Genomic DNA, 57,671 nt, shown 5'->3' with positions numbered 1-57,671 from the left:
CGCACCAGCTCGAGCCGGGCAGGGCGCTCACCGGACTCGACGCGTTCCGGTGATCTCCCGTCCATCGGACGGCGGGAGTCGGTGAGCGGCCCTGCCTCAGCTCTGGTTGAAGAAACCGTCCGTCTGACGGCTGAGGGCCTCTCCGCTGATGATCTCCGTGTGGGAGGGGGTCAGCAGGAACACCCGGGTGGCGACCCGCTCGATCGAACCACGCAGACCGAAGATCAGGCCCGCCGCGAAGTCGACGACGCGCTTGGCGTCGGCGGGCTCCATGGCCGTGAGGTTCATGATGACCGGGACACCGTCCCGGAACAGCTCGCCGATGGCGCGGGCGTCCCGGAAGCTGTCCGGGGTCACCGTGCCGATCCGACGGCCCTTCTCCTCGGCCGTCTCGGACGCGACCTTCACGCGCGGGTCGGTGACCCAGGCATCGCCGGACTCGGAGCCCTCGGCGTAGTCGTCGTCGTAGTACCGCTCTTCATCGTTGTCGTCGACGAGGCCAAGCCAGGCACTCGCCTTGCGCACCGATCCCATGGACGCCTCCTCTCACAGCGGTCATTTCTGCTTTCCGCATCCCTATCGTCGTGCATGATGCGGATCGCGCGCCAAGTGGTTAGACGCCGCGCAGGGGTTTCGTGACGGTACTGGTGCAGAGTCAATTCGTCGAGAGCCCGGGTGTCCCAAGGGCCGTGCCGTGTACGACTGCTGACTGAGAGTGAAATATGACTTCTCCTGCCGTACGGGTGACGAGCGGGGCGTATGGGTGAATGCCCGAGTCGATACGATGCCGCCCTCGCGATCGCACGAACCACGGGGGAGCAAGTGTTCGGGATGGTCAGACCGTGCCGTCATCGGCTCGGTGAAGGGCTCAAAACCCAGTGGATGGCGCATCTGTGCGGGCTTTGTCTGGCGCTGCGCGGCGACCACGGGCAATTCGCCCGGCTCGTCACCAACTACGACGGGCTGCTCATATCTGTTTTGACGGAGGCTCAGGCCAGGCGCACGGCCGGCCGGCGACGTACTGCCGGACCCTGTCCGCTGCGCGGCATGCGGACCGCCTCGGTCGCCCAAGGGGAGGGAGCGCGGCTGGCCGCCGCGGTCTCCCTGGTGCTCGCCTCCGCGAAGGTCCGCGACCACATCGCCGACGGAGACGGGCTGTTGGCCCGCCGACCGGTGGCACTGGCCGCGCGCAGGGTCGCCGTGAACTGGGGCCGCGCGGGGGCGCGTACCGGCCTCGACGTCGGGTTCGACACGGCCGTACTGGTCGACGCCGTGGACCGGCAGACGGGCATCGAGGCGCTCGCCGGGCCCGGCACGCCGATCCTGGCGGTGACCGAGCCCACCGAGACCGCCACCGCCGCGGCCTTCGCGCACACCGCGCTGCTCGCCGAACGCCCCGGCAACGCGCGGCCGCTCGCCGAGGCCGGCCGGCTCTTCGGGCGGCTCGCGCACCTGCTGGACGCCGTGGAGGACCGGGAGGCCGACGCCGCCTCGGGCGCCTGGAACCCTCTCACCGCCACCGGAACGTCCCTGGCCGAGGCACGCCGGCTCGCCGACGACGCGCTGCACGGCATACGGCTCGCCCTGCGCGAGGTGGAGTTCTCCGACGCCAAGCTGGCGCACGTCCTGCTGGTGCACGAACTGCGCAGGTCGGTGCACCGGGCGTTCGGCACCTCGGCGTGCGCGCACCCGGCCGAGAGCGCCTTCGGGCCGCCGCCCGGAGGACCGGGCAGCACGCAGAGCCCGTACATCGGCGGATCTCCCCACGGCAGCCCCGGAGGTGGGCCCTCCGTCGAACCGCCGCGTCCCGGGCGCGGTTTCTGGGCCGGATGCGCGGCCGCCATCGGGCTGTGCTGCACCTGCCAGATGTGCTGCGCCGACGAATTCGAGGCCCCGTGGTCGCGGAGGAAGAGGGAGGGGTGCTGCAGCAACTGCAATTGTGACTGCGGGTGCTGCGATGGCTGCGAATGCTGTGAGTGCTGCTCCTGCTGCGATTGCGGGGCATGAACCGGGCGGAGAACGGATGCCGTTCTGCAGGGAAAAGACGCGCTCGGCGCGGGCGTCAGAAGTTAAGGCGTTTTCCGGGGGAGGGGGAGAAAAGCCCTGGCGACAAGGGCTGTGGGTCGGTCGAGGGGAGCAGGACGTGGAACAGGCATCCGGTTTTCCGTCAGCGGAATTGGTAGGGGCGATAGGGGCGACAGGGATGCTCATATCCCCGAACATCCCGTGATCCCCAAGGAGGGGCGCGGGCTGCGATCCGTTCTCGACCGGCCGGGCGGGATGGGGGCGCCGACCCGAGTATCGGCGGGGTGCCGATCCGAGCCGTGGCCGGGGCGTCGACCCGGGCCGTGGCCGGGGCGTCGGCCCGCGCTCCGAGGCGCCGGACCCCCGGTGGTGTACGTCGGTTGAACAGGGCGCGGCCGAAAGGCGCCCTTGCGTCGGTCGGTCGCACCGCCGAATACTCCCCCCAGCGCTTGTCAGGGGCACGGCGTGTTCGGAAACCGGATGACTCTGCCCTGGCTGCGCCTCACGGGCCCCGACCCCACGCGGGCCCCCGACTTCCCATGTGGAGGAACGAAAAGTGAGGATCAAGCGCACCACCCCCCGCAATGGCGTCACGAGACGGACCCGGCTGATCGCCGTCAGCACCGGACTCGTGGCCGCGGCCGCCTTCGCGGTACCCAACGCGAACGCGACCGACACCGCCACCTTCAGCACCAACCAGCTCAAGAGCGCCAGCAGTTCGGTGCTCAAGGCCGATGTCCCCGGCACCGCCTGGGCCATCGACGGCAAGACCGGCCGGGTCGTCGTCACCGCCGACAGCACGGTCTCCGCCGCCGAGATAGCGAAGATCAAGAAGCAGGCGGGCAGCAACGCCGGCGCACTCACCATCAAGCGCACCCCCGGCAAGTTCAACAAGCTCATCAAGGGCGGCGACGCCATCTATGCGAGTAGCTGGCGCTGCTCGCTCGGCTTCAACGTCCGCAGCGGCAGCACCTCCTACTTCCTGACCGCCGGTCACTGCACCGACGGTGCGGGCACCTGGTACTCCAACTCCGGCCGTACGACGGTCCTGGGCTCGACCTCCGGCTCGAGCTTCCCGACGAACGACTACGGGATCGTCCGGTACACCAACACCTCGGTCACCAAGGACGGCACCGCCGGCAGCGTCGACATCACCAGCGCCGGGACCCCGAGCGTGGGCACCAACGTCATCCGCACCGGTTCCACCACCGGTACCCGCACCGGACGCGTCACCGCGCTCAACGCGACCGTCAACTACGGCGGCGGCGACATCGTCTACGGCATGATCCAGACCACGGTCTGCGCCGAGCCCGGTGACTCCGGCGGCCCGCTCTACGGCAGCAACGGTGTCGCCTACGGTCTGACCTCCGGCGGCAGCGGCAACTGCACCTCCGGCGGCACCACGTTCTTCCAGCCGGTCACCGAGGCCCTGAGCGCCTACGGCGTCAGCGTCTACTGATCCGCGCCCGACCAGTACGGCACCTGCACCGCTGCGAACGCTTCGAGTTGTGCTGCGAACCGTTTGGCAGTTGTGCTGCGAACCGCTTCGCGCGGCTTCTTCACCACTGCGCGTGATCGAACTGCAGCCAGCAGCAGACGAGCCCCCGCACGGCACTGCCGTGCGGGGGCTCGCCCTGGTTCGGGCCACGGGGTTACCGTCGAAGGGCACGGACTGCGGAACTGCGGACTGCGGACTGCGGAACCGCGGAACTACACGCCTGAATCGCCCACTTCGGACCCCGGGGGCCAGGATGGTGGAGGAGCTGGTGGCGGCGGGAGTGACCGTCGCGTTCGCTGGAGCCGCGTATGTGGCGGCGGCTGCCAGGGTCGTCAAACAGTACGAGCGGGGTGTGGTCTTCCGGCTGGGGAGACTGCGCCCGGATGTGCGCGGACCCGGGTTCACCATGATCGTGCCGTTCGTGGACAAGCTCCGTAAGGTCAACATGCAGATCGTGACGCTGCCTGTGCCCGCGCAGGAGGGCATCACCCGGGACAACGTCACGGTACGGGTGGACGCGGTCGTGTACTTCAAGGTGATCGACGCGCCCGACGCGATCGTGCGCGTCGAGAACTACAAGTTCGCCGTCTCGCAGATGGCGCAGACCTCGTTGCGGTCCATCATCGGCAAGAGTGAGCTGGACGATCTGCTCTCCAACCGCGAAAAGCTCAACCAGGGGCTGGAGTTGATGATCGACAGCCCGGCCGTCGAGTGGGGTGTCTCCATCGACCGGGTCGAGATCAAGGACGTCTCGCTGCCGGAGACCATGAAACGGTCCATGGCCCGGCAGGCCGAGGCGGACCGGGAACGCCGGGCTCGCGTCATCAACGCCGACGCGGAACTCCAGGCCTCGAAGAAGCTGGCGGAGGCCGCACAACAGATGTCCGAGTCGCCTGCGGCACTGCAACTTCGGTTGCTGCAGACGGTGGTGGCGGTGGCCGCCGAGAAGAACTCCACGCTCGTGCTGCCGTTCCCGGTGGAGTTGTTGCGCTTTCTGGAGCGTGCGCAGGGTGGGGGTGGAGTGCCGCAGGCGGAGGTGCAGGCGCAGTCCGAGGTGCGGCGGCTTCTGGCTCAGGTTGAGCGGCTTGTGGGTCAGGAGACTGGAGTTCGGGAGGCCGGGCGGTCTGAGGTCCTCCAGCAGTTGTTGGCGGAGGTGCAGCGGCTTGCCGGGGTAGCTGCGCCTATGGCTCAGGGGCAGGTGGCCCAAGCGGCGGTCGAGTCGGCGGTCGAGTCGGCTGTCGCACCGGCTGTCGCACCGGTTGTGGCGTCGGCGCCGGGGCAGGTCGTGGGTGAGCGGGCTGATGGGCAGGGGCTCGTGGCGCAGTAGTGGGCTCAGGCCTTGCGTATTGCCTGGGGTGGGTTACGGGGCCCGGTGCGCCTGCTGTCGGTTCCCGGGTCGGGGCCGCGCCGGACTCTCCGCCCTCGGTCATGGGGGTCCCCCGCCCGAGCGAAGCCGAGAGCGGGGGAGCGTTCCATGTTTCACGGAATGGGCTGGGTGACCCGAGCGCCAGCCGCTGCGGGCGGAGAGTCCGGCACGTCCCCTACCGATGGTTCGCGGCTGCGGGTCGTGGGGGCGCACGTCCTTTGCGCACGTCCCGTTGCGTTGGTTCGCGGGTGGGCCTTCGCTCAATCTTCACCGCGTCAACCGGGGGCCTCCGCACGTGTATCGGCGAACGGTCGCTGTGGGGGCTGGATTTGGACAGGACTAGACCTCACGGACCGGAAAAAGTTACTCGCTCGTAGTGTTTGCATTGCGAACTGACGTGGTGTGACCGGGGTGGAGCAACTCGCGGCAGGCGCACCGCGTTTGCTCGTGCGCGGCCTGAAGTCGACCTTGTGTGCTCCCTGTACGCCTCGGAATAGTGGGCGCCGTCCAATGGGCGGGGCGGCTTCACAGCACGTCGAGCCCCTGCTCGTACCCTTTTCGCGGCACCGGTGTTCCCCACAATCGCCGGTGTCGACCCCCCACAGGAGGACGTAGGTTGAAGCACCGACGCATACCCAAGCGGCGTGCAGCCGTGGCGGGTGCGGGTATCGCCGCACTGGTCGCCGCAGGAGTCACCTTCCAGACTGCGAACGCCAGCGAGCACGCCGCAACCCCCGCCCCCGAGACGCTCTCGGTCGTCGCGGCCGGAAAGCTCGCCTCGACGCTCGGCAAGGACCTCGGCGTCGAGGCGGCCGGAACGTACTACGACGCCAAGGCCAGGAACCTCGTCGTCAATGTGCTCAGCGAGGACGCGGCGAAGGCCGCGGCGGCGGCAGGAGCCAAGGTCAGAGTCGTCAAGAACTCGCTCGCGGAGCTGACGAGCGCCCGTATGACGCTCAAGAAGGACGCCACCATCCCCGGCACCTCGTGGGCGACGAACCCCGAGACCAACAAGGTGGTCGTCACCGCGGACCGCACCGTCTCCAAGGCCGAGTGGGCCAAGCTCACCAAGGTCGTGGACGCTCTTGGCGGCAAGGCCGAACTCAAACGTACGAAGGGGGAGTTCAAGCCCTTCATCGCGGGTGGCGACGCCATCACCGGTGGTGGCGGCCGATGCTCCCTCGGCTTCAACGTGGTCAAGGACGGCGAGCCGTACTTCATCACGGCCGGTCACTGCACCGAGTCGATCTCCACCTGGTCGGACTCCGGCGGTCAGGAGATCGGCACCAACGAGGAGTCCAGCTTCCCCGAGAACGACTTCGGGCTGGTCAAGTACACGGCGGAGGTGGACCGTCCGAGCGAGGTCAACCTCTACAACGGCTCGACCCAGAAGATCACCAAGGCGGGCGACGCCACCGTCGGCCAGGAGGTGACCCGCAGCGGCTCCACGACCCAGGTGGACAGCGGTACGGTCACCGGTCTGGACGCCACCGTGAACTACGGCAACGGTGACATCGTCAACGGCCTCATCCAGACCGATGTCTGCGCCGAACCCGGCGACAGCGGCGGCTCGCTCTTCTCGGGCGACACCGCGATCGGTCTCACCTCCGGCGGCAGTGGTGACTGCACCTCCGGTGGGGAGACGTTCTTCCAGCCGGTGACGGAGGCGCTCAGCACCTTCGGGGCGGAGATCGGCTGACGTAGTTCGGGCCCCGCCCCCGGGTAGGGGGTGGGGCCCTTGTGCTTTCACGGGGTGATCCGCCGCCTGAACGACGCCGTCAGCAGTGTCACCGACACCCCCGCCACCGCCCAGCCCGACAGCACCAGCAGGGACTCCCGCAGGCCGTTCCCGCCGAAGTACGCGATCGAGCGCGCCGCCCACGTTCCCGCCCCCGGCGGCAGCGCCGGGCCGATCCCCCTCCAGAACGGCGGCAGCATCGGGAAGGGGACGGCGCCGCCCGCGCTCGCACTGCCCGCGATCACCACCAGCAGGATCGCCAGGCCGATGCCGGCGACCCCGAAGACGCTGCGGAGGGCCAGCGTCGTCGCGCCGGCCGCGAAGACGACCAGGGCGCCGAGCCCCCAGAGGGCGAACACACCGCCGGGCAGGGCGCCGAGTACCGGACCGACGATCACCGCACCGCCGAGCCCGCCCAGGACCGAGACGAGCGCCAGCGCTCCGAGCCGGATCGTGGCGCGGCGCGGGGTGATCGCCAGGATCGCCCCGTACAGACAGCCCCCGGCGCACCAGCCGACGACCAGGTGGAAGGACGTCAGTCCGTCGAAGTCCGCGGCGGAGACCGGGGCCACGTCCACGGTCCGGAGCGTGCGCCGCTCGGCCCGCGCCAGCGTCTCCATGAGCGTCTGCAGCGCCTCGGCCGACACGGTGCCGCCACCGGAGGAGACGAGCAGGGTGTCGGTGGTGCTCCGGGCGTCGATGATCAGCGCCCCGTCGATCTCCCGGTCGAGGATCCGCTGCCGGGCGGCCGACAGGTCCGCGATCGCCCGTGGCTCCAGCGGATCGCCGGGCAGCTGCTCCAGCCGCGCCACCGCCTCCGGAGCGACCTGCCGCGGGGTGACGATCCCGAAGGGCACGTCCCGCATCTCCGGGTCGTGCAGCGCTCCGACGAACGAGGCGATGAAGAGGAGCTGAAGCACGATCGCCCCGATGACGAGCAGGGCGGCCCGCGCAGTGACGGCGTCCTTCACCTCCGTGAGAAGGGGCCTGCGGGTCCGCGTCATGCCCTCAACGCTCCGGTCCTCCCGGCTTCCGTGCAGGTGGGAGGGGGCCGAATGGTCGACCTGGGTCGTGCCGTCCGGATGCCGAGAAAAGCGATCATGTGTTCGAATAGCGTCGCCGCCCGGGGGTGATGGGGTTAGAGTAATCGAACGCAAGTGCGATGAACATATCGGGCGTATCGTACGTATGGCTGGAAACGTGTAGGGCTGGAGCTGCGTACGGCTGAAAAGGGGTGGAGTGATGGAGGTGCGGCATGACGGGCTACGCCCATCTGCACGTCGCGTCCGGTTACTCCGTTCGCTACGGCGCCGCCCACCCCGAGCATCTCGTCCGGCGGGCGGCCGAGCGCGGTATGGCGACGCTCGCGCTCACCGACCGGGACACGGTCACCGGCGTCGTCCGGTTCGCGCTGGCCTGCGCCGGGACCGGGGTCCGTCCGGTCTTCGGCGTCGATCTCGCGGTGGCGGCCGTCGCGCCCCCGCCCCCCGCGCTGCGGCGCCGCACCCCGGCGCGCGGTGGCGCACACGTGATCGAGCCGCCGCTGCGGTTCGTGCTGCTCGCGCAGGACCGCGCCGGATGGGCACGACTGTGCCGCATCACATCGGCCGCGCACGCCGGCACCGCGGCCGGTGCGGCACCGGTGGTGGTGCCGTGGGAGGCGCTGCGCGAGCACGGCGGCCCGGGCCTGGTCGTGCTGCTCGGACCGCTCTCGGAGCCCGTGCGGGCACTGGCGGCGGGCCGGGAGGACGTCGCGATGAAGCTGCTGGCACCGTGGCGCGAGATCTTCGGAAGGGGGATCAGACTGGAGACCGTCCTGCACGGGCAGTCCGGCACCGGGCCGGGGTCGCTGCGACTGGCCGCGCGCACCCTGGCGCTGGCCGACCGCACCAGCACCACCGCCGTGCTCTCCAACGCCGTCCGCTACGCCGACCCGGGTCAGCACCGGATCGCCGACGTCCTGGACGCCGCACGGCTGCTGCGGCCCATCGACCAGCGTTACGTGGACAGCGGTCAGCGCTGGCTCAAGGACGAGCGGGCGATGGCGGACGCCGCACGGCGGATCGCCGCATGCGCCGGAGCGGCCCCCGGGCGGGCGGACCGGCTGCTGGCGGACACCGCGGCCACGGCGGCCGCGTGCACCGTCGACCCCGTGGCCGACCTCGGACTGGGCACACCCCACTTCCCGGAACCGGAGGTGCTCGGCGCCGAGCCCGGGCCGGGCGGCGCGGCACGGCTGCTGCGCCGGCGGTGCGAGGACGGCATGGTCCGACGTGGCCTGGACCGGGACCAGGCCGCCGTGGAACGCCTGGACCAAGAGCTCTCCGTGATCTCCGAGCTGAACTACGACTCGTACTTCCTCGCCGTCGGACAGGCCGTGGCGGACATCCGGGAGAAGGGCATCCGGGTCGCGGCCCGCGGCTCCGGCGCGGGATCGATGGTCTGCCACGCGCTGGGCATAGCCACCGCCAACCCGCTCGACCACCGGCTGCTGTTCGAACGCTTCCTGAGCGTGCGCCGGGCCTCGCTCCCGGACATCGACATCGACGTGGAGTCCGCCAGACGGCTGGAGTGCTACGACACGATCTTCGAGCGGTTCGGCGAGGAGCGGGTCGCGGTCACCGCGATGCCCGAGACCTACCGCGCGCGCAGGGCCCTCAGGGACACCGGTCTCGCGCTGGGGATCGCGCCGGATGAGGTCGACCGGATCGCCAAGAGCTTCCCGCACCTGCGGGCCTCCGACATCACCGGCGCGCTCGCCGAACTGCCCGAGCTGCGCCGGCTGGCGGCCGAGGCGGACCGGTACGGGCGGCTGTGGGAGCTCGCCGAGGGCCTCGACTCCCTGGTCCACGGCATGGCCATGCACCCCTGCGGAGTGGTCATCAGCGACGCGACGCTCCTTGACCGGCTGCCGGTGCAGCCCACCCCCCAGGGGAACTATCCGATGGCGATGGCGGCCAAGGAGGAGATCGAGGCGCTGGGCAACATCAAACTGGACGTCCTGGGCGTGCGGATGCAGTCCGCGATGGCGCACGCCGTCGCCGAGATCGAACGGACCACCGGCAACCACATCGACCTGGACGACCCGCGGCAGGTGCCGCTCGACGACGTCTTCGCCTTCAAGCTCATCCAGGAGAGCCGGACCCTGGGCCTCTTCCAGCTCGAGTCGCCCGGTCAGCAGGACCTCCTGTCGCGGTTGCAGCCGCGTGACCCGCAGGACGTCATCGCCGACATCAGTCTCTTCCGGCCCGGACCGGTCGCCGGTGGCATGCCCGAGCGTTACATCGCCGCCCGCCACGGCGGCACACCCTCCTACGCCCACCCGGACCTCGAGCCGGTGCTCGCCGACACCTACGGCGTGACCATCTGGCACGAGCAGATCATCGAGACGCTGTCGGTGATGACCGGCTGCGACCACGCCCTGGCCGAGGTCGCCCGGCGGGCGCTGGGGGAGAAGGACCGGATGCCCACGCTTCGGGAGTGGTTCCACCGTGAGGCGGGCGCCCGCGGCTACAGCGCGGAGGTCCGGGAGGAGGTGTGGAAGACCATCGAGGCCTTCGGGTCCTACGGTTTCTGCCGGGCGCACGCGGTCGCGTTCGCCGTACCGGCCCTGCAGAGCGCCTGGCTCAAGGCGCACTACCCGGCTTTTCTGCTGGCCGGTCTGCTCGAACACGACCCCGGTATGTGGCCCAAGCGTGTCCTCGTCGCAGACGCCCGTCGGCATGGCGTGCCGGTCCTGCCCGTCGACGTCAACCACTCCAGGGCGCGGCACACCGTCGAGCGTGCCGACGCGGAACGGTGGGGCGTCCGGCTCGCGCTGTCCGCCGTGCACGGCATCAGCAAGGACGAATGCGCACGGATCGAAGAGGGCCAGCCGTACGGATCGCTGTCGGACTTCTGGCAGCGGGCCCACCCCAGCAGACCGATCGCGGAACGCCTCGCGGAGATCGGCGCCCTGAACCGCCTCCATGACGGACGCCTCACGCGGCGTGATCTGCTGCTGCAGATCGCCGAACTCCACCGGGCCTCCCGCACCCGGTCCGCGGGCAAGGGCCAGGTGCCCATCGACGCGAACGCCGTCGGCGGAGCGGAGCCGAGCGGTCTGCCGGAGATGACCGGGCGCGAAGCCCTGAGCGCGGAGTTGAGCACCCTCGGCATCGACGTCTCCCGGCACCTGATGGAACACCACCACAGGTTGCTGCGGGAGATCGGTGCGACCGACTCGGCGCATCTGGCCGGGCTGCGCCCCGGTCAGCAGGTCCTCGTCGCCGGAGTGCGGGCCTCCACCCAGACCCCGCCGATCGCCAGCGGCAAGCGGATCATCTTCGTCACCCTGGAGGACGGCTCCGGCCTGGTGGACCTGGCGTTCTTCGAGGACTCCCACCCGGCGTGCGCGTACACCGTCTTCCACAGCGGACTGCTGCTGGTGCGCGGCACGGTCCAGGTGCGCGGCACCCGCCGTACGGTCGTCGGCACCATGGCCTGGGACCTGGACGAGATCGCCGCCGCCCGCCGCGACCACGGCCCCGAGGCAGCTCTGGCCCTGCTCGGCGCCGACCATCCGCAGCCGACTCCTGCCGAGCCGCAGTCGAGTCCCGACCAGGCCCAGCCGGCCCCTGCCCAGCCGCAGCGCACCCTGGCCAACGGCACCACCGGCGCGCGGCTGCACCCGTACGCGGATCTGCAGACCGCCGGCAGTCGTTCGGCCGACCTGAGGAAGCTGGGGCACCGCAGTCCTGGGAGCGCGGGATGACCACGCGGCAACGGCACATCGCCCACCTCCATCTGCACGCCGAGCTGACCGAGGACCAGTACGACGACATGGTCGAGCTGATGTCCGGAATCACGCCCCACGTCCAGGCGGTCCCGCCGGACGCCGTCCAACTGGATCTGACCTCGGCACTCAGGTACTTCGACCTGTCTCCCTACGACGTCGTCCAGTTGGCGAAGTTGCGTCTGAAGGCCCTCTACGGCATCGACAGCAGCGCCGGCCTCGCGGGCAACCGCATGCTGGCCGCCATGGCGGCCGACGCGTCGGCGCCGGGGGAGACCACCTGGGTCCCCGCCGAGCGGGCCACCGACTGGCTGCGGCCGCGGCCGGTCGCCGCACTGCCGGGGGTCGGCCGCACCACGGCGGCGACGCTCGACAGATACGGTCTGCACACCATCGGCCGGGTCGCGGACGTGCCCCCGGCGACCCTGCAACGCCTTCTGGGTGTCGGCCAGGCCCGGCTGCTCGGCGAACGCGCGCGCGGCCATGACCCCCGCCCGGTCACCCCCATGGAACCGGTGGCCCATCTGACCGACGACCTCGTGTTCGACCGGGACTGTCTGGATCCGGCGCAACACCATCGGGCCGTACTGGGACTCGCCGACCGGATCGGCCAACGACTGCGCGGTGAAGGCCAGGTCGCCGGTCGTCTCAGCCTCACGGTGCGGTACGCCGACCGCAGTTCCACCACGCGTACGCGCACGCCGCCGGAGCCCACCAGCCATTCGTCCGCCCTGGCCTCGGTCGCTCTGGGCCTGCTGGCCGGCCTCGGGCTGCAGCGGGCGAGAGTCCGCGCCTTCGCGCTCCGCGCCGACGACCTGTCACCGGCCGGGGAGGCCTATCGTCAACTCTCCCTGGACCCCGGGGACGACCGTGCTCGCGCCGCGGAGGCGGCGGCCGATCGAGCCCGCCGCCGCTTCGGCCCCGGAGCCGTTCAGGCCGCCGCCCTGGCCGACGACCAGCGGACGACATGAGGGGGCTCAGTTGGCCCAGGGGGGAGCGAGGCGGGTGCCGTCGGCGAGGGTCGCTTCCAGGCCGATGGACGTGGTGACCCAGGAGACCGCGGTGCGGTCGGTGGGATTCTCGACCCCCAGAGTGGCGCCGCGGTTGATGACGACCGTGTCGCCTGCCGAGATGCGTTCGGTAAGGCCGTCCAGGGTGATCAGGAGTTCACCTTCGAGGAGGTGGAAGATCTCCTCGCGGTTGACGGTGTGCAGAGGAGCCTTGGTGCCGCCGGGGATCTCACCGCGCCAGGCGCACAGTTCCCTGCTGCCGGTGAGGGGGGTTGCGTACGAGACGAAGCGGGCGCCGTGGATCTCATGGGTGACGGCTTCGGACGAGCGGATGACGGGCATTGCGCCTCCGTAAGGTGGTCAAGCCACTTGACTATATTCCTGTATGGTCAAGTAGCTTGACCACTGTGTCAAGGGTGTTTCAATGCCCCCGTGCACAACTCCGAGGCCATGGCCCTCTCCGCCGCCCTGCTCGCCGCCGCCGGTGAGCTCACACAGCGCATTCACGCGGGCGTGGTCGCCCGGGGCTTCGAAGGGCTGCGGCCCGCGCACGGGTTCGCCTTCGCGCGGCTCGCGCCGGACGGAGCGACCGTCAGTGAGCTCGCCGGCCATCTGGGGGTGACCAAGCAGGCCGCCAGTCAGCTCGTGGAAGAACTCGTGCGCAAGGGGTACGTCGAGCGGCGGCCGCATCCTGTGGACGCCCGGGCCCGGCTCGTCGTCATGACCGAGCTCGGGTGGGCGTGCACGCGCGCCGCCGAGGAGGCCGCCGCCGACGCCGTGCGCCCCTGGGTTCGGCAGCTGGGGGGGCGTCAGGCCCGTGCGCTGTATGAACAGTTGCTGGTCATCGCGCCGAACGGTCCCATCCGCCCCACGTGGTGACAGCGGTAACGCCATTCAGGTGGTGTGCAACTAACACTGGAAGTTTTTACTGACGCGTAACTTCCCACGTCTGCTACTCGTTCGTAACTTGAAGTCAGAACAGCATCCTCGTGATCCGGATCACAGGGCGTACGTCGTCGCATGTCCCTTGAGCCGCAAGGAGATCACCCGATGCTGCCCTGGAAGCGAGTGCTCAGATCACTCGTCGCGCTGCTGCTCACCGCCGTGGCCGTCCTCGTCCCCGTCACCGAAGCCACCGCCTCCGAGTCCGCCGCCCGCAGCAGTGGCTTGAACGATTACTCGTGCAAGCCGTCCACCGCCCATCCCCGCCCCGTCGTCCTGGTGCACGGCACCCTCGCCAACTCCGTGGACAACTGGCTCGGCCTCGCACCGTACTTGGTGAACCGCGGCTACTGCGTCTTCGCCCTGGACTACGGGCAGTTGCCCGGCGTGCCCTTCTTCCACGGACTCGGCCCGATCGACAAGTCCGCGGAACAACTCGACGTCTTCGTCGACAAGGTCCTCGCCTCGACCGGCGCCGCCGAGGCCGACCTCGTGGGCCACTCGCAGGGCGGCATGATGCCCCGCTACTACCTGAAGTTCCTCGGCGGTGCCGCCAAGGTGAACGCCCTCGTCGGCATCGCGCCCGACAACCACGGAACCGACCTGAACGGCCTCACCAAGCTGCTGCGTTACTTCCCGGGCGCCGAGGACCTGCTCACCAAGGCCACCCCCGCCCTCGCCGACCAGATCGCCGGCTCCCCGTTCCTGACCAAGCTCAACGAGGGCGGCGACACCGTGCCGGGCGTCAAGTACACCGTCATCGCCACCAAGTACGACGAGATCGTCACTCCCTGGCGGAGTCAGTACCTGAGCGGTTCGAACGTACGCAACGTCCTGATCCAGGACCTGTGCCCGCTCGATCTGTCCGAGCACGCCGCGCTCGGGCTCGTCGACCGGATCGCCTTCCACGAGGTGGCCAACGCCCTGGACCCGGCGCGCGCCACCCCGACCACCTGTGCCTCCGTCATCGGCTGATGGCTGATGGCTGTGGTTGGCAGTCGGCGTCTGACGTGTGACGGCTGGCGTGTGACGGTCGATGGTCGTTGGTCGAGGCCGATGGCTGATGGTCCGTGGCCGGCCGCCGACCGCTAGCGGCCGTGCCGGCCGCCGCCCGCCGTGCGCCTGCGGACCGAGGCGAACCATGCCCCGGTCCCCAGTGCCAGGGCGGCGGCACCGCCCACGGCGAGATACGGGGTGTTCCCGCTGCCACCGGTCTCGGCGAGGTCCGACTTGGCGCCGGCCGGCTCCGGCAGGTTGGCGCCGCCGTCCGAGGCGGGTGAGCCGATCTGCGGCCCCGAGTCCGAGCTGGTGCTGGTACCGGTGCCGGTGGCCGGGCTGCCGGAGGGGTCCGTCGTCGTGTGCGGGTCGGCGTCGCCCTTCCCGTGGTGCTCGACGGTCGACTTGTCGGCGCCGTCGGCGATCTGTTCGTCGGAGGGTGCGGAGGCGCTCGGTGCGGGTGCGGACTTGCTGTCCGCACCACCGCCCGCCGGATCACCGCCCGCGGAACCACTGCCCGAACCACGCTCGGGAGAACCGCTTCCCGAGGCGCCGCTGCCCGACGAGCCGGCCCCCGACGAGGCGCTGCCCCCGAAGGACACGTCCGAGCAGGAGTAGAACGCCTCCGGACTGTCCGACCGCTGCCAGATCGCGTACAGCAGCTGTTTGCCGGAGCGCTGCGGCAGGGTGCCCGAGAACGTGTAGAAACCGCCGGTCGCGGCCGGGTCCGTCGCCGTGGCCACCGGACGGGCCAGATCCAGGTCGTCCCAGGCCAGCGGCTTGGACGGGTCGTAGCCGGGCTTGGTGATGTAGACCTTGAAGGTGCCCTTGTGCGGGGCCGTCACCCGGTACTTGAAGGTGTACGAGCCGGCGCGCACGCTCGTCGTGGGCCAGTCCCCGCGGGCCAGGTCCAGGCCCTTGAACTCGTCGTTGCCCGCACTGCACAGTTTTCCGTCGGCGATCAGCTCCTGGTGACGTCCGCCGGCGTCACCGATCCGGATGCCGTTCCAGTCGTAGAGCGCCTGGGTGCCGCCCGCCGCGACCGCCGCCCGGCACGCGGCCGACCGCGGATTCTCCGGGCCCTCCGCGTAGCACTGGGCGACCCGGCTGACGGGGTCGCCCATGGAGCCGTGTGCGACGGCGGGCCCGGCGGCCAGCGCGGTCAGGGCGAGCGGGGCGGCACCGGCGACGGTGAGCACGGTGGTCTTGCGCAGAGCGGACGCAGACATGGGAGTGACTCCTGGGGCGGTCGGGTCTTGCGGTGGGCGATCCGCAAGCTAGCCCCTGGAATCCGGGAAAGCGCCTGCTGAGAGCGGGCGAGGGCGATCTTTATGGCGCCCTTAAGGGCGTGCTGAGGCTGGGCTCAGGTAGGTACCGTGCGGGCATGACAGACCAAGGTGACCTCGGTGAGATCCGCCCTGCGACCGCCGCCGACGTACCCGCGGTGAAGGCGGTGACGGACGCGGCGTTCGAACGCTATATCGACCGGATCGGGGTGGTGCCGGTGCCCATGGAGGCGGACCACGCGGCCGATGTCGCCGCGGGGCGGGTGTTCGTCCTCGGAGAGCCCGTCCGCGGACTCGTGGTGATCGACGCGCACGAGGATCATCTGTTCCTCGACAGCATCGCCGTCCACCCCGACGCCCACGGTCAGGGGCTGGGGCGGCGGCTGCTCGCCTTCGTGGAGGCACGCGCGCGTGCGCTCGGTCTGCCCGAGGTCAGGCTCTACACGAACGCGATGATGTGGGAGAACCAGCGGATGTACCCGAGGTTCGGGTACGAGGTCGTCGAGCGGCGTGCGGACGGGCCGTACGACCGGATCCACTACCGCAAGCAGCTCATCTGACCAGTGCGAAGCCGCGGATTCCCGATGTTGGAAGAGGGCGGCTGGGCTCAGCCGTCCGGCCACCAGGTGCGTGCGATGTCCTTTCGCACCTCGGGGCGCTCTGTGGGGTTTTCGTCGATCTCATCCCGCTTCCGGCGGGATTCGGACTTCCTCAGGGGCTTGTGCACGGTCGCACGGCGCATGGCTGCCTCCTAGTGCCTACCGGGTTCCGTGATGGCACGGAGGTAGACCTTTCCCGGGAGGGTTACTCATCGAACGTGGTCTGTCAGTGGCGGGAGTCACGATTCGGTTGTCAGTGGCAGGTGTCACTCCAGGCCACATGCTGTGGAACAGTGACAAAACCGCGAGCCCCGATGCACGTCGCAGGGCCGGCTGTGACGCGGCGTTCCTGATCGGTTACGAGGAGGCCCCGCCGACCGGCGAGTAGCGGTTCGACGTAGTGTCCGTACGCCATGCGCTCGACCGGCGGTACGCGGTGGTGGCCGTGGGGCGGCCTCCCGGTGCGGGTCCCGGGCTCACTGTCACAACCGCGCCAAGTGCCCGCCGCGCGCCAGGCGCTCCAGTTCGTCGAGGGACCGCTCGGCGGCCGACGCTGCCTCGGGATCGCGGTCCGCGAGACCGCTCGCCGCGAACTCGTCCTCGTCCAGTCGGAGCACGGTGCCGCCGTCGGCGGAGCACCACAGGTCGAGGTCCAGGTCCTCGACCACGATCTCGCGAGGGGAGATCCCGCGGGATGAGACCCCGCGGGATGAGACCCCGCGGGAGGAGATCGCACCTGGCGAGACCTCGCCGGAGGAGATCTCGCCGGGGGAGACCTCGGCCGGACGGGTCACATCGCAGTACCAGCCCTTCAGCACGCCCTCCGCGTCGCGGACCTCCTTGACCGCGTACCACCGGTCGCGCCAGTAGTGCTCGGTGAAGATGTCCCCCGGCTCGAACCGGACGAAGCCGAAGTCGCGGATGCCGCTGCCCGCCCAGGGGGCGCGGACCGTGATCCGTGTGCCGTCGTCGTCGAGCAACTCGGCACGGTAACGGATCTTCGTACGGCCGGACTTCATCAGGACGACCTCGAACTCCGCACCTTTCTCAGTCGAGTTCGCGGGCATGCTGGACCTCCGTCGCGCGGATCTCGTAGCCGAACCACTTGTTGATCGCCAGCATCGGGCCGTTGCCGGCGTCGTTGCCCGTCACCGCCTCGGTGAAGCCCGCGGCGCGGGCGCGGTGCAGGGAGTCGTTCTTGGCGAGCTTGGCCAGGCCCCGGCCGCGGTGGGCGCGGCTCGTGCCGGTCATCACCGTGCCGTAGCAGGTGGCGCCGTCGGTGCGGGCCGCGCTGAACGCGGCGGGGCGGCCGTCGACCAGTACGACCGAGGTGAGCTCATGGCTGAGCAGCGGATGGCGCCAGGTCTCCGCCAGCCAGGCCTCGTAGTCCGTGAACTCGTGCTGAATGTCGCTGGGTTCGTCGCTCATGGTCTCCGCGTCCAGCTCGAACAGCGGGCGCGGGTCGTCCGCGAAATCGGCGGCCGTGCGCAGTTCGACGTCACCGGGGAGATCCTGGAGCGGAGGCAGGGAGGCGTTCGCCAGATCGAGGTGGAGGAAGTGGGCGGAGCGGCCGGGACGGTAGCCCCGCCGCTCGGCGAAGGCGCGGTTGCCGGGCTCGTCCAGCACCCACGAGAAGAGCTTGCGTGCGCCGAGGGCGGCGAGCCACTCCTCGGCCGAGCGGACCAGCAGCGAACCCGCGCCCCGGTCAGAGTGCTCGGGATGCACATAGATGTTGAGGTAGCCCTGGCCGGGCTCAGGGCTGTCGTACACGAGGCCCACCTGGGCGGTGCCGACGAGTACGCCGTCGGCCTCGGCGACCAGGGGCCGGAAGTGGGCGTCCGGATGGGAGTGGGCGACGTCGTACCTGATCGAGTCGGCCGTCGTGAGCATGTACGGCAGGGCCCGTCGCCGGATGTCGGCGAACGCTTCGGCGTCGTCGGGGGTCAAGTCGCGGACGATCACAGTCATGGAGGCGCACGCTACGCGTCGCGAGAGTCCGGGTGCCTCTCATTTTCCGGCGGCTGCGGGACAATCACAACGTGACGTTGAAGATCGACATCGATGCGGGGTCGGCGGTCGCGCCCTACGAACAGGTGCGCGCGCAGATCTCCGAACAGGCACGGGCCGGAGTGCTGCCGGTCGGCTACAAACTGCCCACCGTGCGGGGCCTCGCCGAGGCGCTGGGGCTGGCACCCAACACGGTCGCCAAGGCCTACCGGACCCTGGAGACGGATGGGGTGATCGAGACACGGGGGCGCAACGGCACGTTCGTCGCCGCGGCGGGATCCGCGGCGGAGCGCGCCGCCGCGGCGGCCGCGCAGTCCTTCGCCGAGCGCGCCCGGCGCCTCGGTCTGGACGAGGCCGCAGCCCTCGCGGCGGCCCGGGACGCACTGCGGGCGGTCTACGAGAGCCGGCCCGGAGACTGAACGCCGCGCGGGCGGGCTGTGCGAGCTGTGCGGGCGGTTTACGTTTCGGTGGTCTGTGCGAGCCGCGTTGGCGGGCTGTGCGACCGCCGCGGTCGCGGTGTACGGGAGCCTGCGCCGGCGGTGACGGCGGTCGCGGGGTGTCGGCGCTTGTGTCGGGCGGTGTAGCGAACGACGGATCCCGGCACTGGCCTCAGCTCTGCCGTCGCGCCGAGGACCCGGCCGGCTCCTTGGTGGCCGGCGGCAGGTGCCGGGGGGTGCGGGTGACCGTCAGTCCCGCCGCGGTCGCCGTGCGGGCGAACACCAGCGCGTCCTCGACCGCCGCGGCATGCGGATCATTGTTGAAGTACGCGTACACGTCGCGGTCGTCGGTCCAGGTGCCCGCGATCCGCCGCGCCCAGGTCGCCAGGGACTGCCGGCCGTAGTGCGGCCACCGCCGGGCGCGTCCGACGTGGAAGCGAATGTAGCCCCACTCGGCGGTGGGCCACAGCGGGGTCACCGGCCGGGACAGCACGTCGGCCCAGCACAGCGCGGCACCGCGGGCTTCGAGCACCTCGCGCACCGCGGGCGTCCACCAGGACTCGTGACGTGGTTCGACCGCCACCCGGGCACCGGACGGGAAGCGGGCGAGGCACTCGTCCAGCAGGGCCGCGTCGGCACGCAGGGTGGGCGGGAGCTGGAGCAGCACCGGTCCGAGCCGGTCGCCCAGCCCGGCGGCGTGGCTCATCAGCCGGTGCACCGGCTCCTCCGGATCCCGCAGACGCTTGATGTGGGTGAGGAAGCGGCTCGCCTTGAGGGCTACGACGAAGTCCGGTGGCGTGCGTTCTCGCCAGGCCTCGAAGGTCTCCCGCGACGGCAGCCGGTAGAAGGCGTTGTTGATCTCGACGGTCGCGAAGCGAGCGGCGTACTCCTCCAGCCAGAGGCGGGCAGGCAGACCGTCGGGGTAGAGGACGCCTCGCCAGTCCTTGTACTGCCAGCCTGATGTGCCCACGAAAAGGGTCATATGTAAATGAAAGCACCTGGGGTGGAGCCCCTACAGCGTGGAGCCCCCAAAGCGTGGGCCCCTACAGATAGAGCCCCAGCGTGGGGCCCCTACAGATAGAGCCCCGCATCCGCCCCGTCCCGTGCCCCCGGCACCGACGTGGGCGTGGTCCCCCTGCGCAAGGCGTAAAGCTCCGCCAGTGTCGCGCCCTGGCGGCCGATGCCCTCGTCCGTGCCCAGCCAGCTCACCGCTTCCCCGTGGGTCAGCGGGCCCACCTCGATACGGGCGAGACAGCGGCCGGGGCGGACCACCGCGGGGTGCAGGCGCTCGAGGTCCTCGTTGGTGGTCACGCCCACCAGGACGTTGCGGCCCTGGCCGAGCAGGCCGTCGGTCAGGTTCAGCAGCCGTGACAGGGCCTGGCCCGCGGTGTGCTTGGCCTCGCCGCGGATCAGTTCGTCGCAGTCCTCCAGCAACAGCAGCCGCCAGCGGCCCTTCCCGGTGCCCTCGTCCTCCCCTATCGCGATGTCCATCAGATAGCCGACGTCGGAGAAGAGCCGCTCCGGGTCCAGCACGCAGTCCACCTGGCACCAGTCCCGCCAGGAACGCGCCAGTGTGCGCAGCGCGGAGGTCTTGCCGGTGCCCGGCGGGCCGTGCAGCAGCAGGAGCCGGCCCGCGATGTCCTCGGGTGTCGTCTTCATCAGCCGGTCCATGGCGTCCGCCACCGGCGCCGTGTAGTTGGACCGCACCTCCTCCCACGTGCCCGCCGAGATCTGGCGGGTCGTGCGGTGCGGGCCGCGGCGCGGGGACACGTACCAGAACCCCATCGTGACGTTCTCCGGCTGGGGCTCGGGCTCGTCGGCGGCGCCGTCCGTCGCCTGGTTCAGCACCTGTTCGGCCAGTTCGGCGCTGGTCGCCGTCACCGTGACGTCGGCGCCCCGGTTCCAGCGGGAGATCAGCAGCGTCCAGCCGTCGCCCTGCGCGAGGGTCGCGCTGCGGTCGTCGTCGCGGGCGGACCGCAGTACCTGGGCACCCGGCGGCAGCAGCGTGGCCCCGGACCGTACGCGGTCGATGTTGGCGCTGTGCGAGTACGGTTGCTCGCCCGTCGCGAAGCGGCCGAGGAACAGCGCGTCGACGACGTCCGACGGTGAGTCGCTGTCGTCGACGTTGAGCCGGATCGGCAGTTCGTCGTGTGGGTTGGCAGCCATGCCGCCATGATCCAGCACGTGTGCGTCCCGTGCACCCCGGTTTTCGTAGTGCGTCCGCCTCGTCCGTTCTCGTCCGCCGGGGCCGTACGCGCCGGCCCGTTCTTCCTCCTCCGCGCCGGTTCCCACCCTGTTGCAGAGGTGTGCCGCGAAGCCCTGTCGCGCCCGTGCACACGCGATTACTCTTGCCCCTTGATGGGACGTCATGGGTGGAATTCGGGGGCACGGCGGTGGCGGCTCACCGCGCTGCTCGGCGTGGGGGCGGCCGCTCTGGCTCTGGTGCTTACCTTGATCAACACATTGCCCTCGAGCGGTGGCAGCCAGGCGGGCACGACTCCGGACGGGGACAAGGTGTACGGCAGCCCCTCGGTCCCCGCCGAGCGGCCCGATCCGGAGGTCGGCTGGGGCTTCACGCACACCCAGTACAGCGCCGACGAGGGTGACAGCACGGCCACCGCGCGCGTCGAGGGCGATCTGTCGCGGCAGCCGCTGCCGCAGATCCAGCACATCATGGGGTGGGGCGCCGGAAACCCCGAACCCGTCAAGGGGCGTTACGACTTCGACGAGATGGACAGCCGCGTCGACTTCATGCGCAAGTCGGGCGGCACCCCGGTGATCACCCTGTGCTGCGCCCCGGACTGGATGAAGGGCGGCAAGTCCGGCGTCGGCAACACCGACTGGAGCCAGGCCGCCCTGGAGACCGCCCCGGACCCGGCCCACTTCCAGGACTTCGCGAACCTCGCCGCGACCGTCGCCAAGCGCTACCCGGACGTACGCCACTTCGTCGTCTGGAACGAGTTCAAGGGCTTCTGGAACGACGCCGAGGGCCGCTGGGACTACGAGGGCTACACCAAGCTCTACAACCTGGTCTACAAGGCGCTGAAAAAGGTCGACAAGGACATCCTGGTCGGCGGGCCCTACCTGGTGATGGACAGCCTCGACCCGCGCCAGAAGGAGAACGCGTCCACGGCCCTGAAGGGCCCCTGGGGGGTGATGGACCAGCGGGTGCTCGACGCCTTCGAGTACTGGAACAAGAACAAGGCGGGCGCCGACTTCGTCGTCGTCGACGGGTCCAGCTACACCAAGGACGACGACCTGCTGCCCGACGAGTTCGCGGCCACCGAAAAGTTCACCGCCGTCAGCCGCTGGGTGCGCGAGCGCACCGGTGATCTGCCGCTGTGGTGGGCCGAGTACTACGTGGAGCCGGCCGACGGCAACGACGACCGCAAGGGCTGGTCCGAGGCGCGTCGTGTCGCCGTCCAGGCCTCCGGTCTGATCGCGCTGGCCCGCGGCGGCACCACCTCCGCCTTCTACTGGAACCCCGAGGTCAAGAGCGGCAGGAGCTGCGCGGGCTGTCTGTGGACCCCCACCGACGGCGCCGACGGCGGCAGGCCGCTGCCGATGCTCGGCCTGCTCTCCCGCTTCAGCGAGGAGTTCGGCCCGGGCACCGAGTTCGAGGCGGTGTCCGTCGCCCCGGACGACCGGCCCAATGTGCGCGTCCTCGCCGACGACGACATCGTCCTGGTGGTGAACACCCTGGACCGGCAGATCAGCGCGCAGGTCGACGGCAGGCGGTTCGACATGAAGGCGTACGAGGTGAAGTGGCTCAAGCGGTGAAAGGGCCGCAGACGGCGCACGGGCTCGAGCGGTAGAGGGGCTCGAACGGTGAATCCGTTCGAGCCCCTTCACCAGCGGGAGGGCAGCGGTACGACCTTCACTTGATCGTCAGGAAGCGCTGCACCAACGACGCGACCAGCACGGCGAGCAGTGGCAGCGAGAACCAGAAGGTGCTCTGCAGCCAGCGCAGTTGCCGCACACTCGGCCGCACCGCGACCCGTACCACCTCGCGCGCCGTCAGCAGCACGATCAGCGCCAGGGTCGCGAGTCCGCCGACCACCGACCACGGGGTCCAGGTCACCTGCGGCCCGATCGGCCCCGGATCCGCCTTCGGCGCCTTGCTGCCCGTCGGCTGACTGCGCAGCGCGTACATCGTGACGTCCTCGTTGACCAGGACCTTCTTCAGCTCCCGCCGCTGGTCCAGGTTGCTGACCAGCCGGTCCTCCCAGCTCACCGGATAGCCCGCGTCCAGCATCAGATAGGTCACCTGACTGCGGTTGATCATCAGATACGAGTTCGGGCCCGCGTCCTTCAGCGACTTCACCAGACCGGACACCAGGACCGGGTCGGTGGGCGCGAGGGTCGGCCGGTACTCGACCTTCTCCATGTCCCTCGCACCCCAGGGCATCGCGGGCGTCACGTTGTTCACCGTGTCATTGCTCAGCCACAGCAGCCTTACGGTCGGCTTGTCGTGCGCGTAGACGTAGTTCATGGCCGCGACCTCGCCCGGCCTGATCCGTTCGAACGGCTCGTTGCCCCAGCGGGCCACCAGGAAGCCGCCCATCAGGACCAGCCCGGCCATCAGCGCCGCGAGCGGGGCGAGGCTCACCTGGTCCTTGTCGCGCTCCTCGGCCGTGGCCCCGGTGCGCGGGAAGAGAGCGAGCCCGGCCAGCAGGGCCGCGCCGGGGAGCGCGAACATGAAGACGCGGAGCGCCATTTCGCCGCCGTAGGACTGCATGCCGAAGCCGAGGAACGGCACGAAGGTCAGGACGAGCAGCGACCGCTCGCGGTACTTGAACTCGCGCCGCCTGAGCCAGCCCCAGCAGGCGAACGCCATCACGCCGCCGGCGAGCAGCACGCGTGCGTACAGCACGAGTTTGTGGGTCGAACTGCCGCCCTCGATACGGCCGGACACCGATGTCGACACATTGCTGCCGACGCCGCCGACCCCGCCGAACAGCTCGTCGAAGTGCCCGGACCAGTACGGCTCGGCCATGAAACCGATCCAGAAGGCGACCATGACCGCGAACAGCACGGGCAGCCCGCGCAGTTCGGAGCGGCCGATGAGGACCAGGACGGCGAGCACGCCCAGCATCACGAACGGGGTGAGCTGATGGGCCGGGACGGTCACCGCGAACAGCCCGATCAGGACCATCAGCAGCACGGTCCGCTGCCGGCGGCCGGCCGGTTCGACCTCCGCCTCACCGGGGCGCCGCCGCGTCCACAGCACCCGCGGCGCCCGGAACCACACCAGCAGGACCGCCACGAACACCAGGTACAGCAGATAGGTGAAGCCCTGCGGCGAGAAGTAGTCCTGCCCCACCCAGCCGCTCAGCACGAAGATCCAGACACCGGTCCATTTGGCCCGCCAGCTCGCCCGCATGGAGCGCATCAGCAGGAACATCGGTGCCAGGTAGAGGAGTTGGATCGCCAGCGGCCACCAGCGGATGAGCTCGGTGAAGTCCGTGACCCCGCAGGCCTTGAGCAGGAACGCGGCCGCCGCGAAGAAGCCCGGCCAGCTCCAGCGGGCGTCCAGGTCGGGCACCGCGGAGCCGGTGCGGTCGATGTAGTCGATGAACCCCAGGTGCTGCCAGGCCGTCGCGAACCTCGGCTCGGTCTCGATCACCGCGGGCAGCGCGTGCAGGGAGACGACGGTGGCCAGCAGCGTGATCAGCAGCAGCACCCGGTGCTCGCGCCGGGACCAGAGCAAGCAGGCGAAGACGACGACCAGCAGACCGGCGCCGGCCAGCGTCGTCGGCGGCAGGATCGAGACCAGTCCCAGCCCGCCCATGCGGTCGAGATCGGCTTCCCCCAGCGCCAGCGCGGGCACCCAGTACAGCCCGAGGGCGGCCAGCAGCAGACAGCACAGCACCAGCCCGGACGGGGTGGGCCGCAGGCGTTCCGCGAGCGACGGGCGCGCGGGCGGCGGGGAGGGCGTGCGCAGCGACAGTGTCCGGGTCTCCCGCGCGCGCGGAGCCACGGGCCACCGTACGGCCACGGGGCCCGGTACGGGCACGGGGAACCGTTCCGGCTCGCGTGCCGGGGCCGCTTCCGGCTCGCGCGCCGGGGCAGCCTCGGAATCGCGGCGCGACGGCGCTTCCGGCTCCCGCACCGGTAGTGCCTGAGCATGTGCCGCGGCCTCAGCCCCGGGCTCCCGTGCACGCGCCGCTTCCTGTTCGGCGGCACGTGCGGGGGCCGCGGATTCCTCGGAACCTGCGGAACCCGCAAGATCCACGGAACCTTCGGAATCCACGGAACCCGCGGAGTCCGTCGTGGGGACCGAGCCGTCGGCTTCCGGTACGGGCGCCGCCTCGTCAGGTCCACCCGAGGGCCGGTCGTCATCGGATTCGGGGACCGGCTCGGCGTCCTCCGGTTCGGAGTCCGGCCTGGCGTCCTCGGGCTCGGCGTCCCGCGGCTCGGAGTCCGGCTCGGCGTCGTCCGGCTCCGTGCCCTGCGGCTCCACGTCCTCGGGCTCGGCCTCCCGCGGCTCGGAGCCCGACTCGGCGTCCTCCGGCTCCGCCACTGGCTCGGCGTCCTCCGGCTCCGCCACTGGCTCGGCGTCCTCCGGCTCCGCCACAGGCTTGGCGTCCTCCGGCTCCACGACCGGTTTCGCGTCCTCCGGCTCTGCTGGGGACTCCTTCCCGGAGTCTCCCGCCAGTTCCGCCTCGGCCTCGACCAGTGACGCCTCCGCCGCCGCCAGTGACGCCTCGGCCTCGTCCAGACTGCGGGAGACCCGGTCCTCCGCCTCTTCCAGCGAGGCATCGGCCGGAGTGGACGGCGGCTCCCGCTCCTCGACCGGCAGCCCGACGACGTGCTGCGGCTGCTCCGGCCCCTCCGACTGCCCCTCCGACTGCTCCACCGACTGTTTCGGGAGCGACCTGAGCGCCCAGGGCGGCCGGTCGGGCCGCTCCACGGCGGGCGTCCCGGCAGGCGGCGTGCCCGGTCCCGGGCGTACGTCCGGCCGCCGTTCCTGATGGTCGAAGTCCACATGCACCCCGAGGGCAAGCGTGTCCGTGTCCAGCTTCTGCGCCCAGGCCGGACCGCGCCTGGGCTTGGCTACCGGGGGAGTGGCCGGATCGGCGAGGTCGCCGTCCGTAGCCGCCTCCCGGAGTTCGCCGGCGGACGGCGCCGTCCGTACGATCCGGTAGAGCCGGGGCGCCGCGATCAGCACGATCACCGCCAGGCTGGAGATCTCCGCGACCCCCGCGCCGGTCAAGCCCATGCGGGGGAGCAGCAACAGTGTCAGCCCCAGCACCGACACGCACAACAGGCCCTGCAGATACGCGAGCCCGGAGGTCCGACTCTGGGCTCGCAGCACCGCGAAATAGGTCTCCATCACGACCCGCAGCACCGCGCCCACCGCGAACCAGCGCAGCAGCGGGGTCGCCGCGTCCGCGTAACCCGCCCCGAAGACGCCGAGGATGTACGGCGCCCCGAGGAACAGCCCGGCGCACACCGGCAGCATGATCCGCGCCATCCGCCGCAGCGCGGCCCGGGTGTTGGCGGCGAGCCGCGCCGGATCGTGGGATCCCTCGACGGTCAGGGAGGCGCCCATGTTGATGGCGAGCAGGTTGACCGTGCCGCCGATCGTGGTGGTGATGTAGAAGTACGCGTTGTCGGCCGGGCTGACCTGCGCCGCGACGATCACCGGTATCAGGTAGACCACCGCGAGGGAGAACAGCGAACCCGTGTAGTCGCCCGCGAGGAACCGCCCGATCTCCTTCAGGGACGGTGGATGGGCGTGTTCCGCGGTCTCCGCCTCGTGCCGGGGCACCAGCCGGCGGAAGACCAGCCAGCCGAGCGGCAGTACGGACGTGGCGATCGCGGCGACCCAGGACACGAAGACGCCCATCGTCGGGATCGCCACGGCGAAGGCGACCAGCAGCGCCAGCTTCACCGCCGAGAACACGGTGTTGCCCACCGGCACCCACAGCGCGCTGCGCAGCCCGGTCAGCACCCCGTCCTGGAGCGTGAGGACCGACCAGCCGACCACCGCGACGACGAAGAACGCGGCGTTCAGCGGGTCATGCAGGAAGCGGTACGAGTCCTCCCACGGACCGGGCGTGACCAGGAAGACGAGCGCAGCCAGCGCCACCACGAGCGAACTGCCCGCGTAGGTGCGCAGGATGAGCCGGCCCGTGGTGCGCCCGGCGACCGGGATGAACCGGGCCAGGGCACCGGTCAGAGTCACGGCGGTGATGCCCGCGAGGAGCTTCATCGCGGCGATCGCGGCGGAGCTCTGGCCGACCGAGTCCTCGGAGTAGTAGCGGGCGGCGGCGAGCCAGAAGCCGAGGCCGAGCACCGCGGAGATACCGGTGTTCAGCATCAGTGCGTAGGCGTTGCGGAACAGTTGGCCGCCCCCGCCCCCGCCCGTGCTCTCGCCCCCGCCCCTGCCCGCGCCTCCGCCCCTGCCTCCGGCACCGCCCCGGCCGAACCGGGGCAGTCTGAGCCGACGGCCGGAGGGCTGCTCGGTCCCCTCGGTCGGCTCCGTCGGCTCGGTGTTCGAGGTATTGGCCTGTGCTGTGGTCGTGTCAGACACGGGTGGGGATGGCCTTCCGGCGGACCTGTCGAGCTCGGCGGACCACGGCGTACCCCTTGGTGAGGGCGCGGTCCCTGGCGAAGGTGCGGGCGATCGCGCGGCCTTCGACCAGCCGCTCGAACTCCTCGATTCCGGTGCTGCGGCGCACGGTGACGCGGCGCAGGGCGTATGGACCCTGACCGCGGCGCGCCAGGTCGTTGTTGACGGCGAGCGCCTGGGCGAAGCCCGCCGCGCGCACCGTACGGCGCACCCGGCGGCTGGAGTAGCCGTACGGATACGCGAACGAGACGGGCAGGTTGCCCAGTTCATCGGCGATGATCTGTTTGCAGCGCAGCAGCTCGAACCAGAGGGCGTCGTCGTCGATCTCGTCGAGCTGCGGGTGGGTGTGGCTGTGGCCGCCGATCTCGACGTCCGCGTCGGCGAGAGCGCGTACCTGGTCCCAGTCGAGCATGGTGTCGAGGCCGCCGCCGGTGTCGTACGCGCCCCTGATCCAGCCCGTCGACACGAACAGCGTGGCGGTGAAGCCGTGTTTGGCGAGCACGGGCAGCGCGTGCCGGTGGACGCCCTCGTAGCCGTCGTCGAAGGTGATCAGCACGGGCCGCTCGGGCAGCGGGCCGCCCGAGCGCCAGGCGGCGGCGAGGGTCGCCGTGCTGATCGGGGTGAGTCCGAGGTCGGCGATCAGCGTGAGCTGTTCGGCGAACGCCTCGGGTGAGACGGACAGGTCCCGGGTGGCGTCGTTCGGCGTGTGTGCGACGGAGTGGTACATCAGGATGGGTACGGGTTCGATCATGCGGCTCTTTCCCCCTCGGCCTCCGTCTCCCCCCGGGCGCCGGCGATCCGAGTCACCGAGAAGGCGACTCCACCTCTGCGCGCCCGGACGCTGCCGAGGACGTACCCTCCTGCCGCCGTCAGTACGCCGGCCACGATCGCGCCCGCCCGGCCCGCGCCTCCGGGGCGGGCCAGCAGGGCGTCCCTGAGGCCGCGGGCGACCCCGGCGGGCAGCACGCGGGTGGTGTAGCGGCGCTCGGACTCGAGTCCCTTGCCGGCGCCGACACTTCGGGCGACCAGCGCCTTGGACAGGCCCTCGGCGTAGGTGCGGGTGCGGAAGTACGCGAAGTGCTCGCGGGCCTCGGGCACCCGGTGGTGGATGACCGCGCGGTCGTCGATGAGCAGGATGGCGTCCGGCCTGGCCCTGGTGAGCCGGATGCACAGCTCCGTCTCCTCGCAGCCCAGCGGCCGTTTGTCGCCGTCCCGTCCGATACCGGTCGCGAAGCCGCCCGCCGCGTCGAACGCCGTGCGCCTGAACGAGGCGTTGCCGCCGAGGACGTTGCGCACCCGGACCCGGCCGGGCGGCAGGCCCTTGTATGTGCAGCCCACCACCCAGTCGAACTCCTCCGGGAACCAGTCCGGCCGGCGCCCCGAGGCCCAGATCGGCAGCGTCCGGCCGCCGACCGCCATCACCCGGGGATCGGCGTACGCCTCGGCGAAGTGCCTCAGCCAGTCCCGTTCGGCCACCGCGTCGTCGTCGAGGAACGCGACGACGTCGCCGTAGGAGGCAGCGATCCCCGTGTTGCGGCCCGCGGACAGGCCGCGCGGGCCCGCGTTGGCCAGCACCCGGACCGCCGTGTCCTCCTTGAACTCCTTGGTCAGCCGCTCCAGGAGGACGGGATTGTGGTCCACGACCAGCAGTGTCTCCAGCGCCGGAAGTGACTGTGCGCGCACCGATGAGACCGCCGCGAGGATGTCCTCCCAGCGGTCCTCGGTGTACACACAGATCACCACGGAGATCTCCGGGTGGGTCAAGACACCGCTCCCTGGTGCGAGTTGAGCGTCGCGCCACGCGGTTTGCGGTGGAGTGCCCGGCGGTTGGAGCGCTCCTTGAGAATCACCCTGAGCACCCGGAAGCCGTCGCGCACGGCCCGCAGGTTGCTGGTGCCGTGGATGCGGAGGTACTCGTGGCTCGGTATCTCCTGCACCTTCAGCCCCGCCTTGACCACCCGGATGTTCATGAGGGTCTCGACCTCGAAGCCGGTGCAGTCGAGGTCGATCTTGTCGAGGCAGTGCCGCCAGAACGCGTTGTAGCCGTAGCAGAGATCGGTGTAACGGGCGCCGAACTTGGCGTTGACGACCGCGCAGAGCACGCGGTTGCCGAGCTTGCGGATCGGCGTCATGTCCGAGGTGCCGCCGCCGTTGGCGAACCGCGACCCCTTGGCGAAGTCCGCACCGGACACCAGCGCCGAGACGTAGCTGACGATCTCGTGGCCGTCGGCCGAGCCGTCCGCGTCGACCATGACGATGATGTCGCCGGTGCACGCCTCGAAACCGGTGATCAGGGCATCCCCCTTGCCCTTGCCGCGCTGCTTGACCACCTTGACCGAGGGCCACAGTTCGCGGGCCACCCGCACGGTGTCGTCGGTGGAGTTGCCGTCGACGAGAACCACTTCGTGGATCCACCCCGGCAGCGTCTTGAAGACGTAGGGAAGGTTCTCCGCCTCGTTCATGGCGGGTATCACGACGCTCACCGGCGGTGCTATCGCCAGGTGACTGGAGATCGGACGGTACTTGCTCGTTGCCGATGTGACCGACGGATCGTCTTCCGAGACCGCCGGGCGCAGAACAGAACTCATGAGTCTTGGTCCCTCTCGTCCGGTGGGCCGCCCGCCCCTGGGCGGCCCGGCTTCGTGTCCGGTTCGAAAGGGGGGTCTCTCACTTACGGCATGCCGGAATCGGTCTCCGAACACCCCGGGTGAGCTGGCAAAGCTGGCCGACTGCGAAAGCCGGTCGCGCGGCTCGCGACTCGGTACAAAAGCGTTCACCGAGCACGGCGGCACCCCCCTACCGCGCCCCGCGCCGACCCGTCGTCGCGACCTTGAGCCCTCCCCTAGATCGCATTGTGCGCTGATGGATCGATGCGGGCTGATGTATGACGGTATTGATGATTGATATTGTATGGCAAGACCTGGAACGTGGTCTCACCTTTTTGTTGATTTGACCGTTACCGACTCCCTGAACGGATTTTGCCGATCCGTTTAAGGAGTTTGTCCGCCGGGTCGAACAGTTCCGGCCGGGACAGCACCGTGTTGCGTAGCGCACGCACCGGCGCACGCCTCGCGCGGTGACCCAGCGCCACGGGATGACGACGTGTCACCCACCCTTCGGACACGCTGAGTTCGCGTGTCTTCAGGGAGTCCTTGTACTCCTTCTGGCCGCGGCCCAGATCCAGATAGGCGATCCCGTCCGCCGCCGCGGCCTCGGCCATCCGCAGGTGCAGGATCAGGCCCGGCGAGTATTTCGCGAAGGCGGGGTCGTACGCCGGGAACCAGCAGGCCAGCACCCGCTCCGAGCGCAGCCCGAAGTGTGCGGCGACCGGTTTTCCGTTCGCGTAGAGCACCGACAGGATTCCCGCGAACCGCTCGGCTCGGGTATGGAACAACTGGTGCACCAGCCGGGTGATCCACGGCTGCGCGAAGCGGTCGCTCCGCCCGGTCCTGCGGTACTGCGCCGACTTCCACTCCATCAGCGCGCGCAGCGCCGCCGGGTCGCGTTCGTCGTGGACGTACGTCACGTCGGAGTGGTCCCGCCCGAGCTTGCGCTCCTTGGCGAGGGTGGTCCGGGTGAACTTCGGCGACCGGGCACGCAGTTCGCCCAGATACGTTTCATAGCCCCGGTCGACGTCCATGACCGGGGACGGGAAGGTGCCGGAGGCCCCAGCCTCGAACGGGACCTGGCCCTCCACCAGGTGGTCGAACTCCCACACCGCGAGCCGGCAGGCACGCAGCAGCTCCTGGGCGTCCCAGTCGAGGCCCGGCCGGTGGACCAGGCCCTGGCAGTCGGAGACCCCGAGGCCGATGGCCCGGCCGACACCGGCGGCGGTTCGCTGGAACGGCAGGAAGGCCACCGGCTCGCCGTTCTCACGGCCCACCGCGATCCGCACGCCCCTGCGGCATCTGCCCACCGCGAGCGCGAACTCAGGGCTGAGGAACGGATTCGCCAGCTCGGGCGAACCGTTCAAGTGGGCCTTGGACTGCAGATCCGTCCATGCCGTCCGGTCGGCGGACGTCAGGTCGCCGGGACGGTACACCTCGATGTCCACGTCAGGGATTCCGTCTATTCGCGGTACGGTCACGCAACCGCCGTACCAGGACCAGCAGGAGTATGAGGGTGCTGAGGGCGGCCACCGCCGCGATGCCGCCGGGCACCGACCACTGGTGCAGCGCCAGCATGGCCTGGGCCACGAGCATGTCGAGCGCCACCGCGCCGGCCACCGAGGCCAGGGTCCGGGCGTACGGGTCCAGCCCGCCCAGGGCCGCCCAGATCGCCGCGCCCGGCGCGGCGAGCAGGAAGAACAGCGTGAGCGGGCCCCGCAGCGGTGAGGCGGAGTCGGCCAGTGCGAGTACGGCACCGATCCCCGCCACGGCCAGGACGGCGCCCGCGAGCAGCGCCGGCAGATCTCTCCCCGAATCCTGCCGCGTCGGCTGTTCGCTGTCTGTTGAAGGTGGCTTGATACGCATGGTCTGCATTGGCGACTTTGCCCCCCGAAGCGCCGGATGCCGGGCTTCAATGTCGCGCAGCGCACCCGGCGGAGTCAAGGACGCGGCGGAGGATGCGCCAGTTCCCCGAAGACGCGGGCTCTCTCCGGGGAACTGCCGCTCGTCCGGGCCGAGTTGCGGTTCCGGTCTTTGCGGGTGCTACGAATGCCGCGGAGTGCTGCCGGCGCTGCTGGTGCTGCGGTGCGGCAAGCCGTGCCGGGCCGCGATTGTCACGGGACGAGCCGCAGCAGCTTGTTCGGGGAGCCGGTGCCCGGGCTGGTGACCACGTTCGAGGTGGCGCCGTTCACCAGGGCTGTGGCGACCTGGGCCGGGGTGGCCGAGGTGTTACCGGCGAGATAGACCGCCGCCGCGCCCGCGACGTGCGGGGTCGCCATCGAGGTGCCGGAGATGGTGTTCGTCGCGGTGTCGCTGGTGTACCAGCCTGCCGTGATCGACGAACCGGGGGCGAAGATGTCCAGAATCGAACCGTAGTTGGAGTAGCTGGCCCGGGCGTCCGTGCTGGTGGTGGCGCCCACCGTGATCGCCGAGGCGACGCGGGCGGGGGAGTACGAGGAGGCGTTGGCGTTGCTGTTGCCCGCAGCGACCGCGTAGGTGACACCGCTGGCGATGGAGTTGGCGACCGCCGTGTCCAGTGAGGCGGAGGCGCCGCCGCCGAGCGACATGTTGGCCACCGAGGGGCCGGAGTGGTTCGCGGTGACCCAGTCGATGCCCGCGATCACGCCCGCCGTGGTGCCGGAGCCACTGTTGTTCAGTACCCGCACGGCGACGATCTTGGCTGCCTTCGCGACGCCGTAGGTGCTGCCCGCGATGGTGGTGGCAACGTGTGTGCCGTGGCCGTTGCCGTCGGAGGCGACGGTGTCGCCGTCGACGGCGTCGTAGCCGTAACTGGCCCGTCCGCTGATCTGCTGGTGCGTGATCCGGACGCCGGTGTCGATGACGTACGCCGTCACCCCGCTGCCCGCCGAGTCCGGGTAGGTGTACGTGGTGGACAGCGGGAGCGCCGCCTGGTCGATGCGGTCCAGGCCCCACGGGGCGCTGGTCTGCGTGGTGTCGGCCAGGTGGACGGTCTGGTTCTGCTCGACGGCCGCCACCGCCGGGTCCTTCGCGAGTCTCTTCGCCTCGGTCTCGGAGAGCTCGGCCGTGTAGCCGTTCAGCGCCGCGCCGAACGTCTTCCTGACCGTGCCGCCGTATTCGTTGATCAGGCTCTTGCCGGTCTTGGAGGCGGCCTTGAACCCGGCGTCCTTCTTGAGGGTCACGATGTAGCTGCCCTTGACCGCGGTGGGGGAGTCCGCGGCGAGGATCCTGCCCTCGGCCGGCGCGGCGTGGGCGGGGAGTGCGGTGAGCGCGCCGAGCAGGGCGGCGGCGGTGAAGGCGACCGTCGTGGCGGTCCGGAGCTTCGTGCTACGCAGTCGTGCCATTACGAGGGAGTCCTCCTCTAGGCGCACGCGCCGGGGTGGGGCGCGTGACTGTGGGGGATGCACGCGCAGCCGCGTGCACAGCCTGGAGCGTTGCGTTCCGCTCTTGGCTGACCCACAGACTGGGCCAACTACCCAGTCAGCTCAAGAGAGTTGACGGCTTGTCACGTATCTGTCATGCACACGTAATCAATTTCATGGCCAAGTCACAGAAAGCCAGGGGATAAGCCGGGAAAGGTTCGCGCGGACCGATAAGGCCGAAAACGTCTTGGCATGGACACTTCCAGTCAACTCGCGTAACTGCTACGACGGTTATGGCAGAGATCCTGCTAAAGGGAGGTTCCATGAGACGTTCCCGACTTGCGGCATACCTGACCGCACTCCTCCTGGCCACCGGCACCGTCCTCACCGGGGCGACCGCGGCGCAGGCGTACGAAACCACCGCGGCCACCGGCTATGTGGCCCTCGGCGACTCCTACTCGTCAGGGGTGGGCGCGGGCAGTTACATCAGCTCGAGCGGCGACTGCAAGCGCAGCACGAAGGCGTACCCCCACCTGTGGGCGGCAGCCCATTCACCCTCTGTCTTCACTTTCGCGGCGTGCTCCGGCGCTCGTACGAGTGATGTTCTGGCGAACCAGCTGGGCGGACTCGGCACCGGCACCGGACTGGTCTCGATCACCATCGGAGGCAACGACGCCGGCTTCGCGGACGTCATGACGACCTGTGTGCTCCAGTCCGAGAGCACCTGTCTGGCGCGCATCGCGACGGCGAAGGCATACGTCGACTCGACGCTCCCCGGCAACCTCGACCGGGTCTACTCGGCGATCCGGGCCAAGGCGCCCTCGGCCCGGGTGGTCGTCCTCGGCTACCCCCGTTTCTACAAGCTCAACGGCAACTGTCTGGCCGGGCTCACGGAGAGGGAGCGCGCGGCCATCAACGACGGCGCCGACTATCTGAACAGCGCCATCGCCAAGCGGGCCGCGGACCACGGCTACACCTTCGGCGACGTCCGTCCGGCCTTCACCGGCCATGAGATCTGCTCGGGCAGCTCCTGGTTGCACAGCGTCAACTGGCTGAACATCGGCGAGTCATACCACCCCACCGTCGGCGGACAGTCCGGCGGCTATCTCCCCGTCCTCACCGCGGCGGCCTGATCCCGTGCTCAACAGGCAACGTTCGCCCCGTCGCAACGTTGCCTGCCAGGCCCTAGCCGTTCGGTGTCGCCCCGGACGCACCGCCGTACGGGGCGGCTGAGGAGGCCCCGCCCGTGCCGGTCGGGGTCGCCGTCTCGCAGCTCACCGAGAACGCGACGTAGTTGGAGGTCGTGGCCACCGGGCTGCGGACCTCGACGGCGATCTCGTTCTGGTACGTGCCGCCCTCGTCGTACGTCGTCTCGACGTGGTTCACCTGCTTGGTCCGACCGTCGCCGGACCCGAACGACAGCGTCTTCCAGCCCGCGTCGGACGGTTCACCGGACCTGGTCACCCAGCGGTAGTCCACCGACGCGGGGACCCGGCCCACCGTGAACGTGGCGGTGAACGCCGGAGCCTCGGCGCCCTGCGGGGGGCAGCTTCCGCTGTAGTCGGTGCGCGCGCCGGCGACCGTCACCTTCACCGACTGCGGCGCCTGACTCGTCTGACCCCCGCTCGTCTCACCCTCGCTCGTCGTACCGCCGTTCTCCGCGTCCGTACCGCTCTCACTCGCACCGGGGTCGTCCGCCGTGGTCCCGCCGTCGTCCGAGCCGGTGGTCTGCGCACCTCCGGACGTCCTCTCGCCGCTGGTGGGTTCGTTGCCGCCCCCGTCGCCGTTGTTCATCAGCGCGTAGATGAGGCCGCCGAGCGCCAGCGCGAGGAAGACGATCCCCACGATCAGCATCACCTTGGTGTACAGCGGATAGCCCTGTCGCCCGGGAGGGCCGCCGACCGGCCCGGTGGGCGACGTGGGCGCGGTGTGCGCACCCGCGGGTACCGGCACCGGGGGTCTGGGCGGCGTCGGCGTGTACTCGGGCCGCTGGTGCGAGGCGATGGTCGGGGCGGCCGGCAGCGGGGCCGTCGCCGGGCCGAACGAGCCCACCGTGCCGCCCGCGGCGACGATCCTGAGGTCCTGCTCCGCCCGCTCCGCCTCGAGCCGCTCCGCCGGATCCTTGCGCAGCAGCCCCTCGATCACCGGTGTCAGCACACCCGCCCGGCGCGGCGGCGGCAGTTCCTCGTCGACGATCGCACGCAGCGTGCTCAGCGGGGTGTTCTGCCGGAACGGGGAACTGCCCTCGACCGCGGCATACAGCATTACCCCGAGCGACCACAGATCGGACTCGGGGCCCGGCTTTCGCCCCAGCGCGCGCTCCGGCGCGAGGAACTCCGGCGAGCCGATGACCTCGCCGGTCATGGTCAGCGCCGCACTGCCCTCGACCATGGCGATGCCGAAGTCGGTGAGGACGACCCGGCCGTCGTTGGCGATCAGCACGTTCCCGGGCTTCACATCACGGTGCAGCACGCCCGCCGCGTGCGCCGCCCGCAGCGCCGACAGCACCTCCGCGCCGATGTGCGCCGCGCGCCGCGGGTCCATCGGACCCTCCGCCTCCAGCACGTCGGCCAGCGACAGCCCGCGGATCAGCTCCATCACGATCCAGGGGCGGCCGTCCTCGGTCGCCACGTCGTAGACCGTCACCACATTGGAATTGGCGACCCGGGCCGCGGCCCAGCCCTCCCGCTCCAGCCGTGCGTACAGCCGCTCGACTTCGGGTGCCGGGAGCCCGGCGGGGGCGCGTACCTCCTTGACCGCCACCTCGCGGTGCAGCACTTCGTCGCGGGCGCGCCATACCGTCCCCATACCGCCCTCGCCGAGCCGGGAGAGCAGGCGGTAGCGCCCGGCGACCGTTCGTTCGCCGCTCGGGTTCTCCGTCACGGGCGTCCCCCAGTCGCAGCCGTGTGATCCACCCACACAAAGTAACTCAGCCGAGGGCGGATGCGGCCCCCCTGATGACCAAACCAGCCCCGAGGGCGACCACGACGAGCGCCGAGCCGAGCGGCGCGGCTTTCCGCAGCAGGGCCACCGCCGGACCGCCGGCCAGCCGGGGGCGCCGGTCCAGCAGACGGTTCATCCCGTCGCCCGCCTTGACCACGACGAATCCGGCCGCGGTGAGCGTGAGGGCGAGCCCGACGCCGTAGGCGATCACGAGCAGGAAACCGAACCAGGCCTTGCCGAGCGCCGCCGCGCCGACGAGCACGACGACCGCGGAGGGGCTGGGCACGAGGCCACCGGCGAAGCCCATCAGGATCGTGCCGCGGATGGTGGGGGCGATCTCGTGGGTGTGGGTGAAGCCGCCGTGGGTGTGAGTAAGGGTGCGGGGGCGGGGGGTGCGCTTGCGGGGCTTGGGGGAGTGGTCGTGCTTCTTCTCGTGCTTGTGGTCGTGCTTGTGGTCGTGGTCGCCGTGGGCGTGCGTGTGCTGGTGTTCGGTCGTTTTCCGAACGACCGGCTCCTTGACCGCGACCAAAGCGGTGGCGGTGGCGGCCGGGGCCGCCTGGGCGTGCGCGAGGACGAGGGGACGGTCGTGCTCCTCGGCGCGCTCGTGGTCGTCGTGGCTGTGCGAGTGGGTGTGCTCGTGCTCGTGGTCGTGCGGGTGACCGTGGTCGGGTGTGTGACCGTGACCGTGGTCATGCCCGTGGCCGTGCGAGTGCCCGTGGTCGTGGTCGTGGTCCTGATCGTGCGTGTGGTCGTGATCGTGCGGGTGGTCATGGTCATGGGTATGCGTATGACCCTGCCGGTTCTGCCAGGCCCTGCGTACGAGCGTGAGACCCGCTCCCATCACCAGGACCCCGCTCGCCAGCCCCAGCCAGGTGATCACCGAGGGCGCCGCGCCCGAACCCGCCGTGATCAGCAGGCCCAGGCCGACCACGCCGAGGGTGTGGGTGACCGTCACCGACGCGGCCAGCGGGAGGACGTCGCGGAACGTCGCGCTGCCGCCGCGGGCCGCGGCCGTGGCCGCCATCAGGGTCTTGCCGTGACCGGGCGCCAGCGCGTGCATCGCACCCAGGAAGATCGCGATCAGCACCGCGAGAGCGGCGAAGCCGATGGTGAGGTCGTGCCGGGCCACCAGGCCGTCGAGTGCCTTGGTCCAGCGGTCGGCACCGCGCGGCAGGATCGACGACCCGGGGGCGTCCCGGTCGGCCGAGGCGAGCGCGGGCCCGCCCGGCCGCACCTGCAGAGACGCCGAGGAGGTGTCGGCCGGCGAGGCCAGCAGTTCCTCGGGGTACTGGGTGAGCCGCCGCGAGATCGACTTCTTCGGCACGTCGGTGCCGGCGAGCGTCATCCGGTCGCCCTGCGCGGTGATCTCCCGCCAGCCGGGCCCCTTTGTCGCCCCGGCGCTGCGGAAGCCGACGGTCACCGACTCGCCCTCGGGCAGCGGAGCCGTCAGCCGGCACTCCACCCGCAGAGTGTTCAGCCCCGCCTGCCCGGGCCGGACCTCGGCCTCGCTCTTGGCGACGGTCAGCTCCACCGGCTTTCCGGCCACCGTGAGTTCACTGCCGCTCGCCGCCGTCGCGCAGCGCTGCCGGGCCCACTCGGTCGCGCCGAGCTTCTTCAGCTGCGGCCCCGCCTGGGTGGCCGGGATCTCCGCGAGGTCCTCGACGTGGTCGACCCGCAGCTGACCCGGAGCGGCGACGAGGCCGTCGTAGTGGTTGACCGTGAAGTTGCCGAGCGGGTGCGCGCTCGCGGTCCCCGCGGGGATCAGCACGAGCGCGCCGGCGGCCGTCAGGACGGCGGCACCGGAGCCGAGCGCGCGGCGGAACGTGCGGGTCACTTCGTCTCCTTGAGTGCCTCGCGGGCGTCACGGGCGCCCAGTGGCGAGAAGCCGGGGTTGAGCTTCAGGGCGGCCGAGAGCGCGGTTCGGGCCGCGTCGGTGTTGCCCGTGGCGCGCTCGATCATGCCGCGGTGGTACAGGAAGGTGGCGTCCTGGTAGCCGGTGGCCGTGGCCTTGCGGGCGTACGGGAGCGCCTCCTCGTCCTTGCCGTTGACGTGCAGGGCCCAGGCGAGGGCGTCCGCGGTGTGCACGGTCTCGCGACGGTCCCACTCGGCGCGCGCAGCCTTCAGCGCGGCCTCGCGGTCGCCGTGGTCGGCGGCGGCGAGCGCGGTGTCGAGGTCGGCGTTGACGCCGTTGGCGCGGGCCAGTTCCGTCCACGCGTTCACCAGGTCGTACTGCTCCTGGGCCTTGGCCTTGTCGCCGCTCGCCTCGTACAGCTCACCGAGGGCGACGAGCGGGCCGGGCAGCGGGTAGCGGGTGACGACGTCCCGCAGGCCGCTGATGGCCGCCTTGGTGTCACCCTGCGCGGCCTGGGCGCGGGCGCGGCCCTCCAACGCGGGGAGGTAGGAGTCGTCGGCGGCGAGCGCCCGCGCGTAGAACTCGAGGGCGGTGTCGTAGTCGCCCTGACGCCAGGCGAGTTGGCCGAGCTGGGTGGCCACGTAGGAGATGTCGCCGCGGGACGTCGCCGAGGACAGCGCCTGCTCCAGGACCCGGCGGGCGGTCTTGACGTCGCCGCGCAGCTCACGGACGTAGGCGAACCGGGTGAACACCGGGATGCCGGGGCGGCGTGCGTCGGCCGTGTCGGCCGCCTTCGACGCGTCGTCGTAGCGGCCGAGTTCGACCAGGGCGTCGATGCGGGAGGAGAGCGCGCGTTCGCTGTACGGGTTCAGCGCGAGCGCTTCATCGGCGTACTTCAGGGCCTCGGGGAACTGGTGCCGGGCGGCGGCGAGCGCGGCGAGGCCCGCGAACGCGGCGTCGTGGTCCGGCCTCAGCTTCAGCGCGCGGGCCAGGGCCTTCTGGGCCTGCGGGTAGCGGGAGGGGTCGCCGGTGGTGCGGGCCTGCTCGACGTAGGCGAGGCCCAGGGTGGCCCAGGAGCTGTAGTCCTTGGGCTGGGCGCGGAGTTGGGCCTGCAGCGCATTGATGCCGGCGTTGAGGTCGCCGTTCGCGAGGAGGCCGGGGGAGACGCCGGCGGGGGCCGAGGCCACGGGGGCGGTGCCCTCGTCGCGGGCGCCCACCACGATGGCCGCGGACGTCATCGCGACGGCGAGGGCTGCCGCGCAGGCTGCCAGTCGTAGGACACGGCGTCGGCGCGGCTCCGCGGGCCGGACGGCGTCGGACTCCTGCTCCCGTGTGGGGCTCTTGCTTTCTGCGGGAGGCTCTTCTCGGCTCGAGCTCTGACCGTCGGTGGCGGTGGCCGCCGCGCCCACCCGTGCCGCCCCGGCGGCACCACTGCCCGCGGCGGTGGCGCCGTCATCGTCCGTGGCGGAGGCCGCCTCCGCCGTGTCGTCCTCGTCGCGCACCAACGTCAGCCTGCGGTCGCGAGGTTCCTCGGCCGTGGTCTCGGTCTCATCGGTACGCCGGGACATGGCCCTCTCCTCAAGTGCGGTGCGTCTGGCGGGAGTGCTGAAGTGCGGGAGTGCGGAAGTGCTGAACTGCGGGAGGTGCAGGGAAGTCGTGGGGCGGCGCGGCCCGCGCCGTGGGGGATGGGTACGTGCGGGCCGCGCCAGTTGGTGGGGTGGTGTCAGTAGCGCATGTTGTCCAGACGACGCTTGCGCCACCACAGGAAGACGGTGCCGATGAGCAGGAAGCCGCCCGCACCGGCCGCCGCGGAGACGGCGATCAGGGTGGTGTCGGAGCTGCTGCTCAGGCCGAGCCCGCTGAGCGCGCTCTTGGTCTCGGCCTCACCGCCGGCCTTGGCCTTCTTGCCGCGGGAACCCGAGGTCGGCTCGGCCACGTACGGGAATTCCTTCTCGAACTTCCGGTCGTTCTTGTCGACCGCGTCACCCAGGTCGTTCTTGGCGCCGAGGAGCTCTCCCTCGACGACCTGCAGGGCGATGTCGAGCACGTCGTCGGTCAGGCGGCGACCGTTCGGGAAGCCGGCGGTGTCACCGTCGAGCACTCCGAGCCGCTTGGGCTTCTTGGCCGGCTGGATGGAGGTGTTGAGGCGCAGCATCTCCGACGGCGTCACGTAGGGCGGCTGGTTGAGGTCCTTGACGCCCTTCAGGAACACGTCGACCAGGTCGTTGCGCGGCTCCTTCGGAGCCTTGATCTTGAAGATCGCCTCGATGAGCTTGGGCAGCTCGGGGTTGGTGACGTTCTTCAGGAACTGCGCGTCCTCCCAGGGCGCGGACGCGTTGAACTTGTCCTTGTCCTTCAGCGGGTTGACGACCTCGTTCACCAGCGGCATGCCCAGACGCGAGACCTGCTTGTACTCGCCGTAGGCGTTCTGCCGCTGGGTCGTCGTCCAGATGCCCACGATCGGCTGCTTCTCCGACTCGGCGATCAGGTGGTTCGGCACCTGGAGCGCGATCGAGTTGACGTTGTAGCCCTTGAGCGTGTCCCGGCCGACCTCGCTGAAGTCACCGCCGTACAGCAGGTCGAAGACGCGCAGGTCCAGGAAGAACGGGTCGTCGGCCTGGCCGGCGAAGGACTTCGCGCCGTCGCCGAGGTCGTAGACGGCCTGGTCGCGCAGCTTGCCGTAGTCCGGCATCGACGCGTCGCCGACCCTGGACGGCGCCACCGGAGCGTTCTTGGCGACCTTCGTCCGGGAGACCAGCTTCTGCTTCTTCAGCCGCAGCAGTTCCAGGTCGTAGGTCTGCGTGATGTTCAGGTCGGGGTCGTCGAGGCTCTCCACCGGACCCGTGTTGTACAGGAACGTCTTCTTGTTCTTGATCTTCGTCTTGAACGTGTAACGGAAGATCAGGTCGCCCTGGGCGTCGCCGTCGCTGTCGATGTGGATGTCGTACTGGGCGTCGTCGGCGAAGTTGTAGAAGTTCGGCCCGCCCGCGGGTTCCTCGAACGGGATGACGTTCGCCACGATGGTCGTGGTGTCGGGCTTGTCGGGGCTCACGAACGCGTACAGGTCCGTGTTGTCGAACTGGGGGGTTCCCGAGATGAGAGGGGCCTCCCGGTGGCTGGACGCGCTCGCCGTGGTGGGGCCGAGCGCCGTCACGCCGGCGGCTGCGAGCCCCCCGGCGGCCAGCGCACCACTGATCAGGGTCGCGAGACTCCTGCGTCCCACGCCGCCCTTGATGAAAGGTGTCATGCCGTCCGTCCTCGTGTTCCAAGCAGTGTTTCCGGCGGTGCTGCCTGCCTGCTGCGGTGCCGGGGTGCGATCTGCGCCCAGCTGCCTCGGCGATTGGTTCGCTTGTCGCTGTGCCGCTGCACCGACTTACGGATCAATCAGCCGTTGCACTCAATCCGTTGTCGGTTGTTGCCTGACACTCGCCATTCGGAGCCCTCGCGAGGCCGGATTGGTGGAACCTCGACAAACTTCGACTCGCGTTTTCGGACGGCTGATCCGTAACCCATCCAGAGGCGCGCTCGCTGCGAATACCTGACCGAGGAGGGGAGGAGGGGTCGTGCGGACGTCCGGAGAGGGGAGAAGGGTGGATGCGGACGAACTTCTGGTGCTCGTCGCCGGAGGAGACCAGAAGGCCTTCGAGGATCTGTACGGGATGGTGTCCGGTGCGGTGTTCGGGTTGGTGCGTCGGGTCGTGCGTGATGTGGCGCAGTCGGAAGAGGTGTCCCAGGAAGTGCTGATCGAAGTCTGGCGGACCGCGGGCCGGTTCGATCCCGGGCGCGGCAGCGCCCTGTCCTGGATCCTCACCCTCGCCCACCGCCGCGCCGTGGACCGGGTGCGCAGCGCCCGCGCCGCGACCGAACGCGATCTGCGCGTCGGACAGCGGGAGCACTCTCCCGCCTTCGACCACGTCTCCGAGGAGGTGGAGGCCGGCCTGGAACGGCAGTGGGTGCGCCGCTGTCTGGACCGGCTCACCGATCTTCAGCGGCAGTCGGTCACCCTCGCCTACTACGACGGGTACACATACCGTGAAGTCGCCGAGCGGCTCTCGCTGCCGCTCGGTACGGTCAAGACGCGGATGCGTGACGGTCTGACCCGGCTGCGCGAGTGTCTGGGAGGTGCCGCATGACGATCCGGGACCACTTGTGGCCGGGCGGCGACCTCCACTCCCTTGCCGCGCCCTACGCGCTCGACGCCCTCGAACCCCAGGAACGGGCCCGCTTCGAACGCCACTTGGAGCGCTGTCAGAGTTGCGCCGCCGAAGTGCGGGCCCTGTCCGAGGACGCCGTCCGGCTCGCCTGGTCCACGGCCGCGCCCCCGCCGCCGATGATGCGTGACCGGGTCATGGCCGCCGTGCGCAACATCCCCCAGGAAGGGGCCCTGCCGGCGCAGGAGGCCCGCTGGGATTACGGTGGCGCCTCCGAACAAGCGCGCGCCCGAGAAGGCGTGCGCGTCGAACGGCCGCAGCAGCGCCCCCGTGAACCCCGTTTCCGATGGCTGCTGATGCCGCTCGCCACCACCACGGCCGCCGCCGCGCTCGTCGTGGCCGCGCTCTTCGCCGTGCAGGCCGACCGGGCCCGTCAGGACCTCGACGCCGAACGCGTCCAGGCGCAGCGGATCGCCCAGGTGCTCGCCGCGCCCGACGCCAGCGCCACCAGCCAACGGGACGCGCAGGGACGCGGACTGGGCGTGGTGGCCTCCAAGTCGGAGGGGCGTGCGGTGGTCACACTGAGCGGGCTCGGCACTCCCTCCGGCGGCCGGGTGCACCAACTGTGGCTTATGCGCCCCAATGTGCAACCACGCTCCCTGGGTCTGTTCACCGGCGACACGCCGCTGGTGGCATCAGGCCTGAGCACGGATGCGACCTCACTCGCTGTCACGGAGGAGCCCAACGGTGGATCACCGCAGCCCACCAGTGCACCAGTTGTCCAACTCGCCCTGAATTCAGTCGGCTTCGGAGGGTAATGGGAAAGAACGCGTCAACGGCCTTGTGTCAAAGGTGAATCCTGTGACCGCGATACACGGGTGCCATGCGAGGGCGATAGGGTTAACCTGCCCGGGCCGGGTGCATCGTACGGGTGGGGAGTGACATGGAACAGATAACAGTGCGCAGCAGGGCGCGAGTCCCTGCGATCACCTACGGCAGCAGCGCGAGCAAATCGCGTCTCGACCGCCACCTGTCGGTGCTGGCTGGTCCCGCCATCCCGCAGGGTGAGACGGTGGAGGCGACGTCTCTCATGCGGGAGCTGACCGCGCGGGACAGCTCGCAGCGGGACAGCGGCAGGGGGGCGAGGGTGCGGCGGGTGTCGCTCTTCGCGCCACTGCGACGGCTGCGCCGCACGCTCTTCGGCGGTCGCTGAACGCCTGAGCCCGCGTTCGGGCGACCACACCGTCCCGGCGCAGTGCCGCGATCTTCCGAGTCCGTCATCCCCACGGCTCGCGGCGGCGCCACGGTTTGCTCACCGGGCGCGGGCACGGTAACCCGTCTCCCAGCCCCTTCACCCAGGGCACGGCAATCCGTCCACGTCCCGTCACGCGGGCACGGCCACCCTTCCCCCGCCATCCCGCGGGCAGGGCCCCTCGTCTCCCCAACCGCGCGGTCTCCCCACCCGCGCCGACGGGACGACCCGGTGGCCGCCCGCAGAGCCGCGCCGGGCCGCGCGTTCGATCCCGCGTGGTGGCCGCGTCGACGGCCCGGAGCACCCGCGCGCCGAGCACTACAACAGCGCGAACTGCCCCTCCGGGCCCTCCTCGTGATGGTCCAGTACGGAGGCGGGCCGACGCGCAGCCGCCGGGACCGGGAGCACGCCCGCCGTGCGCAGTTCCGCCGCGGTCACCGGTGCCGTCACCGTCAGCTCGGCCTGCCGGGGACGCAGTTCCCCGAGCAGCGCGAGCACCGTGACCAGTTCCAGCAGTTCGGACGTCCAGGTCTGCGGCCAGGTGGGTGGCCGGATCGCCGTCAGCCCGCCCGGCTCGCCGTCCACGGTCCGGGCCGTGAACCACTGCTCCAGGACGCGCACCCCGCTCACCTCGAAGTCCCAGGCCTCGGGCGGCACCGGGGAGATCCGGCCACCGTCGAGATGCAGTGTCTCCTCGTCGCGGTCGAAGTGCAGGGTGAGCGGACGCGAGGGCAGCGGAGCGCGCACGTAGGGCCGCCGGCCGCCGGGTAGCTTGGGCCGCTCGCCGTCGCGCCGCATCAGCCAGAGCATGCGGTGGCCCACCTCGACGCCCCGCGCCCACAGTTCGGCGTCCCCGGTGAGCGGAACCCGGAGCCCGTCGGGGCCAGCGCGCACGGTCGCCACCGTCCACGCGAGGATGTCCTCCGGGGCGGGGGAGTGGCCGAGCCGGGAGCCGAGGTGCTCCAACAGGCCGGGCGCCAGGTTCGGTTCCGTGCCGTGCGGGCGCCGGTACAGCGGGCGGACGCGGCCGGCCCGCAGCACCGGCAGCAGGGACGTCACCAGCAGCGGCGGACCCGAGGAGCCGGGGACGGCCGTCGTCTCGACGGCGAACGCCTGCCGTTCGTCCGTCACCCGCCACAACTCCGGGCGCGCCACGTCGATCAGCCGGTGGTCGGGGATCAGCCACTGCTCGTCGAACGGGCCGTGCAGCACCCGCACGGGCTCCGGGCAGGGGCCCGCGACCCGGGCCAGCCTCTCCGTCCCGCTGGACTGGCCCGGCAACTGCGCGACCGCCGAGTTCAGGGTGCGCGAGCGCGTCGGCTCCAGGAGCGCCTCCCGGTCGGGGCCCTCGGCCTTCATCAGGGCGTCCCAGCGTGCCTTCAGCGAAGCCGCGTCGGGGGCCGTCGGCCACCCCCGGCCCAGCCGCGGCGGTGCGACGGACCACGGTATGAGGTCCGCGAGCAGCGGAGCGTCGTCGTGCGTCACGCTGGGCATCGTACGGCCTGCTCAGTGTGCGTCGAGGGTGACCGTGAAGGAGAAGCGGTCCCCCCGGTAGCAGATGCGGGCCACGTCCAGCACCTGCCCGTCCTCGCCGTACACCACACCCGTGTAGTGCAGGATCGGGCTCAGCAGCGGTACTTGGAGGAGGCGGGAGGTCTCCGGGTCGGCGAGGCGCGCCTCCACCGTGTCGGTGATCCGGCTGATGCGCACGCCCACCACATCGCGCAGGACCTTCGTCATCGGCCGCCGCACCAGGTCCTCGGGGTCGATGCGCTCGGCCAGTTCGGGCCGCAGATGGTTGCGCGCGTGGTTCGTGGGCTCCCCCGTCAGCTCGTCGCCGCGCAGCCGGTGGAACATCGCCACCTCGGTCAGATCCGGGAAGTGCTCGGCGAGTTCACCGGGCACCGGGACCCGGCCCCGGTCCAGCAGCTCGCTCGTCATCCCCGACTGCTGCGCCACGATCGTGTCGACCGAGCCCAGCAGCCGTACGGGCGCCCCGCGCTGGGCGGTCGGCTCGATGAACGTGCCACGCCGCCGGTGCCGGGTGATCAGTCCCTCGTCCTCCAGCTCCTTCAGCGCCTGCCGCATGGTCAGCACGCTCACGCCGTAGTGTCCGGCCAGTTGCTCCTCGGTTGGCAGCCGCAGCGGAGCGTCCGGCCGGCGGCCGAGTATCGAGGCGCGCAGCGACTGCGACACCTGGTACCACAGCGGCAGCTTCCGGTTCAGAACGATCGAATCCGGGGCGAACGCGGTCACGGCTACTCCGAATCAATCCGTTCCGGTCAGGCTTTATGCGAATCCCGTGCGCGGGAAATGGCGCTCCAGACCCTGCCACACATCGTCGTAGCCGCGCTGCAGATGGGCCGCCCGGGCGGCCTGCGCGGTGGCGGTGACCGGCCAGCGCGTCTCGAACATGAAGGCCAGGCCGTCGTCGATCTTCTGCGGCCGCAGCTCGGCGGCGCTCGCCCGCTCGAAGGTCTCCCGGTCCGGCCCGTGCGCCGACATCATGTTGTGCAGCGACCCACCGCCGGGCACGAAGCCTTCCGCCTTCGCGTCGTAGGCGCCTTCGATCAGGCCCATGTACTCGCTCATCACGTTCCGGTGGAAGTACGGCGGCCGGAATGTGTCCTCGCCCACCAGCCAGCGCGGCGCGAACACCACGAAGTCCACACCCGCGAGACCCGGGGTGTCGGACGGCGAGGTGAGCACCGTGAAGATCGACGGGTCCGGATGGTCGTAGCTGATCGTGCCGATCACATTGAAACGGCGCAGGTCGTAGACGTACGGAACGTAGTTGCCGTGCCAGGCGACGACGTCCAGCGGCGAGTGGTCGTAAACGGCCGACCAGAGGTTGCCGCAGAACTTGTTCACCACCTCCACCGGCTCCTCGACGTCCTCGTACGCGGCCACCGGTGCCCGGAAGTCCCGTGCGCCCGCCAGACCGTTGGCGCCGATCGGCCCGAGGTCGGGCAGGCGGAAGGGCGCGCCGTAGTTCTCGCAGACATAGCCGCGCGCCGCCGGGCTCGGCCCGCGGTCCGACTCCGCGTCCAGCAAATCCACCCGGAAGCGGACCCCGCGCGGGACCACCGCCACCTCGCCGGGCTCCACGCGCAGCAGCCCGAACTCCGTGCGCAGCAGCAGCCCGCCGCGCTCGGGCACGATCAGCAGCTCCCCGTCGGCGTCACTGAAGACCCGGTCCATCGAGGCGTTGGCGTGGTACAGGTGCACGGCCATGCCCGTGCGCTGCGTGGCGTCGCCGTTGCCCCCGAGCGTCCACAGCCCCTTGACGAAGTCCGTGCCCGCCGGGGGCTCGGGCAGCGGGTTCCAGCGCAGCCGGTTGGGGTCGGGCACCGACTCCGTGAACGGGGCGGTGCGCAGCGTGCCGTTGTGAATGCGGGTGAACGCCGGGTGTGCGGCGGAGGGGCGGATGCGGTACAGCCACGAGCGCCGGTTGTGCGCCCTCGGTTCGGTGAACGCCGAGCCGCTCAGCTGCTCCGCGTACAGCCCGAGCGGTGCCCGCTGCGGGGAGTTGCGGCCCAGCGGCAGGGCGCCGGGGACCGCTTCCGAGGCGTGCTCGTTGCCGAAGCCCGTGAGATAGGTCAGCCCCTCGGCGACCTTTCGCGCGTCCCCACTCATGCTCGCTCCTCGCTCCCTCGCACCCGCATCCGATTGATTCCTATGCTTCACCGTAGGATTCCGGGACCGGCTGTGCAAGTGACTGCGGAGTGAGTGCGGTGAGTGCGACCTGCGTATGACCCGAGAACCCCTCTCCAGGGGGATTCGGGTTACCTGAGCGGTGTTCTACTCTCCCCGGCATGGCGTGGATGCGGGGATGTGCCGCTGCGCTCGCGGCCTGCGTCCTGATCGGCGGCGCGACGGCCTGCGGCTCCAGCGAGGCACAGGAGAGAACGGGCGGGGCACGGTCCTCACCGGTCGGCAGGCTGCTGCCGGACACCGACGGCGAAGGGCGTCGCTACCGCGAGATCGACGAGAAGGGCGCGCCCGGGGTGGGGATCGTCGTCCGTCCCGACACGGCGGGCGGCTGGGACGTACGTCTGACGGTCACCAACTTCCGCTTCTCACGCGCCGGGACCGACCCCACGGCCGAGCCCGGCCGGGGCGTCGCCGTCCTCCGGCTCGACGGCCGCGACGTCGCCCGGCTGCGCGGCCCCGAGCACCGACTCCCCGAGGGACGTCTCTCGCGCGGCACGCACCAGCTCACCGTGCGCCTCTACGCGGACGACGGCACGGTCTGGGCGGTGAACGGCGAACCGGTGGAGAGCACCGCGGACGTCACGGCGTCGGAGGACGAGCCGGCCGCGGACGCGAGCCCGACCGCTCATCCCCTGCGGTGAGTGCGCCGTCGCCCACCGTGGTTGTGATCCGCTGCATTGGCTTGAGTGCACAGGGTGGTCGCACGCGTACTGAAGGGCAAGGTTCACCGGATCGCGGCAGGAAGGCATCATGAAGCCCGTGCCCCACGCGACGAAGCCAGTGCCCCAAGCCATGACCCTGCGCCGAGCGCCCGTACAGCAGCGCAGCGCCGAACGCCTGACGAGAATCCTCGACGCCTGCGCCGAACTCCTCGACGAGGTCGGTTACGACGCCCTCAGTACCCGTGCGGTCGCCCTGCGCGCCGGGGTGCCGATCGGCTCGGTCTACCGCTTCTTCGGCAACAAACGCGCCATGGCCGACGCCCTCGCCCAGCGCAACCTCGACCAGTTCACCGAACGTGTGGCCGAACGGCTGAAACCCGCCGCCGCGGGCGACTGGCGCACGGCCATGGACGCCGTGCTCGACGAATACCTCGGCATGAAGCGCACAGCCCCAGGCTTCTCACTCGTCGACTTCGGCAACCAGATACCCGTAGGCGCCCGCTACGCCGAACCCAACCACCGCGTCGCCGACCGCCTCACCGACCTGCTCTCGGCGTATCTCGTCCGGGAACCGGACGAGGACCTGCGGCGCGTCTTCCTGGTGGCGGTGGAGTCCGCCGACACCCTGGTCCACCTGGCGTTCCGCGTCTCCCCCGAGGGGGACGAACGGATCATCGAGGAGACCCGGGAACTGCTGCGGGCGTATCTGTCAAGGGTGCTGGACTGAGCCGAACCGCCCGGCCGTCCCGCACGGCGGCGGTGATGGGGACTCCCCACCGGTCATACCGGTCGGTATGCTCGGGCCCAGTCCGACGTCACCGTCGCCGTCACCCGCCGGGAGGACCCGTGCCCACCACCGACCCCCATACCTCCGGAGCCGCCGGCACCGCCCTGCGCGTCTGCCCGCTCTGCGAGGCCACCTGCGGGCTGACCCTCACCATCGAGGGCTCCCGCGTGACCGGGGCCCGCGGCGACCGTGACGACGTGTTCAGCAAGGGCTTCATCTGCCCCAAGGGCGCCTCCTTCGGAGCGCTCGACGCCGACCCGGACCGGCTGCGCACCCCGCTGGTCCGCAAGGACGGCGAACTGCGCGAGGCCACCTGGGACGAGGCCTTCGACGCGGTCGCCGCCGGCATCCGGCCGGTCGTCGAACGCCACGGACCGCACGCCGTCGGCATCCTCCTCGGCAACCCGAACGTGCACACCATGGCCGGCGCCCTCTACCCGCCCGTCCTGCTCGCCGGCCTCGGCAGCCGCAGCCTCTTCACCGCCTCCACGCTCGACCAGATGCCCAAGCACGTCTCCAGCGGACTGCTGTACGGAGACGCGAACGCGATCCCGGTCCCGGACCTCGACCACACCGACCACCTGCTGCTGATCGGCGCCAATCCGCTGGAGTCCAACGGCAGTCTGTGCACCGCGCCGGACTTCCCCGGCAAACTGCGGGCACTGAAGGCACGCGGCGGCACCCTCACCGTCGTCGACCCGCGCCGCACCCGCACCGCCAAACTCGCCGACCGGCACGTGGCGATCCGGCCCGGCACGGACGCGCTGCTGCTCGCCGCGATGGTCAACGTCCTCTGCGAGGAGCGGCTCATCGAGCTCGGCGAGCTCGCCCCGCACGTGCAGGACGTCGATGAAGTCGCCGCCGCCGTTCGGGAGTTCACCCCCGAGGCGGCCGCCGACGCGTGCGATGTGCCCGCCGACACGATCCGCACCCTCGCCCGCGAACTGGCGGCGGCGCCGACCGCCGCCGTATACGGCCGTATCGGCAGCTGCACCGTTCCCCATGGGACACTGGCCAGTTGGCTCGTCGACGTCCTCAACATCCTCACCGGAAACCTCGACCGGCCCGGCGGCGCACTCTTCCCGCAGTCCGCCACCGACCGCACCCCCCGCCCCGCGGGCCCCGGCCACGGCTTCCGCCTCGGACGCTGGAACAGCAGGGTGAGCGGTCACCCGGAGGCCAAGGGCGAACTGCCGATGGCCGTGCTCGCCGAGGAGATCGACACCGCCACCGCCGAGGGCAGCCCCGTCCGCGCCGTCATCTGCGTCGCCGCCAACCCCGTGCTGTCCGCCCCCGACGGCGACCGGCTCGACAAGGCGCTCGGCTCCCTGGACTTCATGGTCAGCGTGGACCCGTACCTGAACGAGACCTCGCGCCACGCGGACGTCGTACTGCCCCCGCCCCCGCCGTCGCAGAGCGCCCACTTCGACTTCGCGTTCAACACCCTCGCCGTACGCAACCAGGTCCGCTACAACCGTGCCGCCGTCCCCCTCGAATCCGGCCGGATGGCCGAGACCGAGATCCTCGCGCGGCTCGTCCTCGCCGCCACAGGCATGCACGGCGCCGACCCTTCCGCCGTCGACGCGATGGTCATCGACACCACCCTCGCCAAGGCCGTCAAGGAACCGCACTCACCCGTCCACGGACGGGACCCGAAGGAACTCGCGGCACAGCTCACCGGGGACAACGGCCCCGAGCGGCGGCTCGACATGATGCTGCGCATCGGCCCCTACGGCGACGGATTCGGCACCCGTGAGGACGGGCTGACGCTGGAGAAACTGCTCGCGCACCCGCACGGCATCGACCTCGGCCCGCTGCGCCCCCGCCTTCCGCAACCGCTGAAGACCCGCAGCGGCCGCATCGAACTCCTCCCGGAACCCATCGTCGGCGACCTGCCCAGGCTGCGCGCCGCGCTGCGTGAACGCCCCGCCGGACTCGTCCTCGTCGGCCGCCGCCATCTGCGCTCCAACAACAGCTGGATGCACAACGTCCCGGCCCTCACCGGCGGCAGCAACCGATGCACCCTGCACGTCCACCCGCACGACGCCGAACGGCTCGGCCTCGGCGACGGAGCCCCCGTACGCGTCAAGGGAGCCGGGGGATCGGTCACCGCGCCCGTGGAGATCACCGACAGCGTGCGCCCCGGTGTCGTGAGCCTCCCGCACGGCTGGGGCCACGACCGTCCCGGAACCCGCATGAACCATGCCGCCACGGACCCCGGCGTCAACGTCAACCAGCTGCTCGACGGCAGCCTCCTCGACCCGCTCTCGGGCACCGCCGTCCTCAACGGCGTACCCGTGGAACTTCTACCGGCCACCGCCCCGTGAGCTGAGCAAAGCTGTGACCAGCAATTTTGCGCTTATTGCTCGCACGTCAACGTCTTGTTAACGCCATTCGACGCGCCCTAACGTCAGCCCAACCCCCAGCCCTGGTGGGAGTTCAAGGGCGAACGTTAGGTATCCACTCATGCTGACCATCCTCGGCTTCGCGATGATCGCGACCTTCCTGGTCCTGATCATGCTGAAGAAGATGTCGCCGATCGCGTCACTGGTGCTCATCCCGGCACTGTTCTGCGTCATCGTCGGAAAGGGAGCCAAGCTCGGCGACTACGTCATCGAGGGGGTGGGCAACCTCGCGCCCACCGCCGCGATGCTGATGTTCGCCATCGTGTACTTCGGCGTCATGATCGACGTCGGGCTCTTCGACCCGATCGTGCGGGGCATCCTGCGCTTCTGCAAGGCCGACCCGCTGCGCATCGTCGTCGGCACCGCCGTGCTCGCCGCGATCGTGTCCCTCGACGGCGACGGCTCGACGACCTTCATGATCACGGTCTCGGCGATGTACCCGCTGTACAAGCGCCTGAAGATGAGCCTGGTCGTGATGACCGGTGTCGCGGCGACCGCCAACGGCGTGATGAACACCCTGCCCTGGGGCGGTCCGACCGCCCGCGCCGCCACCGCGCTGAAGCTCGACGCCGGTGACATCTTCGTGCCGATGATCCCCGCGCTCGCCGTCGGTCTGCTCTTCGTCTTCGTCCTCTCCTACTTCCTCGGTCTGCGCGAGCGCAGGCGGCTCGGCGTGCTCGAGCTCGACGACGTCCTGGAGCAGGGGGGGAGCACCGAGATCGTCAAGGACGAGGAGCAGGAGCCCGAGACGGTACTCGTCGGCGCCGCCGCCGGGGGCTCCGGCAACGACAAGGGCCGTATCGCGAAGGCCACCGGCGGCGCGGGCTCCGGCACCGACGCCGACGCTTCCGACGACGCCGCGGACGGCACGGACTCCGCGGACGACGCACGGCTCCAGGGCCTGGACCCCAACCGCCCGACGCTGCGCCCCAAGCTGTACTGGTTCAACGCGCTGCTCACCATCGCGCTCCTCACCGCGATGATCATGGAGTGGCTGCCGATCCCCGTACTGTTCCTGCTCGGCGCCGCGCTCGCCCTCACCGTCAACTTCCCGCACATCCCCGACCAGAAGGCCCGGCTCGCCGCACACGCCGACAACGTGCTGAACGTCTCCGGCATGGTCTTCGCCGCCGCCGTCTTCACCGGCGTCCTCCAGGGCACCGGCATGGTGGACGCCATGGCCAAGTGGATCGTCGACAGCGTCCCCGGGGGCATGGGCCCGCACATGGCGCTCGTCACCGGCTTCCTGAGCCTGCCGCTGACGTACTTCATGTCCAACGACGGCTTCTACTTCGGCGTCCTGCCGGTCCTCGCCGAGGCCGGCGCCGCCCACGGCGTCTCGCCGCTGGAGATCGCCCGCGCCTCGCTCGTCGGCCAGCCGCTCCACATGTCCAGCCCGCTCGTCCCCGCGGTCTACGTCCTCGTCGGCATGGCGAAGGTCGAGTTCGGCGACCACACCCGGTTCGTGGTCAAGTGGGCGGCCCTGACTTCTCTGGTGATCCTCGCTTCGGGCATCCTGTTCGGCATCATCTGATTCATCTGATGAATCCTTCGACCTTGAGTTCGAGCCCGGCAGGGAGGACACGACCGTGAGGCCCGGTGGGAACCGCGGCTGGCTGCTCCGCCTCGTCATCGCCTTCAGCTTCGCGCAGGGGGCGGTGTCGATGGCCCGGCCCGCCGTCTCCTACCGGGCCCTCGCATTGGGCGCCGACGAACGCGCCATCGGCGTCATCGCGGGCGTCTACGCGCTGCTGCCGCTCTTCGTCGCCGTACCGCTGGGCCGCCGGACGGACCACGGCCGCTGCGCACCGCTGCTGCCGGTCGGCGTGGTCCTGATCGCCGCGGGCTGTGCCCTCAGCGGCATCGCCGGCTCCCTCGCCGCGATGGCGGCGTGGAGCGGCGTCATGGGCCTCGGTCACCTCTGCTTCGTCATCGGCGCCCAGTCCATCGTCGCCCGCCAGTCCGCACCACACGAACAGGACCGCAACTTCGGGCACTTCACCATCGGCGCCTCACTCGGCCAACTGGTCGGACCGATCGCCGCGGGTGCGCTGATCGGCGGGCAGGACATGGCGGGCACCAGCGCGTTCGCCCTGCTGGTCGCGGGTGCCGGAGCCGCCGTCGCAGTAACGTCGCTGTGGCGCATCGAACGTCCCGTGACCCCCAAGTCCGCCGCGGTACAGGGAGACCGCGTCCCGGTCCACCGCATCCTGCGCACCCGGGGCGTGCCCGCGGGCATCTTCACCAGTCTGGCCGTGCTCTCGGCGACGGACATCCTGACCGCGTACCTCCCGGTGGTCGGCGAACACCGGGGTATCGCGCCCCCGGTGATCGGTCTGCTGCTGAGCCTGCGGGCCGCGGCCACCATCGCCTGCCGGCTGGTGATGACGCCGATGCTGCGGCTGCTCGGCCGGAGGGCGTTGCTCACCACCACCTGTCTCGCGGGGGCCCTGCTGTGCGCGGGCATCGCCCTGCCGGTCCCGGTGTGGGCGCTGGGCGTGATGCTCGGCGCCCTCGGCTTCTGCCTGGGCGTCGGCCAGCCGCTGTCGATGACGACCGTGGTGCAAGCGGCACCCGAGGACGCCCGCTCCACGGCGCTGGCGCTGCGGCTCACCGGCAACCGGTTGGGTCAGGTCGCCGCGCCCGCCGCCGCGGGACTGGTCGCCGGGGTCGCGGGCACGGCGGCGCCCTTCGTGATGCTCGGGGCGCTGCTGCTGATCGCGTCCGGGCTGGGGTTGCGCCCCGCCGCTCACCCCGGGGGCGCGCGGGCGTGCAGGACGGAGCATGGGTCGTCCGCACCGGAGCATGAGCGGCGCTGACCGGGCGCATCGCGGGCGTGCGCCTGCTTGAAGCGGATCATCCGTCTCCGCTTCCAGGTGAACTCCGGGCACAGAGGGCACATGTGCCACGGAAGAGGAGGGGCCGCGTTCGGTTTGCCCCGTTTCTGCCGGGCGGAGGTTTCCACGGGGCCGCACTTCGGGTACTCGGCGGCGCCTCCTGGGCGGCCGCAACCCGCGCTCCGCGCCGGGCAGTTGCTCTCGGCTGGCCGCGCCCCGAGGTGAACCAGAGCTGAAGCGGATCTTCCATTTGTGTGTGCGTCGCACTCGACTGTGACAATTCCGCCATCTCTCTTCCCTCACGCCCGGTCGACCGTTAATTTCCGAGCCCCCACCTCTCATCTGCTGACTCGTCCGCGCTCCCCAGCCGACCTGTCCGCGCCAGCGCACCGCGAGCTCCCAGGGGCCCACATGACACGCGCCATTTCCCTCAGACAGGTCGGCAAGGAGTACAGGCGGGGCGTCCGCGCGGTCGACCGTTTCTCCCTCGACGTCAACCCGGGTGAATTCCTCGTCCTGCTCGGCCCGTCCGGCTGCGGCAAGTCCACCGTGCTGCGAATGATCGCCGGCCTGGAGGACGTCACCGACGGCGAGTTGTACCTCGACGGCCAGTACGCAAACGAGCTGGAACCCGCCGAGCGCAACATGGCGATGGTCTTCCAGAACTTCGCGCTCTACCCGACCATGACGAACCGCGCCAACATCGGCTTCCCCCTGCGTATGGAGTCCCCGGGGGAGGACCCCGCCCCGCGCGTCGACGCCACCGCCCGCATGCTCGGCATCGAGGACCTCCTGGACCGCTATCCGAGCCAGCTGTCAGGCGGCGAACGCCAGCGCGTCGCCATGGGGCGGGCCGTCGTCCGGCACCCCTCCGCCTTCCTGATGGACGAGCCGCTCTCCAACCTCGACGCCAAACTCCGCAGCCATCTGCGCGCCGAGATCTCCCAGCTCACCCGGCACCTCGGCGCCACCACCGTGTACGTCACCCACGACCAGGCCGAGGCGATGTCACTCGGCGACCGCGTCGCCGTGATGCGCGGCGGCCTGCTCCAGCAGGTGGGCACCCCGCGCATGGTCTACGCGCTGCCCGAGAACGTGTTCGTGGCCACGTTCATCGGCACCCCCCGTATCAACCTCCTGCGCGGTGTCGTGCGCGCCCCCATCGGCGGCGCCATGTCCATCAGCCTGGGCCAGCAGTATCTGAGGCTGCCCGAACCGCTCTGCCGGGACCACGAGTTGCTGCGGGTGCAGCAGGGGCAGGAGGTCATCGTCGGGCTGCGCTCCGAGGCCGTGCGGCTGGCCATGCCGTCCCGGGCCAGGCCCGGCGAAGTGGCCATCGGTGGGCTCGTGGAGCACGTCGAGTACCAGGGGCACGAGGTGCTCGTTCACCTCAACACCGGCTCCCGGCCCGCCGTCGTACCGGAACTCGAGTCGCCGACCCCCACCCGCCCGGCGCGGCGCCGGACCCCGGCCGCGATGGGCGGCGTGCTCGGCAAGCTGAAGGAGCGCGCGGAGGCACTGCGGTCCGGTTCCGTGGCGGTGCTGGAGCGCGCCCCCGAGGCAGCCCCGCCCCCGGAGGTGACGGCCTCCGCTCCCGGCGACCTGGTGGTCCGCACCACACCCGACGTCGACCTGCGGCCCGGAATGCGGGTCCCCCTGCTGGTGGACCTCGCCCACCTCTTCGTCTTCGACCGGCGGGGAGAACGCGTCTGCCCCGCGCCCGCGCACCTGATCGATCTGGGAGAGTGACCGGCGGCACCCCGCCTTCTGGGAGAGTGACCGGCGGCACCCTGGCCTTCAAAAACTAACGCCGCTAGTTTGGGCTGCGCACGCGCCGCCTGCCCGGGGCGCGGACGACGGCCCGACCCCGGAAGGACAGCCATGAAAGCGCACGACGGCATGTACATCGACGGGGAGTGGCGCGCCGGCACCGGCAACACCACCATCAGCGTGGTGAACCCCGCGGACGAGCAGACGATCGCCGAGGTGCCCGCGGGCACCGCCGAGGACATCGACGCCGCCGTACGGGCCGCCCGCGCCGCGCTCCCGGGCTGGGCCGCGACCCCACCCGCCGAACGCTCCGTGAGGATCGCCGCGCTCCGCGACGCCCTGGCCGTCCGCAAGGACGAGCTCGCCGAGACCATCACCGCCGAACTCGGCTCACCGCTACCGTTCTCCGAGGCCGTCCAGGTGGGACTGCCGCTCAAGGTCGCGGGCTCCTACGCCGATCTCGCGGCCTCCTACCCCTTCGAGGAGAAGGTCGGCAACTCCACCGTCTATCTCGAACCGGTCGGCGTGGTCGGCGCGATCACCCCCTGGAACTACCCCCTCCACCAGATCGTCAACAAGGTCGCCCCCGCTCTGGCCGCGGGCTGCACGATCGTCCTCAAGCCCGCCGAGGACACCCCGCTCACCGCCCAGCTCTTCGCCGAGGCCGCGCACGACGCGGGCCTCCCGCCCGGGGTGTTCAACCTGGTCACCGGGCTCGGCCCGGTCGCCGGCCAGGCGCTCGCCGAGCACCCGGACGTGGACCTGGTCTCCTTCACCGGCTCCACGGCCGTCGGCAGACAGATCGGCGCCACCGCGGGCGCGGCCGTCAAACGCGTCGCCCTCGAACTCGGCGGCAAGTCCGCCAACGTCATCCTGCCGAGCGCCGACCTCGCCACGGCGGTGAGCCGCGGCGTCGCCAACGTGATGTCCAACTCCGGCCAGACGTGCAGCGCCTGGACCCGGATGCTCGTGCACTCCGAGCGGTACGAGGAGGCCGTCGAACTGGCCGCGGCCGCCGCCGCGAAGTACGGCGACCGCATCGGCCCCCTGGTCAACGCCAAGCAGCAGCAGCGCGTGCGCGGTTACATCGAGAAGGGCGTCGCCGAGGGCGCCCGGCTCGTAGCGGGCGGGCCCGAAGCACCGCGCGAAAAGGGCTATTTCGTCAGCCCCACCGTGTTCGCCGACGTCACCCCGGACATGACGATCGCCCAGGAGGAGATCTTCGGCCCGGTGCTCTCCATCATCCGCTACGAGGACGAGGACGACGCCCTGCGGATCGCCAACGGCACGGTGTACGGGCTCGCCGGCGCCGTCTGGGCCGGTGACGACGCCGAGGCCGTGGCCTTCGCCCGCAGGCTCGACACCGGGCAGGTCGACATCAACGGCGGACGCTTCAATCCCCTCGCCCCGTTCGGCGGTTACAAGCAGTCGGGGGTGGGGCGTGAGCTCGGGGCCCACGGCCTCGCGGAGTATCTGCAGACCAAGTCCCTTCAGTTCTGATCTTCCTGATCGGTTCTGAGGTGCAGATCGAGTCGATCCGAGTTCCATCCGAGTTGCAGTCCGAGTTCCAGGAGCGTCGTAGCGTTGCCCGCCATGATTCGTGCCGCAGTCCTGCCCGCCGTCGGAGCCCCGTTGGAGATCACCGGGATCGAACTGCCGGAGCCCGGCCCGGGCCAGGTCCGCGTCCGGCTCGCCGCGGCCGGGGTCTGCCACTCCGACCTCTCGCTGTCCAACGGGACCATGCGGGTGCCGGTGCCGGCCGTGCTCGGCCATGAGGGGGCGGGCACGGTCCTCTCGGTCGGTGAGGGCGTCACCCATGTGGCACCCGGCGACGGTGTGGTCCTCAACTGGGCCCCGTCCTGTGGGAGTTGCCCAGCGTGTGCGCGCGGTGAGGTGTGGCTGTGCGCCGACGCGCTGACCGGGGTCGGCAACGTCCACGCCCACCGCGCCGACGACGGCAGCGCGCTGCACCCCGGGCTGAGCGTCGCAGCGTTCGCGGAGGAGACCGTGGTGGCCGCCGGGTGCGTGCTGCCCGCACCGGACGGCGTACCGATCACCGACGCGGCCCTGCTCGGCTGTGCCGTGCTCACCGGCT

General features: G+C 70.7%; 46 protein-coding genes (1 of these 46 only partly in view). 23 read left to right on the top strand and 23 right to left on the bottom strand.

The window, feature by feature from the left end; all coding sequences use genetic code 11:
* Positions 1–96: 96 nt before the first annotated feature.
* Positions 97–534, bottom strand: coding sequence for a cell division protein SepF (locus tag EF387_RS06790; RefSeq protein ID WP_128375572.1), 438 nt, complete (start codon positions 532–534; stop codon positions 97–99).
* A gap of 288 nt (positions 535–822) precedes the next feature.
* Between EF387_RS06790 and EF387_RS06785 the strand changes: the two genes are divergently transcribed.
* From EF387_RS06785 to EF387_RS06770, 4 genes are all read left to right on the top strand, one after another.
* The gene (locus EF387_RS06785) at positions 823–2,007 is read left to right on the top strand and encodes a DUF5685 family protein (protein ID WP_202918160.1); all 1,185 of its coding nucleotides are present in this window, start codon (positions 823–825) and stop codon (positions 2,005–2,007) included.
* Positions 2,008–2,581: 574 nt separating this feature from the next.
* Positions 2,582–3,484, top strand: coding sequence for a S1 family peptidase (locus tag EF387_RS06780; RefSeq protein WP_128375570.1), 903 nt, complete (start codon positions 2,582–2,584; stop codon positions 3,482–3,484).
* Between the two features lie 292 nt (positions 3,485–3,776).
* A complete protein-coding gene (locus EF387_RS06775) occupies positions 3,777–4,850 on the top strand; it encodes a slipin family protein (RefSeq protein WP_238431365.1) in 1,074 nt (357 codons plus the stop codon).
* A gap of 655 nt (positions 4,851–5,505) precedes the next feature.
* Positions 5,506–6,588: a S1 family peptidase gene (locus EF387_RS06770; RefSeq protein WP_128375569.1), complete on the top strand. Its 1,083-nt coding sequence runs from the start codon at positions 5,506–5,508 to the stop codon at positions 6,586–6,588.
* 47 nt (positions 6,589–6,635) lie between these two features.
* On the opposite strand, the gene EF387_RS06765 is transcribed toward EF387_RS06770, so the two are convergent.
* Positions 6,636–7,631, bottom strand: coding sequence for a DUF3533 domain-containing protein (locus tag EF387_RS06765; RefSeq protein WP_128375568.1), 996 nt, complete (start codon positions 7,629–7,631; stop codon positions 6,636–6,638).
* Between the two features lie 251 nt (positions 7,632–7,882).
* Here EF387_RS06765 and EF387_RS06760 point away from each other — a divergent pair, with 251 nt between their 5' ends.
* Together EF387_RS06760 and EF387_RS06755 are read left to right on the top strand one after the other, a co-directional pair.
* The gene (locus EF387_RS06760; protein ID WP_128375567.1) at positions 7,883–11,380 is read left to right on the top strand and encodes a DNA polymerase III subunit alpha; all 3,498 of its coding nucleotides are present in this window, start codon (positions 7,883–7,885) and stop codon (positions 11,378–11,380) included.
* Positions 11,377–12,372: a DNA polymerase Y family protein gene (locus EF387_RS06755; protein ID WP_128375566.1), complete on the top strand. Its 996-nt coding sequence runs from the start codon at positions 11,377–11,379 to the stop codon at positions 12,370–12,372. The genes EF387_RS06760 and EF387_RS06755 overlap by 4 nt, the downstream gene beginning before the upstream one ends.
* Before the next feature lie 6 nt (positions 12,373–12,378).
* On the opposite strand, the gene EF387_RS06750 is transcribed toward EF387_RS06755, so the two are convergent.
* The gene (locus EF387_RS06750) at positions 12,379–12,753 is read right to left on the bottom strand and encodes a cupin domain-containing protein (RefSeq protein WP_128375565.1); all 375 of its coding nucleotides are present in this window, start codon (positions 12,751–12,753) and stop codon (positions 12,379–12,381) included.
* A gap of 90 nt (positions 12,754–12,843) precedes the next feature.
* On the opposite strand from EF387_RS06750, the gene EF387_RS06745 reads away from it, so the two are divergent.
* Together EF387_RS06745 and EF387_RS06740 are read left to right on the top strand one after the other, a co-directional pair.
* Positions 12,844–13,290, top strand: coding sequence for a MarR family winged helix-turn-helix transcriptional regulator (locus EF387_RS06745; RefSeq protein ID WP_128375564.1), 447 nt, complete (start codon positions 12,844–12,846; stop codon positions 13,288–13,290).
* Between the two features lie 171 nt (positions 13,291–13,461).
* On the top strand, positions 13,462–14,328 hold the full coding sequence (locus EF387_RS06740; RefSeq protein ID WP_128375563.1) for an esterase/lipase family protein: 867 nt from the start codon (positions 13,462–13,464) through the stop codon (positions 14,326–14,328).
* Positions 14,329–14,441: 113 nt separating this feature from the next.
* Here EF387_RS06740 and EF387_RS06735 read toward each other — a convergent pair whose 3' ends face one another.
* Positions 14,442–15,578 carry a lytic polysaccharide monooxygenase auxiliary activity family 9 protein gene (locus EF387_RS06735; protein ID WP_128375562.1) on the bottom strand — a complete coding sequence of 379 codons (1,137 nt, stop codon included), beginning with the start codon at positions 15,576–15,578 and terminating at the stop codon, positions 14,442–14,444.
* 155 nt (positions 15,579–15,733) lie between these two features.
* On the opposite strand from EF387_RS06735, the gene EF387_RS06730 reads away from it, so the two are divergent.
* Positions 15,734–16,195 (top strand): GNAT family N-acetyltransferase, encoded by a 462-nt coding sequence (locus EF387_RS06730; RefSeq protein ID WP_128375561.1) that lies wholly within the window; start codon positions 15,734–15,736, stop codon positions 16,193–16,195.
* Positions 16,196–16,242: 47 nt separating this feature from the next.
* Here EF387_RS06730 and EF387_RS49375 read toward each other — a convergent pair whose 3' ends face one another.
* The 3 genes from EF387_RS49375 to EF387_RS06720 form a co-directional block, all read right to left on the bottom strand.
* On the bottom strand, positions 16,243–16,377 hold the full coding sequence (locus EF387_RS49375; protein WP_274388923.1) for a hypothetical protein: 135 nt from the start codon (positions 16,375–16,377) through the stop codon (positions 16,243–16,245).
* 339 nt (positions 16,378–16,716) lie between these two features.
* Positions 16,717–17,301, bottom strand: coding sequence for a ribonuclease FAU-1 family protein (locus EF387_RS06725; protein ID WP_128375560.1), 585 nt, complete (start codon positions 17,299–17,301; stop codon positions 16,717–16,719).
* Positions 17,282–18,202 carry a GNAT family N-acetyltransferase gene (locus tag EF387_RS06720; RefSeq protein WP_128375559.1) on the bottom strand — a complete coding sequence of 307 codons (921 nt, stop codon included), beginning with the start codon at positions 18,200–18,202 and terminating at the stop codon, positions 17,282–17,284. Before EF387_RS06720 ends, EF387_RS06725 begins: the two co-directional genes overlap by 20 nt.
* Before the next feature lie 71 nt (positions 18,203–18,273).
* On the opposite strand from EF387_RS06720, the gene EF387_RS06715 reads away from it, so the two are divergent.
* Positions 18,274–18,660, top strand: coding sequence for a GntR family transcriptional regulator (locus tag EF387_RS06715; RefSeq protein ID WP_202918159.1), 387 nt, complete (start codon positions 18,274–18,276; stop codon positions 18,658–18,660).
* A gap of 190 nt (positions 18,661–18,850) precedes the next feature.
* Here EF387_RS06715 and EF387_RS06710 read toward each other — a convergent pair whose 3' ends face one another.
* Positions 18,851–19,660, bottom strand: coding sequence for a DUF72 domain-containing protein (locus tag EF387_RS06710; RefSeq protein WP_128375557.1), 810 nt, complete (start codon positions 19,658–19,660; stop codon positions 18,851–18,853).
* Positions 19,661–19,749: 89 nt separating this feature from the next.
* The gene (locus tag EF387_RS06705) at positions 19,750–20,844 is read right to left on the bottom strand and encodes a DUF5925 domain-containing protein (protein ID WP_128375556.1); all 1,095 of its coding nucleotides are present in this window, start codon (positions 20,842–20,844) and stop codon (positions 19,750–19,752) included.
* Between the two features lie 192 nt (positions 20,845–21,036).
* On the opposite strand from EF387_RS06705, the gene EF387_RS06700 reads away from it, so the two are divergent.
* A complete protein-coding gene (locus EF387_RS06700) occupies positions 21,037–22,458 on the top strand; it encodes a GH39 family glycosyl hydrolase (protein ID WP_128375624.1) in 1,422 nt (473 codons plus the stop codon).
* A gap of 97 nt (positions 22,459–22,555) precedes the next feature.
* Here EF387_RS06700 and EF387_RS48060 read toward each other — a convergent pair whose 3' ends face one another.
* From EF387_RS48060 to EF387_RS06660, 7 genes are all read right to left on the bottom strand, one after another.
* Entirely contained in the window at positions 22,556–27,217 is a 4,662-nt protein-coding gene (locus EF387_RS48060; protein WP_420802534.1) for a lipopolysaccharide biosynthesis protein, read from the bottom strand.
* A complete protein-coding gene (locus tag EF387_RS06685; RefSeq protein ID WP_128375555.1) occupies positions 27,210–28,007 on the bottom strand; it encodes a polysaccharide deacetylase family protein in 798 nt (265 codons plus the stop codon). The genes EF387_RS48060 and EF387_RS06685 overlap by 8 nt, the downstream gene beginning before the upstream one ends.
* Positions 28,004–29,020, bottom strand: a complete 1,017-nt coding sequence (locus tag EF387_RS06680) for a glycosyltransferase family 2 protein (protein ID WP_128375554.1) — start codon at positions 29,018–29,020, stop codon at positions 28,004–28,006. Before EF387_RS06680 ends, EF387_RS06685 begins: the two co-directional genes overlap by 4 nt.
* Positions 29,017–29,844 carry a glycosyltransferase family 2 protein gene (locus tag EF387_RS06675; protein WP_128375553.1) on the bottom strand — a complete coding sequence of 276 codons (828 nt, stop codon included), beginning with the start codon at positions 29,842–29,844 and terminating at the stop codon, positions 29,017–29,019. Before EF387_RS06675 ends, EF387_RS06680 begins: the two co-directional genes overlap by 4 nt.
* Positions 29,845–30,212: 368 nt before the next feature.
* A complete protein-coding gene (locus EF387_RS06670) occupies positions 30,213–31,310 on the bottom strand; it encodes a GNAT family N-acetyltransferase (protein ID WP_128375623.1) in 1,098 nt (365 codons plus the stop codon).
* Between the two features lies 1 nt (position 31,311).
* Positions 31,312–31,737: a hypothetical protein gene (locus EF387_RS06665; RefSeq protein ID WP_202918158.1), complete on the bottom strand. Its 426-nt coding sequence runs from the start codon at positions 31,735–31,737 to the stop codon at positions 31,312–31,314.
* A 239-nt stretch (positions 31,738–31,976) separates the two neighbouring features.
* Positions 31,977–33,185 (bottom strand): S8 family peptidase, encoded by a 1,209-nt coding sequence (locus EF387_RS06660; RefSeq protein WP_128375552.1) that lies wholly within the window; start codon positions 33,183–33,185, stop codon positions 31,977–31,979.
* A gap of 341 nt (positions 33,186–33,526) precedes the next feature.
* Between EF387_RS06660 and EF387_RS06655 the strand changes: the two genes are divergently transcribed.
* A complete protein-coding gene (locus EF387_RS06655; protein WP_128375551.1) occupies positions 33,527–34,336 on the top strand; it encodes an SGNH/GDSL hydrolase family protein in 810 nt (269 codons plus the stop codon).
* 52 nt (positions 34,337–34,388) lie between these two features.
* On the opposite strand, the gene EF387_RS06650 is transcribed toward EF387_RS06655, so the two are convergent.
* The 4 genes from EF387_RS06650 to EF387_RS06635 form a co-directional block, all read right to left on the bottom strand.
* Positions 34,389–36,086, bottom strand: a complete 1,698-nt coding sequence (locus EF387_RS06650) for a serine/threonine-protein kinase (protein ID WP_128375550.1) — start codon at positions 36,084–36,086, stop codon at positions 34,389–34,391.
* Positions 36,087–36,132: 46 nt separating this feature from the next.
* Positions 36,133–37,980: a sulfite exporter TauE/SafE family protein gene (locus EF387_RS06645; RefSeq protein ID WP_128375549.1), complete on the bottom strand. Its 1,848-nt coding sequence runs from the start codon at positions 37,978–37,980 to the stop codon at positions 36,133–36,135.
* Positions 37,977–39,566 (bottom strand): tetratricopeptide repeat protein, encoded by a 1,590-nt coding sequence (locus EF387_RS06640; RefSeq protein WP_128375548.1) that lies wholly within the window; start codon positions 39,564–39,566, stop codon positions 37,977–37,979. The genes EF387_RS06645 and EF387_RS06640 overlap by 4 nt, the downstream gene beginning before the upstream one ends.
* Positions 39,567–39,721: 155 nt before the next feature.
* Entirely contained in the window at positions 39,722–41,245 is a 1,524-nt protein-coding gene (locus tag EF387_RS06635; RefSeq protein ID WP_128375547.1) for a DUF4331 domain-containing protein, read from the bottom strand.
* A gap of 343 nt (positions 41,246–41,588) precedes the next feature.
* On the opposite strand from EF387_RS06635, the gene EF387_RS06630 reads away from it, so the two are divergent.
* The 3 genes from EF387_RS06630 (at position 41,589) to EF387_RS06620 (ending at position 43,362) form a co-directional block, all read left to right on the top strand.
* On the top strand, positions 41,589–42,131 hold the full coding sequence (locus EF387_RS06630; protein ID WP_128375621.1) for a sigma-70 family RNA polymerase sigma factor: 543 nt from the start codon (positions 41,589–41,591) through the stop codon (positions 42,129–42,131).
* Positions 42,128–42,967 (top strand): anti-sigma factor, encoded by an 840-nt coding sequence (locus tag EF387_RS06625; RefSeq protein ID WP_128375546.1) that lies wholly within the window; start codon positions 42,128–42,130, stop codon positions 42,965–42,967. Before EF387_RS06630 ends, EF387_RS06625 begins: the two co-directional genes overlap by 4 nt.
* A 125-nt stretch (positions 42,968–43,092) precedes the next feature.
* Positions 43,093–43,362 (top strand): hypothetical protein, encoded by a 270-nt coding sequence (locus tag EF387_RS06620; protein ID WP_128375545.1) that lies wholly within the window; start codon positions 43,093–43,095, stop codon positions 43,360–43,362.
* Between the two features lie 357 nt (positions 43,363–43,719).
* Here EF387_RS06620 and EF387_RS06615 read toward each other — a convergent pair whose 3' ends face one another.
* The 3 genes from EF387_RS06615 to hmgA are packed head-to-tail and all read right to left on the bottom strand — an operon-like array spanning position 43,720 to position 47,037.
* Complete coding sequence (locus EF387_RS06615) at positions 43,720–44,895, bottom strand: type ISP restriction/modification enzyme (protein ID WP_128375544.1); 1,176 nt, start codon at positions 44,893–44,895, stop codon at positions 43,720–43,722.
* Between the two features lie 12 nt (positions 44,896–44,907).
* Positions 44,908–45,657, bottom strand: a complete 750-nt coding sequence (locus EF387_RS06610) for a GntR family transcriptional regulator (protein WP_128375543.1) — start codon at positions 45,655–45,657, stop codon at positions 44,908–44,910.
* Positions 45,658–45,690: 33 nt separating this feature from the next.
* Positions 45,691–47,037, bottom strand: a complete 1,347-nt coding sequence (hmgA, locus tag EF387_RS06605; protein WP_128375542.1) for a homogentisate 1,2-dioxygenase — start codon at positions 47,035–47,037, stop codon at positions 45,691–45,693.
* 179 nt (positions 47,038–47,216) lie between these two features.
* Here hmgA and EF387_RS06600 point away from each other — a divergent pair, with 179 nt between their 5' ends.
* The 8 genes from EF387_RS06600 to EF387_RS06565 all read left to right on the top strand — a co-directional run.
* Positions 47,217–47,756, top strand: a complete 540-nt coding sequence (locus tag EF387_RS06600) for a hypothetical protein (RefSeq protein ID WP_128375541.1) — start codon at positions 47,217–47,219, stop codon at positions 47,754–47,756.
* 109 nt (positions 47,757–47,865) lie between these two features.
* A complete protein-coding gene (locus EF387_RS06595) occupies positions 47,866–48,504 on the top strand; it encodes a TetR/AcrR family transcriptional regulator (RefSeq protein ID WP_128375540.1) in 639 nt (212 codons plus the stop codon).
* Between the two features lie 119 nt (positions 48,505–48,623).
* A complete protein-coding gene (locus EF387_RS06590; protein ID WP_238431364.1) occupies positions 48,624–50,891 on the top strand; it encodes a molybdopterin oxidoreductase family protein in 2,268 nt (755 codons plus the stop codon).
* A gap of 139 nt (positions 50,892–51,030) precedes the next feature.
* Complete coding sequence (locus EF387_RS06585; RefSeq protein WP_128375538.1) at positions 51,031–52,503, top strand: CitMHS family transporter; 1,473 nt, start codon at positions 51,031–51,033, stop codon at positions 52,501–52,503.
* Positions 52,504–52,558: 55 nt separating this feature from the next.
* Positions 52,559–53,788 (top strand): MFS transporter, encoded by a 1,230-nt coding sequence (locus EF387_RS06580; protein ID WP_128375537.1) that lies wholly within the window; start codon positions 52,559–52,561, stop codon positions 53,786–53,788.
* Between the two features lie 429 nt (positions 53,789–54,217).
* Positions 54,218–55,555: an ABC transporter ATP-binding protein gene (locus EF387_RS06575; protein ID WP_128375536.1), complete on the top strand. Its 1,338-nt coding sequence runs from the start codon at positions 54,218–54,220 to the stop codon at positions 55,553–55,555.
* 132 nt (positions 55,556–55,687) lie between these two features.
* A complete protein-coding gene (locus EF387_RS06570; RefSeq protein ID WP_128375535.1) occupies positions 55,688–57,076 on the top strand; it encodes an aldehyde dehydrogenase family protein in 1,389 nt (462 codons plus the stop codon).
* 93 nt (positions 57,077–57,169) lie between these two features.
* On the top strand, positions 57,170–57,671 hold the beginning of the coding sequence (locus tag EF387_RS06565) for a zinc-binding dehydrogenase (RefSeq protein WP_128375534.1). 581 nt of this gene lie beyond the right edge of the window; the window shows 502 of its 1,083 coding nt (coding positions 1–502); its start codon is at positions 57,170–57,172; the stop codon falls past the right edge of the window.

Source organism: Streptomyces cavernae (assembly GCF_004023625.1).
Classification (GTDB): domain Bacteria; phylum Actinomycetota; class Actinomycetes; order Streptomycetales; family Streptomycetaceae; genus Streptomyces; species Streptomyces cavernae.
This window is presented reverse-complemented; position numbering and strand designations above follow the sequence as displayed.

Bases quoted from the DNA above. Each gene is read 5' to 3' on its own strand.
- EF387_RS06790 (WP_128375572.1), bottom strand. From the start codon at position 534: ATGGGATCGGTGCGCAAGGCGAGTGCCTGGCTTGGCCTCGTCGACGAC.
- EF387_RS06775 (WP_238431365.1), top strand. From the start codon at position 3,777: ATGGTGGAGGAGCTGGTGGCGGCGGGAGTGACCGTCGCGTTCGCTGGA.
- EF387_RS06765 (WP_128375568.1), bottom strand. From the start codon at position 7,631: ATGACGCGGACCCGCAGGCCCCTTCTCACGGAGGTGAAGGACGCCGTC.
- EF387_RS06760 (WP_128375567.1), top strand. From the start codon at position 7,883: ATGACGGGCTACGCCCATCTGCACGTCGCGTCCGGTTACTCCGTTCGC.
- EF387_RS06755 (WP_128375566.1), top strand. From the start codon at position 11,377: ATGACCACGCGGCAACGGCACATCGCCCACCTCCATCTGCACGCCGAG.
- EF387_RS06750 (WP_128375565.1), bottom strand. From the start codon at position 12,753: ATGCCCGTCATCCGCTCGTCCGAAGCCGTCACCCATGAGATCCACGGC.
- EF387_RS06740 (WP_128375563.1), top strand. From the start codon at position 13,462: ATGCTGCCCTGGAAGCGAGTGCTCAGATCACTCGTCGCGCTGCTGCTC.
- EF387_RS06735 (WP_128375562.1), bottom strand. From the start codon at position 15,578: ATGTCTGCGTCCGCTCTGCGCAAGACCACCGTGCTCACCGTCGCCGGT.
- EF387_RS06730 (WP_128375561.1), top strand. From the start codon at position 15,734: ATGACAGACCAAGGTGACCTCGGTGAGATCCGCCCTGCGACCGCCGCC.
- EF387_RS49375 (WP_274388923.1), bottom strand. From the start codon at position 16,377: ATGCGCCGTGCGACCGTGCACAAGCCCCTGAGGAAGTCCGAATCCCGC.
- EF387_RS06725 (WP_128375560.1), bottom strand. From the start codon at position 17,301: ATGCCCGCGAACTCGACTGAGAAAGGTGCGGAGTTCGAGGTCGTCCTG.
- EF387_RS06720 (WP_128375559.1), bottom strand. From the start codon at position 18,202: ATGACTGTGATCGTCCGCGACTTGACCCCCGACGACGCCGAAGCGTTC.
- EF387_RS06710 (WP_128375557.1), bottom strand. From the start codon at position 19,660: ATGACCCTTTTCGTGGGCACATCAGGCTGGCAGTACAAGGACTGGCGA.
- EF387_RS06705 (WP_128375556.1), bottom strand. From the start codon at position 20,844: ATGGCTGCCAACCCACACGACGAACTGCCGATCCGGCTCAACGTCGAC.
- EF387_RS06700 (WP_128375624.1), top strand. From the start codon at position 21,037: ATGGGACGTCATGGGTGGAATTCGGGGGCACGGCGGTGGCGGCTCACC.
- EF387_RS06685 (WP_128375555.1), bottom strand. From the start codon at position 28,007: ATGATCGAACCCGTACCCATCCTGATGTACCACTCCGTCGCACACACG.
- EF387_RS06675 (WP_128375553.1), bottom strand. From the start codon at position 29,844: ATGAGTTCTGTTCTGCGCCCGGCGGTCTCGGAAGACGATCCGTCGGTC.
- EF387_RS06665 (WP_202918158.1), bottom strand. From the start codon at position 31,737: ATGCAGACCATGCGTATCAAGCCACCTTCAACAGACAGCGAACAGCCG.
- EF387_RS06660 (WP_128375552.1), bottom strand. From the start codon at position 33,185: ATGGCACGACTGCGTAGCACGAAGCTCCGGACCGCCACGACGGTCGCC.
- EF387_RS06655 (WP_128375551.1), top strand. From the start codon at position 33,527: ATGAGACGTTCCCGACTTGCGGCATACCTGACCGCACTCCTCCTGGCC.
- EF387_RS06640 (WP_128375548.1), bottom strand. From the start codon at position 39,566: ATGTCCCGGCGTACCGATGAGACCGAGACCACGGCCGAGGAACCTCGC.
- EF387_RS06635 (WP_128375547.1), bottom strand. From the start codon at position 41,245: ATGACACCTTTCATCAAGGGCGGCGTGGGACGCAGGAGTCTCGCGACC.
- EF387_RS06625 (WP_128375546.1), top strand. From the start codon at position 42,128: ATGACGATCCGGGACCACTTGTGGCCGGGCGGCGACCTCCACTCCCTT.
- EF387_RS06620 (WP_128375545.1), top strand. From the start codon at position 43,093: ATGGAACAGATAACAGTGCGCAGCAGGGCGCGAGTCCCTGCGATCACC.
- EF387_RS06615 (WP_128375544.1), bottom strand. From the start codon at position 44,895: ATGCCCAGCGTGACGCACGACGACGCTCCGCTGCTCGCGGACCTCATA.
- hmgA (WP_128375542.1), bottom strand. From the start codon at position 47,037: ATGAGTGGGGACGCGCGAAAGGTCGCCGAGGGGCTGACCTATCTCACG.
- EF387_RS06600 (WP_128375541.1), top strand. From the start codon at position 47,217: ATGGCGTGGATGCGGGGATGTGCCGCTGCGCTCGCGGCCTGCGTCCTG.
- EF387_RS06595 (WP_128375540.1), top strand. From the start codon at position 47,866: ATGAAGCCCGTGCCCCACGCGACGAAGCCAGTGCCCCAAGCCATGACC.
- EF387_RS06585 (WP_128375538.1), top strand. From the start codon at position 51,031: ATGCTGACCATCCTCGGCTTCGCGATGATCGCGACCTTCCTGGTCCTG.
- EF387_RS06575 (WP_128375536.1), top strand. From the start codon at position 54,218: ATGACACGCGCCATTTCCCTCAGACAGGTCGGCAAGGAGTACAGGCGG.
- EF387_RS06570 (WP_128375535.1), top strand. From the start codon at position 55,688: ATGAAAGCGCACGACGGCATGTACATCGACGGGGAGTGGCGCGCCGGC.